Genomic DNA, 57671 nt, shown 5'->3' on the forward strand with positions numbered 1-57671 from the left:
CCTCTCGTTTCCCGATTGCTTCAACTCCATTCTAACCTTTCCTCCTGATTGGAGGCTTAACATTATTTATACCCTTACGCATACTCCCCTTTTCCATTGACAATGCCATTCTCCAAACGGTATAGTCACGAACACAGACCTTTTCGGAGGCGCCTGATGCAAAAAACCTGTCAAACCCTAATATTTTTCTGTCTCTGCTTTCACTGTTTCTCCAGCCCTGTCTCTGCCAACACCCTCGGCGGAAAATTTATTCTTTCCTTAAACCCCGGCCTGGCTTTTTTTGCCATGCAGGACATGAACACCAAGATCAATGATGAACAATCCGGGTTTATGGGCATCACCCCCTCGGAAAATCTCAGCACACTCTCGCTGGGGTTGGATTTGGGCAATGCTCTCCAGTACGGACTCAACGACAATCTTGTCCTGGGGATTGGATTTTCCTACCTATCGACCAATACCTCGGCGAAAGTAGGCGCAGGTCCTTTGTATCCTCCACAAGATGAGTATTATGAGATTAATGTCCCGGCTGTAGAATTAGGTCTTCTGGCAAAAGCCGCCTTTGCATTGACACCCACGCTGCTGCTAACAATCGGGGGCGAAGTCACCACCTTGGGACTGGCCGGTGCCGGCGAGACACTCGAGTCGCGCGGCACTGTAACCGGGCGGGTGTATTCTTCCACTGACCTGCATTACCAAGGCGCAACCTTCGGTTTCAAACTGATGACCGGAATTGATTTTTTTATCTGGGAATGGCTTTCGCTGGGCGTAGAAGGCGGCTACCGCCATGCCCGTTTTGAGGAAGTCCGTGCTGAAATTTCAGGCCGGGACGCAGCCTTGACCAATCAAGACGGTTCTCATTTTACGTTGGATTACAGCGGTGCCTTCATCCACTATACATTTAGATTTTATTTTTAAAAACCATCCACCAATCAGCACAAACAGAAAAAGCACTGATAAATTATAAAAGGTTTTTATGCGTTGGCGTGATTTTTCGACTGACAGGCTCGGAGGGGAAAATTTCATTTTGCTGATGTAAAAAATGTAGGTAGTCATTGAACGAACCTTGCGGGACAGCATTTATGCAGCGAACCGCCCTAAACGCGTTGCGCCTCTGAATATTTCGGGCATCTTCCAGCATTTCTTTTTTCATTGTTTTATCAAGCATGATGAATGCGCTCCAGTATCTCATTCAATTCCCCGGTTCGGCCAAACAGTTCGAAATATTCCTTGACCAAATCCATATCCATCTTTGACCGGTGTTTCTCCAGGATCATTTGCACATCCGCCATATCCTGAAACCATCGCCCCGGATCATTCGAACTGGCCTGAACCTTCAGCCCAATAAGATCCTCCGGCCGGAGTGCTTTGATCGTAAATTCACCGTCAAACACCGGATATTTTATTGCCCTTTTAAGCATCGCCAATGTATACCGGCGATGTGCCAACAAAAAATCAACACGCCCCGATTGCGAATGAGCTCCGACGAAATTAAGTACATCTTCACTCTCGTGAAGCAGCGAATAGCCTTTTTGATGCATGGTTGTTTTTATCATCAGGACTTTTTCTGCTAAAATCAACAAATCCACATCCTGGGTGCTCCGAACAATACCAACGGTTTCCATGGCGAGTCCGCCGATCAGTGCAAAATCCACATTTTCTTTTTCAAAAGCCACAATCAAATCACCCAGAATATTTTTAAAATCCATTGGTATCCTCACATCATTGATGTATAAAAGTATCATATTCTCCAGCGGTTCGCAATTCTGAAAAAACGGTTTGAAAAAGGGTAACTATGATGAAAGACAACCTTCTGTCAAAACGACTGATTTTTGCCGATTACTTCACATCACTGCATACGCGGGAAATTTCCGGTCATACCTGGAACTGGCGATATTACAACGGTGACAACGTACAATGGAGCGGCGACCTTTACGAATCCGTTGGTTCAGATCGTAAAGAAACTGCTGCGCCCTTTTATCCCCTCATCGGTCCTTATGACACACTGGACCCGATCGTTATGGAATACCACATCTTGCTTGCCAAAGCCGCCGGCATTGACGGTTTTCTATGTGAATACGACACACATCACAGCTTGGACCACGAAGTTGTCGTCCGCATGGCACAAATCGCCCGGAAACATGATTTCAAAATTGGCATTCATTGGATCCCGATTAATTTCACCAACCGGACACCCGGCCTTCGCGACCGCGTGAGTATGCTGGAAGCTGCCAAGACGTGTCTCGCCGCTATTTTCGATCAAGTCTATGCTGTCTCCGGCGCATGCATCAATGACCGGCCGCTCATTTTAATCTTTGGCATTCGCGCCTCTGATTACCTTCCGACGATTGTCAAAGATACTTTCTTTTCCGCCTCGGAAATCAATGCTCTGCGCGAAGCCTTCAAGGACAAACACCCTCTGTTTTTGGCACCGCATTTCCAGCCGGAACTGATTGAGTCTGTCGATGGATTCTATCCCTGGATTTTACCCTTGGGTTCCGAAATCCCTCCCAACAGCCCCTATGATAAGATCGGCGATCAAGCAGCGCAGCGGAAGCATTTGCATCATTTTTATTCTCATGTACAAAAAACAGTTGCTGAAAATCACCAAAAGCTATTTATGGCCGGGGTTTGGCCGGGGTTTGACGATCACAAGGGCAGGGCTTGGGGTGAAGACCTGGCGCGATATGTCCCGCGCGACAATGGCCGCATGCTTGCATTCACCTGGGAAATGGCTGAAGCGGCAAACGCTGAAACCATTCTACATGTCACCTGGAACGACTGGATTGAATCCACCATCATTGAACCCAGCCGCGAAATGGGTTATTCGGAATTGGAATCCACCCAGGAAAAAATCAATCAATGGAAAAACAGCCGCTTAGATCCCAACCGGCTAAAAAAAACGCAATCCCTTTACACTTGCCGCAAGCAACTAAACTATCTGCTGGCATCGGGCGCGCCCCCAAAAACCATTACGGACTTACATGCCCGCCTGGACAAAGCGGCTCAGGACTTCAGCCGCTTTGTCGACTCGCCCTTCAACGCGAAGCTGGAGAAAGTCACACAACAGCTGAGATCTCTGAACAAACACGTTACAGTACACAACACCGTTTGGCAATGGTCACCGGAAAATTCCCAACCGGACTTCACGCTGCATGCCTGTAATCACGGCATCGCCTTACAGCTAAAAAACCAGCACCTGCAAACAATGCCCCCTGGATTTTGGCAAGGACGAATAGCGGTCTCATTTCTTGACCAAGGAGACCACTTCCTGGCCGTCCGTCAGGGTACGCGTGATCACTGGGACAGCGCCCATGAAATTGCAAATTTCAAATTAAACGACACCTGCATAAACAGAGCCGTCGAAATGGATCTGATCCACTCCCGGTTGGCATCTGATCCCGGAAAAACTTTTTTCTTACTCAATGCCGGCCAACCTGTCCGTTGCAATGCGTTCACCCTTTCACTCTCCATTCACACCTTCCGTCCTTGAGATGATTGCTGTTTTTATTCTCCTGCCGCCTACGCGATAATAGTATAATAGCCGCCAGTGATATTGAATCAGGAGATCGACCCACGATGAAACGCATGCTTGCATTCCATTGTTACCTCTTCATTCTGGCCGCAGGCTGGCTGCCGCCGAATGCAGTCCACGCCGTAAAGATCCAGGATTTCACCTATCTTTATCAATGTGAAAACATCCGAAAAAATATCACCATGCACATTGAGTATGATGGAAACCGGGTCGAAATCACCTATTTCAATGAATTTGGTGATAAAGATATCACCGTTTTCAAAGACCGTATCCACCCGGTCAGTGCCGTCTATTTCAACCCCGACCGGGAACGCATCGGGCAAACAATTTATGATTATAAAAAAAAGAAAATTTTCATCCAGGGAGAAATGGATGCGGTCTATGATTTAATCGAACCGGTTTTTGACAACAACGGCGCAACTTTCTACCTGTTTAGCGTGTTCCATCCGGAACCGGAAAAAACCCTCACCTTCAGACTGGTCCAATCCAATTTAAGCCGGATCACGGACGGCTTCCAGAGGCTTTTAATCCGAAAACTGGTCGGACCTGTAACAATGCAATTAAAGCATCTCGGTCAGGAAACCATCACACTCCAAAACGAAGAGCACCTGACGGTAAAATACGAATTCTCTATCCGTGATAGCGGCACTTCGATATTTTGGTCTCACAAATATTTATTTTGGTACAGTCTGGAAAAAAACATCCTTCTCAAGCACCAAGGGATGAGCCAGGAAAAAAAATTAATTATTTATACACTGATTGAGTTCACAGAATGGGAACGGCCTAATCCACAACTACCGAGCTTATAACACCTATCGAAAAACCGCTTTTATTATTTCCGGATGATACACACCATTGCGTTCTGCATCTTTTTTCATCCATCCAATTTCCATCTTCGCAGGAATGGTATAACCGGAAAATTCTTTCTCAGCCGTCACGCCCAGGATGCCGTACGGATGTTCTGCCGGCGGCAGTTTACTGCTCAGGCTACCCCAACGTTGTAACTGCGCAGACAAGACCGCACCGGTTTCGGATATTTTTATTTCAAGTTCAAATAAATAATCATCAATCCGAAAAACCGCCAAGAGTAAATCCGCTTGAATCACAGACCATTTTACACCATACATCGGGAGCAAGGTCGAGGGCAGCCAAAGTCTCCCCAAAGCCGCACGGGCAACCGCAAAACGAGCATGGTCTGCTCCGTGTTTCACCCCGGCGGGCATGGCAAACAAACGCCACCAAAGCTTCCGGCTTGTTCCGGCAATATACAATTCATTACCCTGCCTGTGCCACAGTCCCTGCCCGGCATGCCCCTGCCAGACAAACGCCCTCCCGGTCAAAATTTCTTCCGCATTCATCGGCATCGTTTTTTTTCCGGCTGCCATTGCCAGACGGCCTTCCACTTGCAGTTCAGCAGATGCCGCCAACCGCGTTCCGGGCGCGATGGCATGTAAAAAATATTTTCGAACCGCTTCCGGGAGTTCCTGAATCAACTGTTCGGAAAAACACCCCTCCCCTTCAACCTTTTGAATGACCGTCCATATTTGTTCCACTTTTCGATTATCGAATATCCGCATCCCCCCCAGCACCACCAAAAGGGTTACTGCCAAAAGCATCAGTGAAAAAACAACCAAAAACATACCGAACTCCTTCCCTGCACCGCAAGCAGGTACCTGCCGTAACATCCCTGCTTCGCGAAGTAAAACCATTTACGGTTTGACCGGTTTGTCCCGCTCATGATCAACAATACAGAAAAAACCAAAAGCACTCTTGCTCTCATTACGCAATTGATGAACTGCAAAAGGCGGAACATAGGCCACATCAAACGGGCCGAGCACAAGAGTCTGTCCAGGCAGCTGGAGTACGCCCTCGCCTTGCACAGCGACAATGACATGTTCGTGCATATGTTTTTCCAGACTGGAATATCCGCCCGGTTCAATTTGAAAATAACGGAGATCAAATTTTGTCTGTTCCCCATTTTTGCCAATCAATTCCTGCCGGACAATGTTTGCAAAAGATGTTGTCGAATCGGTTTTGTAGTCTTCTGTTTCCCGTCCCTGCCAGGTAAAACCGCTCTGCCATTTCAGATATTCTAAAACCTTAGACTGGGTATCTGCTTTAGACCGTTCACCGGCCGAGGCCACCCCAGCGTCCGGTCCGGTTTCGTGTGCATCAAATTCACGATGAATCGTCTCCAAAAAATACCGGGTCGAAGATTCCAGATCATCGGAATGTTTAAGTAAAGCGCCGCCGATCAAGTAAACCGCATCCTGACCATATTGCGCCTTCATGGTATTAATGGATGCCAATGTCATCCCGCCGGCCGGTGCCGGCAATGCTGCCGGCATCGCACCCAGCGGACGCTTTAGCGCACCGCTGATTGCCTGACATTCTTGGGAGGTAAATCCAAAGCGGCCTCCGCTATTTGGAAAAACCGAGATGTCCGCCCCAAAAAGCCTAAACAACGTCCCCAATAAAACAGCCGGTGTCATGCCATGATGAGGGTCGTGAAAATGTGTGCCCGTGAAAGCCGGATGCGCCATCATTATTAGAGGATATTTTTTCGCCAAGTACCTGAAATTATCCGGACCAATCAAAAATGGGGAGAGCAACAAACCACGAACACCCTGACGAATCGCAAACGCAACCTGCTGCTCCATGTGTTCCAAATCACCTGACACATTGGGAAAATACAATGTCATTTTACCTGTCCGGACATTGGCCTCGGCAATTGCTGTCTGGCATCGTTCCACCCGCTCCTCAAACGGACAAAAATCATGGTCCGCCAATCCATGATCATCCTTAACTATATCACCGCCGCCCAAGGCAAATGCCCCGGCCATCGCTGCCAATTGTTTCGGTGTGCTCCCCAAAGGCTTCAACGCCGTCGCTGCCAGAGGTCGTCCCTGTACGCCTAAAAGTTTCCGAATGCCTTTTATGCCGAAATTGGGCCCATGAAATTTGGCAAGAAACGTTTCCGGAAAACGAACATCAATAATTTTAATGTAATTTTTCAAAGAAATATTCCCGAACAAAACATTGAGCAGTTGCGGTATCTGATACGCTGTGATTTCCTGAGCATAACCGATCACCGCGGTATAGCTCCCATTTTTTTGTGTCAACGGTGTTATTTCCAATAGTTTACCGACAATGTTTTCCTCAATGAACGGATCTAAGTCAACTTCTTTGGGAACTTCAACCGTTTGTTCCCGCGCAATGGCCCGGCAAATCGTCCTGATATCTTCTTGCGCCGGACATTTAATTGCATAAACAACCTGTATCATTTCAGACATTTGATCCATTCCAAATTAACGGTAAATTATTTGCCCGGGCAACAAACCGGACAGGGTCTATACTTTCCCTTTTTTGCATCTTTTAACTGCACCGGATAGCGGGTCTCATCTAATTTTTGACAATGCTCTAAATGATAACGTCGATCCTGATTGGAAATATAAACAATATAATCCTCAGACAATATACTTGGAGATGCCGCTTTGACGACTATCTTTTCATCTTCCGGCAGCGGTGCGCCCCACAATCCCAATTTCTCGCTTTGGGCCGCCTGTTCTGCGGTTTGAAATGAAGCCAAATGCTCAAACTGCGGGGTTTCAGTGACAAGTCCATAACCCATCCGTATAATCGCATAATTCACAAACAATTGATCGGACTCCCGATAAACCAAAGCCAACAAATTCTTCTCTGCATCCCGGGTGGGCTCCAGCGAATAAACAAGTACACGTTCATTGCGGACCATCTGTTCGGTAAACTGTTTGGCTTTTTCCCCGCGATAGACTTGCACTTCTCGGGTAAAGTGTTTCAAGTCTTTTCCCGGCCCTCGAATGGAATCCGTCGCACAAAAAGTATTGTTTGTCCCATCAACATTTAACTGCGCGCATTGCTTTTTATAGAGATCGCGTTTTTCGCTCGGCAGCTCATATCCGGTTTTTTTAATCCCCGCCAGGCGAACCGTCTCATCCATGCCGTTGGCTGAAACCACAATCGTATTCACATCAATCACACGATCAACCCGGGCACGAAAAGTATTTTCCATCCCTGCCATTTTAGGTTCCGGCGCTTTTTTTTCCGACGTCGCACACCCAAACATCATCAACAAAACCGCCCCGACAACAATATGCTGTATTCTCAATGAAACCATTTCATTCCCTCCAAGTTTAAAAAAAATTCCCCGATTGCTTTCCATGATAGCCTTTTTGGGGCACGAAACGCAAAACTTTTTTCCCTGGAGTAACTTCCACGGGAACCCTTCACCGGCATGCCGGTGTCTAATGAACACATGAATTTCGATAACCCCGGGAGGAAAACCATGGTCATCACGGAAGAAAAGAAAATATCAAATCCGACCAAACCACGGATTTATATCGACCTTGATTACACCGAGCCAAAAAAAACTACGATTGAATTTTCCGAATCTACAATTTTTTTAATACTTTTAATTGCCGGCCTGGCAGGATTGATTTATCTTTTTGTTTCCGGGTGACTTTGTTCCGATTCCGGCATACACAATGTACAAGGGGTATACCCTGCTTGACGTGCGCGATAAAACCGGACCGGAAAACGTCCCTGACGTAATTGCGTACAATAGTCACGGTGGTATTTCTTATCCAGCAAGGTCAAATAAACCGTGTCATCATCGTGCAAACCTGCTTGTAAATCCCCCGACCTCCCCTTCAGCTCACGCTTCTTCGGCGGCTTCATGCCCCAGAGCCCGACACCTTCCAGGCGCGCTTCACGTTCTCCATTCCGGAAAAGACGCTGATAGCGATAAGGCCGGCTTAGCTCCGCATGACCAAATCCCAAACGGATGATGGTATAATTCACAAAAAGACGGTCTGTTTCGCGGTAAAGATATCCCTCCCGAACAGCATCCCCCTCAGCTTTCCCGACAAATGCCACACGCACATCTTGGGCCATAATAAATTTTTCTAAAAAAGTTACCGCAGATTGGTGAAAAATCCCTTCCCGCAACGGATTGACATCCGCCGGAGACGCAACACCATGCAATTGAACAAGCTGTGAAGTATTCTCCATTTCAATTTCAATCTGATTGCCGGATACAATGCCCGTTACGCTGGCCAAGGGCAATTTCTTCTGTTCATCCTCTACGAATGACATTTCCTGAGCTGCGCCGGCCATCGACAGCAACAACAAAAAAACCACACCTACGATGATTGCAACCGCCTGTGGATATGCCTGTTTATATCCAACCATCTTCCACCGCCTCCAGCATGTACACAAATTCAGATAGGGGTAATTGCCGCAATCGTCTCACTTGTATCTTTTGTGACGCTGAATCATATCATAGGCGCGATTGAGTCTTTGGGTAAGCTCCTGCGCCCGTTGTTGCAATTCCTCACTGAGATGACTCACTTTGTCCGGATGGTTGGATGCAACACGCCCATGGTATGCACGGCGCAGTTCATCCCGTGAAGCGGAAGGCGCGACCCGCAAAAGTTTATACGCCCCTTGCAGGGTCAATGATTTTTTTAAGTCGCCTTCTCCGGGAAAGTCTGCTCGTTCCTGCCGCCGGGAACCGCCTTGCTCTGTGGTATGGCGGGCATTCAAAATTTTTCGCCACTGCCGCAAAACAATTGAGAGGTAAATCCCAAAGACAACCATGTCATCCAGCAATGTGGGATGCAGGTCCCAGGGCCAAATCAAATAGAGGACCACCAAAATAAACCAAAAGTACTTTTTAAAAAACACCATGACTACTCAACAACCGGTGTTGTAATTTCCAGCGTTTCCTGAAAGAGATAATATTTTTCAACCATATCCACGCCAGGCTCCAGGGGTTGAAGATAGATCATCTGTTTTTCTTTTTTGTCCAGCATCTCGATAACCGGATGGTTGGCATATCCTTTGTCTGCGCGGTAAGCATCCAGTGCCGGATAAACTTTGGCCAAACCAAAAACCGGCGTCAGTTTGGAACGATATGGAAAAATCGCCACCAAACACCGCTGCCTGGGAAAGGTCCTGACCAAGTACTGTTCCTGAATAGCTTGACGTGTTTCCTCGTCAGGTTCATCAATCACCCACCCTATGATATAGCGCAATAATTTCTCATCGGTCTGACGCGGATCATCAAAAAACATGGCCATCTCCAATTTACCTTTGATCCCATTTTCGGAAAGCCACAAGCGCACCGCACTGCCATAAAGCGATGCCTGCTGATATTCACCTTCCACTTTTTTAAAAACCAACGAATACGGTCCGATATCCCGCTCCTGAATTTCAGGTTTATCAAACATCCCGGCAATGCTGAGCGCAAAAAACAGGGCAATGCCGCCTAAGACAACCGTCGTGACTACGACCTTCCACATACTGACCTCCTCGTTAACGCATTCATCGACTGCTTATCCCTATCGGTATCGCCAGCTTGCCAAAAGGAGTCTCGCTCTCCAGTTCACCTGAAAAAGACACCTGCGGATTACGATTAAGCAGCATTTGAGTGAACAAACTTAGCGTCTTTCCTACAGAATCCCCAATTTTCAACCAAATCTCCCCTTCGGCATTGGCCGCAATCACTGGCTTATCTTTTAATGCCGCCAACGTATAGGACTGACCGGCAATCGTAGCTTGCACACCAATCTTGCTCATGGCCAGCGGAAAGGTGTTGGGATTTTTCACCCTGATTTTCAAGCCAACATTTTTTTCCTGATGCATTAATTTAAACCCGCCAAAAGTCACACTCGGCAGCCGGGGTATTGGCAGGACCACCTTAAAAGAAAACGGCACCGCCGGAAAAGAAAACTGACCTCCCAAATGAAGCCGGCCGTTAAACTCCAAATGCATTTTTTCCGCTTTTTGCACCTGCACAACCAATGCGGTTAAATCAGAAAAATTAATTTGAAAAGGAACCTCAACCACCTGCGCAGCACTTCCCCCGACCGCTTCGATTGTTTCCACGGCACCCGAAGTAAAGTGCCTGCCATTCACCCCCACTGTAAATTCAAGTTTTTTCAAAGGAATACGAATCGGGACACGGTTGGTCACACTGATTTTTGCACGAAACCCAATATTTTGTGGTGTTATAAAAACCGGTTTTACAGACAGCACACGCACCTGAGGTGGTTCAATCAAGGATTGCAAATGTGCACACCCCGAAACAACCATCACCAGCGCCAATCCCATCCACATCATCTTTTTCATCAAAGTCTCCTTTTACCCGGCAATAATCTTTTATATCAAATATCATGTCCGCACGCAAGCCGGGATCATGGCGCACCCAAAATTATTTTTGTCTTCCCGGATGATGCGTATCTTTGTATACTAGGTCAATCTCATTCAACCAAGGAGTTTTCCATGCGTGGTGTTCCTGCAATGCCGGGTATTCTTTTCGTCAGCCTATCCCTCGCTTTTCTTTTCATCACCCCTGCCCAGGCAGAACGGGTTACCAGCGGACTGGTCGTGCTATACACATTTGAAGAAAATAGCGGTGATATTATCCATGATACCTCCGGGGTCATGCCTGCGCTTGATCTGATCGACAATACTCCAACAGCCACCAGCTGGATCGTAGGCGGGCTTTCGGTGAATACATGTACCGTGATCGCTTCGACCCAGGCGGCTACAAAATTATATACCGCCTGTACCGCTTCCAATGAGATCTCGCTGGAAGCCTGGGTCAATCCGCAAAATATTACCCAGGAAGGTCCTGCCCGGATCATGACTTTTTCCCTGGATGGCGGCGCGCGCAATTTCACGCTGGGACAAAACGAATCCCAAGTGGCATTCAGGCTCCGCACAACCGACACAAACAATAATGGAGTACCCACTTTTTATTCCAACCTTGGAGCCCTTTCAGCCAATCTGACCCATATCGTTTGCACCCGCGATAACACAGGTGCGGTGACAATTTATGTCGACAGTGTATCTGTCAGCACCACCTCCATCAGCGGTAATTTTTCCAATTGGAATAATAGTTATCAGTTTGCATCTGCCAACGAGCTTTCCCTGGATGACCGGCGCTGGTTCGGCGATTTGCACCTGGTCGCGGTTTATTCCCGTGCACTATCGGCACCTGAAGTCCTGCAAAATTTCACGCACAGTGCCGATGCCACCCCAACAGTGACACAGACAGCCACCCAAACCGCCACACCACTCGGCACACATACCGACACACCCACGCAGACTGTCTCTCCCACACGTACAATTTCCCCGACCGCAACACCCAGCGGCACGTGTACACCGACTGCAACCATCACACCCTCACCTACCATCTCAGCCACAATTACCGTGACTGCCACACATTCACCCACCCGCACACACACACCGGACGTGACCGCCACACATACGAGCACCCGAACAATTCATGCCATCAAATCCATCTTCCCTTATCCGCAACCCGCCACAGACGATACGCTCTATTTCTATTTTCAAATTGATGAACCGGCCAACATCACCATCGAGATCATGAATTTGGTGGGAGAAAAAATAAAAACCATCACCCTGGCACGTAACACTGCGGGCGAATTCAGGCACACCTGGGATATTGCCGCAGTCGCTCCCGGTATCTATTTTTACCGTGTCACCCTCAATTACCCTACCGGCAAAATCGAAAAACGGGATTTCGAAAAAATCGTTATTGTAAAGCGGTAATCACATACTGCGCCTGCATTGGTTCAGATCAAACACACCTGTCTTCTCCGCACAAGAGAAAGCCGCAATTTTAATTTTATAAATTAGACAACAGATAGCCCCCGGCCAGACCGGTCTTAATCATATACAGGAGATAGGTAGGTTCATACGGCGGATGAATCATGTCGCAATTGGGAATCATTTTTATTTCATGTATAAGTTCACCTTCCTGAGCGCCGACAATAAACAACATGGGTATATTAGGAAATTTTTCCCGCAAGGGCGTGACCAGCACATGATGAATTTCAGCCGGCGCAACATTGCCCGGAAGCGGTCCGGCTTTCAAGTCCACGACAGCCAATGCCATCTTCTCCTCATTGCGAATCACCTCCGCAACATTGATAAGCGTCTGTGCCGCCACAACATGATACTTGGCGCTTTTGAGAAGGTAAATTTGATCCTTCAGCGTCGAAAGATTTGGATCCATATAAAAAATGTGACCGTCTTTTCGAATCATTTTTTCCACATCCGTCTTATTTTTTTATATTATAACGATTACAACAGCATCTGTAATGTAAAAAAAGTTTTTCGCATGATTTTTGGTAAAAAAAATAATTTTTCGAAACCTTACCTAATTTCTCCAATCTTAAAATAACGCCGCTCATAAATCCAGCACTAAAATTTCAGGCCCCCTCCCTGTTATTCCGGACTCGTGTTTTCATAAAAATTGCCGTTACTTACTAAAGTCATTTTACGAGGGACAACATGGACGAAGGATATCTAAGACTCTCACACGCAGACAGCCAGGACGAGGAAGTCCTCATCCGACTGGCGCGTCAAAACACCCAATGCTTTATGTCCGCGCGTATTTTAAAGCATCACTATCGGTTAACCCCTGATCATCTGAAAGAAATTTTATTATCAAAAAAAATTGTTTATGGAATTGACGAAGACAGCTTAAAAACAATTTGCGAGCACGCGAATAGCGGCAAACCCGTCCAGAACAGCTTGGTTGCCAGCGGAAAACAATCGATTGGCGGTCAGGACGGATGTTTCGATTATGCCATCAAACCTTTTTCCATTGTGCCGGAATATGATGAAAGCCGCAATGGACGGATTGACTTTCATGAAACCAATCTTTTTGAAAATGTTATCACCGGGCAAACCATCGGCAAACTAATTCCCCCCCAACCCGGCGAGGAAGGCATCACCGTGCTCGGGGATAAAATCCAGATTTCGAAAGTTAAAAAATGCAGTATCCATGCAGGACAAGGAATTGATTGTGATGATACCCACAGTCTTTTCACTGCCAACAAAAACGGACGCGTCATGCTTAAATTCAACACACTCCAAGTCACCGAAGAACTCGTTGTTGAAAAAGACGTGGATTTCAAGATCGGCCATATTGATTTTGTAGGTTTTGTACAAATTCGCTGTGACGTACTGGAAGGATTTCATGTCAGGGCAAAAAAAGGTCTGCAAATTGCCGGCAACGTCTCTAATTCCCGTATCGATTCAGACGGCGACATCACCTTGGGCGGCATGTCTTCCCGTGAGGGCGAGGGCGTTATTCACTGCGGCGGAAATCTAAAAGCCGCTTACTTATGCAATGTGCAGGTTGAATGCGAAGGGGATGTCCAGATTACCAAAGAAGCGGTCAATTGTGTTCTGGCTTGCAATGGAACCCTCACCGTTGGCGGACGCATTGTCGGCGGCAGTTATACCGCACTCGGCGGATTGGAAGCGGCACAAATCGGTACTGAGCTCGGGGTCAAAACCTTCATTACCTGCGGTGATAATTTTCATTTCCTCAACGATATCGTCTCCCTTAAAAACCAGATCCGAGAAGTCAAAAACAAACACCAACACGCAGAAAAAAAATTCGAACACGAATTTGGAGATATCGATATTGCGACACTTCCCGAAGATCTTCAAACCCGGCACGAAACCGCACTCCAATTCCTGAAAAAACTGGATCAAAAAAAACGCACAACGCAGGAATCCTTACAGCACATCCGAAAAACTTCACAGAAAAAAGCCAACCCAAAAATAAACATTACAGAAAAAATACACGCCGGGACCCACTTCACATTGGACTGTACCCAGGAAGATATCAAAGAAGAAAAAACAGGTCCCTTTTCAGTGATTGCCGCCCAGGATCAATCCATGGCCTACCTGTCACTGTCTCCGCTTGCCATCAACGCGCGTACTCTGAAACCCGATGTCAATCCGGCGGATATCAGTACCCCGGCGGATGATGAATCCAGCGCAGCGTAAAAATACTCTGCAAACCGTTCCAACGAAATATATGCATTTATCATCCAATCAACCGGGCACATACCTCTTCAACCAACCCATCCCGGTTGTGGACATTCACCGGCACCAAAATCACGTCCTCACGTTCCTTGATTTCCTCCATAAACAGCGACCCGTGCCGGGCAATGGTCGCCAAAACTTTGTGTGGAAGATCCAACGTATGTAACAGGGCTTGACAAAATTTATCCGAATGGCATTCCATCTTCCCAATTTCATCAATCACAATGACCTGTTCGGCATGTTCCTTTTCAATCGCCTGAAGTGCCACAGCTTCAAACCGGCTGATATCGACCGCATATTTACCGACATGACAGTCGCTTTGAAATCCCACATGCGCAAACATTTCCTTAAGACCGTGCAGGGTATGAATTTCGAATCCAATACGATGCCCTTTTTCCCGGACTTCCTCGGTCCAAAATCCCTTCAATGGTTTTTCCGAGGCATGAATTATTTTTTTAATGAGCGTTGTTTTTCCCGACTGTGGCGGACCGATGAGAATGATATTGGTTGGTTCCATACGTATCCTCGGATTTAATGACCCATGACGCAGGGATTAATTTTATCGCAGCCCTGCAATTTCATTTTTTCGTTTTAAGTTTTTTTACCGGTTTACGCAGCTTCGACAAGTAAGCATCCACACCGGCCGCAGCCAAACGCCCCCGGTTAATTGCGCGCACGACCAACGAAGCGCCGGTTTCAGCATCCCCGGCTGCAAAGACACCCTTTTGTGATGTCATCAATATGTCGTCTACCGCAATATTTCCGCGCCCGTCCAGCTTCACCTTTAAATCTTTGACCAGCGCACCGTGTTCAGGATGGATAAATCCCATCGCCAGGAACACCAAATCCGCTTTTAAATCAAATCCAGACCCGGATATTTCTTCGCAAGCCGGTCGGTTGTTTTCGGGAAAAGTCCATTTTAATTTTGCCGCTTTCAACACTTTCAGTTGTCCCTTGTCACCCTCCAGCGACTTTGTCTGAATATCCCACATCCGGTCGCAGCCTTCTTCGTGTGAAGTTGCGATACGATGAATCACCGGCCAGGCGGGCCAGGGTGTCGCAGGATTACTGTTTTTAGGTGGTTGCGAGAGTAGCTCTAGCTGAATAACCTTTTTCGCACCTTGACGAATACTTGTGCCAATGCAATCCGCACCGGTATCCCCGCCGCCAACCACTACAACATGTTTCCCCTTGGCGTGAATCATCTGTTTAACGGAAATTTTATCCCCGGCAGTGCGCTTGTTTTGCTGAGTTAAAAATTCCAATGCAAAATGGACCCCTTTCAAGTTACGGCCCGAAACAGGAAGATCGCGTGGTTCCCCGGCACCGATGGTAATTAAAATTGCATCAAAGTTTTTTTTCAGCGTATCCGCCTTAATTGTTTTACCTGCATTCGTTCCGGCTTTAAAAACCACACCTTCATCCCTCATCTGCGCCATCCGCCGGTCAATCACAGATTTCTCCAACTTGTAATCCGGGATTCCATAGCGCAGATACCCGCCAATTCGGTCGGCTTTTTCAAACAATGTCACCGCATGACCCGCCCGGGCCAACTGCTGCGCCGCTGCCATGCCGGCCGGCCCGGAACCAACAATCGCCACTTTCTTGCCGGTTTTCTTTTCCGGCTTTTGCGGTTGAATCCAGCCCTGCTCCCATCCGCGTTCAACAATCTGGAGTTCAATTTGACGGATTGTTACAGGGTCTTGATTGATGGCCAGCGTACAGGCCGGTTCACACGGAGCCGGACAAACGCGTCCGGTAAACTCGGGAAAATTATTGGTTGCATGCAAAAGGTCCAATGCCTTGCGCCATTGTTTTTTATAAATCATGTCATTCCAATCAGGAATCAAATTACTCAACGGACAGCCATAGGCATGACAGGAAGGAACTCCGCAGTCCATGCAGCGCGCCGCCTGGATCTCCAGCTCAGCTTGACCCAGCCTCTGCTCAATTTCCCTGAAATCCTTCACCCGGTCTTTCACCTTGCGTTTGGGCGGATTCTTCCGTGCATAATCTAAAAACCCGGTTGGTTTTGCCATTATAAAAAACCCTCCACTAAAAAACAAATTCATTCACCGCTGAGACACGGAGCACGCAGAGAAAAATAAAAAATCAGGGATTTAAAACAAAAAAATTATAATCCATACGTTCTTTATAATGCTTTTATTTTTATCCGTTTTCCCCTCTGTGTCCTCTGCGTCTCTGCGGTGAAATATTTATTTAATCAATTCTTCCAGCACCTTGCCCGCAGCATAGACTTCTTCTGTTGCCGAAACCGAATCGGTATCCATCGCTTCTTCCTGCGCCATACGCTCCAGCACCCGCTTATAATCAATCGGCATAACCTTCACAAACATCGGCAGCTGGGTCTGCCAGTTATCCAGAATAAATTTGGCGCGTGTACTCCGGGTATAGTCATAATGCTTTTCAATCAACATCTTCAACGCAAGAATGTCCGCTGCATGAACAACACTTTCCAGATCCACCATATCCAAATTACACTTAGTATCAAACAATTCATTTTCATCATAAACATAAGCCACGCCGCCGCTCATCCCGGCGGCAAAATTAACCCCGGTCGAACCCAGGACAACCACCACACCACCGGTCATGTATTCGCACCCATGGTCACCCACACCTTCCACCACCGCCCGGGCACCGCTATTGCGGACACAAAAACGCTCGGCTGCAATCCCATTGATATAGACCTCACCTGCCGTCGCGCCGTAAAGCACAACATTGCCGACGCTCATGTTTTCATGCGGTACAATTGTCGAACCTGCATCCGGCGCAACAATAATTTTCCCGCCGGAAAGCCCTTTGCCCAGATAATCATTGGCATCTCCGGAAACTTTAAGCGTTATTCCCGGCGCTAAAAAAGCACCCAAACTTTGGCCGGCCGAACCTTTAAAGCGAACCTCGATCCGGTCTTCCGGCAGCCCTGCTTCTCCATATCGCTTCGTAAGTTCATGACTGAGGGTCGTCCCAACGGTACGATTTATATTTTTAATCGGCAGGGAAATAATCACTTTTTCTCCGCGCTCCAATGCAGGTTTTGCCCGGGCAATCAGCACATTGTCCAAACATTTTTCCAACTGATGGTCCTGGCTCCCGGTGCAATGCAGGGTATCGCTCTGGACATACTTAAGCATATCTGAAAAATCAAGCCCGGCTGCTTTCCAGTGTTTTTTATCCGGAACAAACCTGAGCATATCGCTGCGCCCGATCATTTCATCCACAGTCCTAAATCCCATGGCTGCCATAATCTCGCGCAACTCCTGGGCCATAAATTTAAAAAAACGTTCCGGATATTCCGGTTTTCCGGTATACCGTGCCCGCAGTTCTTCCCGCTGGGTCGCCACACCGACCGGACAGTTGTTCAGATGACATTTCCGCATCATGATACAACCCAGCGTTACCAGTACAGTGGTACCGAATCCATATTCATCCGCACCCAGCAAAACAGCAATCGCCAAATCACGTCCGGTTTTTATCTGCCCGTCGGTCTGGACCCGGATACGGTCACGCAAACGATTGGCAATTAATGATTGTTGTGTTTCCGCCAAACCTAATTCCCAGGGCAAACCCGCATGTTTGATTGATGTCATGGGTGATGCGCCGGTTCCGCCGTCAAATCCTGAAATCAACACCGTGTCCGCCTTGGCTTTGGCAACACCGGATGCAATGGTGCCCACACCCACTTCGGAAACCAGCTTGACCGAAACTTTGGCTGCGGGATTTGAATTTTTAAGATCAAAGATCAATTGTGCCAAATCCTCAATGGAGTAAATATCATGGTGCGGCGGCGGTGAGATCAAGGTCACACCCGGCGTGGTATGCCGAACACGGGCAATCTCTTTGCTCACCTTGTGTCCGGGCAATTGCCCCCCCTCACCCGGTTTGGCGCCTTGCGCCATCTTAATCTGAATTTCATCGGCATTCGAAAGATAATGGGCGGTGACCCCAAAACGCCCGGAGGCAACCTGTTTGATGCGCGAACACTTGCTGTCACCGTTGGGCAATGGAATAAAACGCACCGGGTCCTCGCCGCCTTCACCGGAATTGCTCCGCCCTCCGATACGGTTGAGCGCTATCGCGATGTCTTCATGCGCTTCCTTGCTAATCGAGCCGTAGGACATGGCCGCAGTCACGAAACGCGGTGTGATCGAGGCAATTGATTCGACCTCGTCAATCGGTATCGCATTTTTTTTGTTGAATTCAAAAAAACTGCGTAAGGTTACATGCCCGGCCGCCTGATCATTAATCATGGCAGTATATTTTTTGAATCCAGCATAATCATTTTCGTGTGTCGCTCGCTGCAGTGTGCTGACAGATTCCGGTGTCCAAAGATGCCGCTCACCATTGACCCGCAAATGATACTCCCCGCCGGAATGCAACACCGGTGTGACCGCACCCTTTTCCGGATAGCCGCGACGAAAACGACGCACTGTCTCCTCCGCCAATTCCTTGATCCCCATACCGGAGACGCGCGACGCTGTATAGGCAAAATATTTATCGATTACTTTGCGGTTCAACCCGACTGCCTCAAAAATTTGAGAACCGAAAAAACTCCGGATGGTGGAGATCCCCATGCGGCTAAATGTCTTCAGCAGCCCTTTTTTCACTGCTGTGATATAAGCATCCATGGCCTCATCCGGCGTCTTGGCTTTATCCAGATACTGGGTCTCAGCCAATTCACGCACTGAAGCAAATGCCACGTACGGACAAATCGCGTTGGTCCCAAACCCGATCAATTGCGCAAAGTGTATAACCTCCCGGGCTTCACCGGTCTCAACCACAATACCTGCCTGGGTCCGCAATCCCTTACGAATAAGATGATGATGCAACCCCGATGCGGCCAACAATGCCGGAATCGGTGCGAAATCCTTATTCATATTAATATCCGTGAGAATTAAAATAGTGGCCCCGGTTTTGATTGCTTTTTCCGCCTGTTTGAATATCTCCTGCAAGGCTTTTTCCAAACCCAAACCGCCTGCACTCACCGGAAAGAGCATCTCAATATCCACGGTCTTAATATCCGAATGCTGGGCGCCGCGAATACGTGACATATCCGCAGTGGTTAAAATCGGATGCTGCAATTTAAGCATCCGGCAATTTTCCGGGCCTTCGGCGAGCACATTGCGCTCCCTGCCGAGCATGCTCATCAACGACATGACCAATTCTTCCCGCAAAGGATCAATCGGAGGATTGGTCACCTGTGCGAACAACTGATGAAAATAATTATAAAGAAGTTGCGGTTGATTGGAAAGCACTGCCAAGGGCGCGTCCGTCCCCATGGAACCGGTGGGTTCCTGACCATTGGATGCCATGGGCGTGAGGATCATTTTCAAATCTTCTTCTGTATATCCAAACGCATGCTGTTGAACACGTAATTTTCCCACATCCGGCTTGGGCGCTTTGGCCGGGGCAAACAAACCCCGCAATTCAATCTGATTTTCTTTAACCCATTTGCGATAAGGTTTCTGCCGGGCAATTTTGGCTTTAATTTCCTTATCCGGAATAATCCGGTGTTCCTGCAAATCAACCAAAAATATTTTCCCCGGTTGCAGCCGGCCATTAAACTGTATGCGCTCCGGCGGAAAATCCAGCACACCGGTCTCAGAGCCGGCCACAATCAAACCATCCTTTGTCACGGTATAGCGGTTGGGACGAAGCCCGTTACGATCCAGCGTCCCTCCGATATACCGGCCGTCCGAAAATACCAGACCGGCCGGACCGTCCCAAGGCTCCATCACAGCGGCATGATACTGATAGAAAGCGCGTTTATCCTGACTCATGTGATACTTCACACCAAACGCTTCGGGAACCATCATCATAATGGCATGAGGCAGTGATCGACCACCGGCGACCAAAATTTCCAATGCATTATCCAGTGCTGCTGAATCGCTGCCGTGCTCACTGATAAAAGGCTTTAGCTTTTCCAGTTCTTCCCCAAGCAACTCGGATTCCATAATGGCTTCCCGGGCACGCATCCGGTTAATATTTCCCCGCAATGTATTGATCTCGCCGTTGTGGGCAAGATAGCGAAAGGGCTGCGCCAGACTCCACATCGGCAGCGTGTTGGTGGAAAAACGCTGATGCACCAAAGCAAAAGCACTTGCGAACTCCGAATCATTGATATCCGGGTAAAAAGTTGCCAGCTGATTCCCGGTCAACATCCCCTTGTAATTTACCGTGGTGCTCGAAAAACTACAGACATAGAACTGACTGTAATCTCCATCCACAAAAGCACCCACCGCTTTTTCAATCAAGCGGCGCAGCACAAAAAGTTTAATTCCCAGCTTGTCCGCAGGATTTTCACCGGCAGTCACAAAACATTGCCGCACGACCGGAAGGGTCGAAAGGCTGAATTCACCTAATCCCGCAGTCATGACCGGCACATCACGCCATCCCAGAAGCTGACAGCCCTCGGCGACAACAATTTTCTCAAACGTACCAGTACATTTTTCCCGCAGTTTATTGTCCTGGGGTAAAAAGAACATCCCCACACCGTACGCACCTTTTTGCGGTAAGCTGATTTTTTTCTCTTTGCAAGCCTTCTGCAAAAACGCATCCGGCATATCCAGTAATAAGCCGGCACCATCTCCGGTCGCATCATCACCACCCAGTGCGCCGCGATGTTCCAAATTAATCAGAATCTTCACAGCATCCTGAACAATACTGTGGCGCGGCTTGCCGTCCAAATGAGCAATAAACCCGATCCCGCAACTGTCATGTTCATTTTGCGGATCATAAAGACCGCTTGCCTGAGGAACCCCGGCCGCATTGAGGCCGGTAAAATTCGTGAACCTGGAGAAATCTTTTTTCGACATCTGCCTAACCTTTCGAAATGTTATATATTGGTGTCTTTTGTAGGGGCGTGATTTATCACGCCCAAATTCAATTCGTGATTCACCACAAATTCCTGGGCGTGATAAATCGCGCCCCTACGCCTTTGGTTCTTTCCCGATCAGCAGATCAGTAGATCAGCAGACCACAGCAGTTTTTGCTGTTCCGCTGTTCTGCTCACTGCTGTTCCGGCAAGGCGCTCTGCGCCTTGCCATACCATTCTTGCAATGGCGAAACTGTCAAGGGCACATCCCGATGAACGCGCAAACCGTTCACCGCCGCCTGCGCACCCTGCAAGGTGGTGATGCAGGGAATGCCATGCCCCACCGCCAGGGTCCCGATCGGCCTGACATGCTCACGTCCGACCGGCCCGAAGGGAGTATTAATAATCAACTGAATTTTCCCGTCTTTGATCAAATCCAGGATGCTGTGCGAACCGTGTCCGATTTTTTCCACGGTCGAAACAGGAATATTATTGGATTTCAAAACTTTGGTCGTACCGGGTGTGGATACAATTTCAAAACCCAGTTCCTGCAACTGACGCGCTAAAAAAACAATATCGCGTTTATCATCATCCTTCACACTGATAAAAACCGTTCCGCCTGACGGCAGCTTTTGCCCTGCTCCCATCTGCGATTTGATAAATGCCATGCCGAAGGATGCGTCCACACCCATCACTTCACCGGTTGATTTCATTTCCGGTCCCAAATAAATGTCTACACCCGCAAAACGGGAGAAAGGCAGCACAGATTCTTTGATACAAAAATTAGGCCGCTGGATCGGACCTGCAATCCCCTGTTCCTGCAAGGATTTTCCTGCCATGACTTTGGAAGCGATCTTGGCCCAAGGTTGTCCCGTGGCCTTGCTCACAAACGGCACAGTACGGGATGCGCGCGGATTGACCTCCAAAACATAAATATTGCCGCGGCGTATCGCAAACTGAATATTCAACAACCCGCGAACACCCAGCGCCATCGCAATCCGGTCCGTATAGATTTTGATACGCTCAATCACTTCTTCCGACAGTGTATGCGGGGGCAAAACGCAGGCCGAATCGCCCGAATGAATACCCGCCTCCTCAATATGTTCCATAATGCCTGCCACCACGGTAGTCTCGCCGTCGCACACACCGTCGACATCCACTTCAATGGCATCTTCTAAAAATTTATCAATCAGCACCGGTTGACCCTCGGCCACATCAAACGCTTCCTGAACAAAATCCATGAGTGATTTAGGATCATAGACAATGCGCATGGCACGACCGCCGAGAACAAAAGAAGGCCGCACCAACACCGGGAACCCGATGGTATTGGCATGTTCCAACACCTCATCCACTGACCGGGCAATGCCGTTTTCCGGCTGCGCCATATCCAGTTCTACCATCAATTTAGCAAATTGGTCGCGGTCCTCCGCTCTTTCAATCGCTTCCACCGGCGTTCCCATAATGGGAGCCCCTGCATCTTCCAACCGCCGTGCCAAATTCAAAGGTGTCTGCCCGCCAAATTGAACAATAACGCCTGCGGGTTTTTCCTGGTCAATAATGTTCATAATGTCTTCAAAAGTCAATGGCTCAAAATAAAGTTTGTCGGAAGTATCATAATCCGTGGAAACCGTTTCCGGATTGGAGTTCACCATAATGGTTTCATACCCCAATTCCTCCATGGCAAACGAAGCATGACAGCAGCAATAATCAAATTCAATGCCCTGACCAATCCGGTTGGGACCACTGCCTAAAATCATAATTTTCTTTTTATCCGAGGGAACCGCCATTTCATTTTCAGTTTCATAGGTCGAATAACAATAGGGTGTATAGGACTCAAATTCAGCACCGCAGGTATCCACCAATTTATAGGTAGGCAATACACCCAGTGCCTTCCGTTTCGCCCGCGCCTCCAGTTCCGTACAATTGAGCCAGCCGGAAATCTGCTGATCGCTGAAACCTTCCTGTTTGATTTCCCGCATCCATTCGGCACTGATGGATTCAAGTGTATGACCGGCTTTGGCTTCTTTTAGATCACGTTCCACCAGCATGGCCAGTTGGTGTAGAAACCAGGGATCAATTCCGGTAACGGCATAAATTTCTTCAATCGCCATCCCCTGCCGCAGGGCTTCCCGCAGGGTAAACATGCGTTCTGCATGAGGTTTGGCCAGACGTTCTTTCAAAATATCTTTTGTCAAATCCGTCCCGATTTTAGGATAATGCTCATACCCGGACCGATGAATTTCAAGCCCGCGCAGTCCTTTTTGAAACGCCTCGCGAAATGTCCGGCCAATGGCCATGGTCTCGCCCACTGATTTCATGGAAACACCCAGTTTGGGATCAGCTCCCGGAAATTTCTCAAACGCAAAACGAGGAATTTTGACAACACAATAATCAATGGTCGGCTCAAAACATGCCATGGTTTTTTGAGTAATATCATTCGGGATTTCATCCAACGTGTATCCCACCGCCAAAAGTGCCGCGATCTTGGCAATCGGAAAACCGGTCGCCTTACTGGCCAGTGCCGAAGAACGGGAGACGCGCGGATTCATCTCAATCACGACCAAACGGCCGTCTTCGGGATTTACTGCAAACTGGATATTTGATCCCCCGGTCTCAACACCGATGGCACGGATGATGGCAATCCCGGCATCACGCATTTTCTGATATTCTTTGTCTGAGAGTGTCTGGGCCGGCGCCACCGTAATACTGTCACCCGTATGCACACCCATGGGATCAAGATTTTCGATCGAACAAATAATTACCACATTGTCGGCCTTGTCACGCATGACCTCAAGCTCGTATTCCTTCCAACCGGTGACCGACTCCTCAACAAGAATTTCATGGATCAAACTATTCTCAAGTCCAAGTGCGGCAATTTTTCTAAACTCCGTTTCATTATCAGCCACACCGCCGCCTGTGCCGCCCAAGGTAAAGGCCGGACGGATAATGACCGGATAGCCAATCTCTTCCGCCGCTTTGACCGACTCTTCCATCGAACGTCCCAAGCCGCTTTTCGGCAGGTCCAACCCCAGCCCTAAAATCACCTGCTTAAATTTTTCCCGGTCCTCGCCGCGATGAATGGCCTCAATATTCAGTCCAATCATTTCGACATTGTATTTATCAAAAACGCCGAGTTTATGCGTCTCCACGGCGGTATTCAATCCCGTCTGGCCGCCCAGGGTCGGCAGAACTGCATCCGGTCTTTCTTTCTCAATTATTTTTTCCATGATTTCAGGTGTGATTGGTTCGATATAAGTTCGATCAGCCATTTCAGGATCAGTCATAATGGTTGCCGGATTGGAATTCACCAAAACAATTTCATAGCCTTCGGCTTTCAATGCTTTGCAGGCCTGCGTCCCGGAGTAGTCAAACTCACACGCTTGACCGATGACGATGGGACCTGATCCTATGATGAGTATTTTTTTTATATCCGTACGTTTGGACATGTTGCATTCCTTTACCGTATTGTAGGGAATGGTCGCGACCATTCCCTACGCAATTCATTTTTTATGCTTCTCAATCATTTCCATAAACGTATCAAATAAATATTTTGCATCATGCGGACCGGGCGAGCATTCCGGGTGGTACTGGACGGAAAATACCGGAAATTTTTTATGCCGGATCCCTTCCACGCTTTTATCATTCATATTAATATGTGTAATCTCAATCTCATCCGACAATGAATTGGCATCGACACAGAAACCATGATTTTGTGAAGTAATACTGACCTTGCGGGTCTGCATATCCATAACCGGATGGTTAACGCCGCGGTGCCCGAATTTCATCTTCTCAGTCTTGCCGCCCAATGCGAGTGATAGAATCTGATGTCCCAGGCAAATCCCAAAAATCGGCACCTTACCTAACAGATTTTTAATGGTCTCGATAAGATAAGGAACTGCCGCCGGATCACCGGGACCGTTGGAAACCATAATCCCGTCAGGCTTTTGTTCCCGGACATCCTCCACCGACGCTTGTGCCGGCACCACGGTAACATTGCATCCGCGCAGCGCGAGTTCCCGGCAGATATTGCTTTTGGCACCGCAGTCAACAACAGTTACGTTGTACTTGCCCGCCGGTGGTGAAATTGTTTTGTCCTGAAATGGGTAGGCTTTTTCACAGGTAACTTTCCGGACCAAATCCTGACCTGTCATATGCGGTGCCTGACGGGCTTTCTCCGCCAAAGCATTGCTATCCGTACTTTGTGTTGTCAAAATACCGTTCATACTGCCGGTCTGCCGGATATGACGGGTTAACGCACGAGTATCAATACCTTCCAGCCCCATGATCCCTTGCTGCTTCATCCAGTCTTCCAATGACTTGGTCGCACGAAAATTTGAATGCCAGCGGCATAGTTCACGGACAATAAAACCGGCCACTTGAATTTGAGACGATTCCATATCATCTTCATTAACACCGTAGTTGCCAATGAGTGGATAGGTCATCGCGATCATCTGACCGCAATAAGACGGGTCGGTCAGTACTTCCTGGTACCCAGCCATACCGGTATTAAATACCACCTCGGCAATCATTTCTCCTTGTGTGCCGAATGATTTCCCCTTAAATACCTTGCCGTCCTCTAAAACCAGAATCGCGTCCAATAAAGCCACCTTCTCACTATATTATATATGTAGAGGTCTGTTTCCAACCTGACCGACACCTGCAAATTTTCCACAAAATTCTTGATAATATAACACAAACTTTTTTGATTTCAAGTTTTTTTTTGGAACGTGATTATATGATTTAAAAATAAGGGCAAATCCCAAAACCCTATCCACAGATTCCACAGATTAACGCAGATTAAAAACTTATTTTTTTGAGTTAAAAACTTTTAATGCACTTACCCTTTTACGCTCTGGGCTGCACTTAATCTGTGTAAATCTGTGGACCATATTTTTAAATTTTTGCCTTTACGCAGCAGATTGAGTGGCACGTCGCGGACGCTGCCATTTGCGGTCCAGCTCCCGCCTGTCAATTCCGAGTCCAAGATAATTCAAAATATCCATATAGAGTCCAAACTGCCTTCTGCTCATCCTATTTGGAATCCAAAGAGTCCTTCCGGCGTTATCCAAAACACCTTTCTCTACAGAGACAGCATGACGCATTGATGCGGGTAACTGCCGAATAATTTCATTAAACGTAACCAGCATCGTTTCCAACTCTTGCTGCGCAGCTTGTTTCCCCGGACCTGCGGACATGGCGTTTATCCCGGAAAACTTACCTGCCAGCATGAACAACATTGTATCCGCCAGCTGCCCGGCATGTCTGCGATTTGCATTACGCGCAAACTGAATCGCATCTTTTTTAACCGATGTCAACGCATTGGGATCAAGGATGGCATGGGACAGCGTTGATTGCGCCAGTTCCCGGCCGATACGCGTATTCACGGCATCCATGGCAGCATGATAGCGCATGGTTTGTGTCCAGAGCATCATCCGGGCCATCTGGGCGGCAATGGGATTTCCAGACTGATGATACACCGCATCAGGCAGAAAAATATGCAACGTCCCCTGATCGCTTATCTCAAAATCACCCAACAAACTGCCTTTAACAACATGCTGCATAAAAGACCGCTTGGTTTCCGACAAAGGACGCACCCGAATACGTCCGGCATCAAACGACCGGGCGTTTAAAGCGTCCCCGAGTACAGCTTGTTTTTCCGCCAGACTCAATTTTCTTGTGCGCCGGGTGTCCGCATCTGTGGTGCCGCCGCGTATCGCAATTGCCAGCACACCAACACCTTGCAAAATAAACGCCAGTCCGTTTATGAAAAATGTCATCGGTGAACGCATACGGAAACCGGGACGCATCAACAATTGATAAAACCGGAGCCAACCGGGCCGGGTGCCGGTTAAAGAACGGTTGCTCATCGCATCCGGTGGAAGCATTTCCCGCGTAATCGGTCCGGTCAAAGGCTCACCCTTTTGTGCGGGCTCCCAAGCAATCTCCGCTTTGGCCAGCTCGCCGGGGGCCAGTCGGTTGAATTCAACGACACCATTGTAAATCAGCAGACTCCGTAAATAAGACCCCAATAATACTTGCGGTGACTCCGGTTGAAACTCGGGCGATGCATCATTGGCTGTGGTTGGTTCGATCTTCACCGGTTGGGGCAGATCAGCTGAAATATTCCCCATGGCATTAAAATGCTTCCAGGCCGTCTCCGGACTCATGCCGAAAACTTCTTCCAGGATATGCAGTTTGACATCCGGATAATCACTGATCAATATGTTCCGATAGGCAAAAACAGGCTGGGTATTGTAAAATTCGTTTTTATATTGATCTCCCACCCAACTGTCACCCACAAAAATAGTCACCTTGGACTCAGGTTGATATTTTTCCACAATATATTTAAACAGCAATTGATAGGTTCCGATATCCACCTCATCAATCACCAAAAATTCCTGCGTATCGTTCAAAATACCGGATGCTTTAATCTGCTTCCTGAGAATCTCCGTCATCTTACGAAATGATGGATTGCTCTGATGTTCCTGTTCAAAAAAAGCCAGAAGTTTTTCTTCATACTCGGCGTAGGTCCGGCTCTGTTCGGCATGGGTGGACGTCACATGCTGCAGCCATCCGAACCACTCCACACCCAGCGCATCCCGGGAAATAGTGAAAATCCGGGCATCCATCTGATCCGCCTGATCACCGGAAAGCTGCTGCTGATAATGGGCCGCTTCATAATGACTCCCGGCCGCCCGTGCCAAATAGATACGGCGTGCACCGGGCGCACGCAAGCGTCCGGTCAAATGATGTTTGCCGTCCGCATCTTTTTCCCAGGCAACATCCGCCTCAGCAAAAAAATTAAAATACGGGAGCGCTCGCCCGACCTTTTCAAGATCTCCAACCGAGCGATGTATTTCATTGGATTTCGATTCAATCGGCAGCAGCTGCCACTCACTTGTGATTGAAGCCAGAATGTCATCTCCCGGCCATAGTGCCTGCATAATTTTTTCCGTAAACTCCCCAAAATCCCTCTGTGGCCAACCTGTCAAGTTATTCAATAACGCCTCGGCTCTGATCTGTATTTTCCCGGCCAGTTCCGCCCGCGTAAATGCCCGGTAGACCCCCTGATCATCCCGCGGAAAATCTTCCTTTGCCAGCACCTGCCACTGTGTTTCCAGATTGCGGGAAGTTATTTTAGTTTCCACCCCAGCGACTACAACATCCGGCTTTTTTTCACCTACCGTCGGTAACTTTGCATCCTGCCGGTCTGAATTTTCCACCGTTTCAGTTACATCAAGTTCCACAAACTGCGCAATGGCCGCCTCATTGGCCTGGGGGTCAAAACTCCCCCGTGCCAGCCACATCTCGTATTTTGCAATGATACGCAGAATCAATTTCGCCAGAACACGCTGATCCTGCTTCTTTGTTTTCAACAACCGTCCAAACAGATCAATCGCCCGCAACTCCTGCTTGGCTGCATGCGCACGACGCAATTCAAATTTCATCTGTTGCAGAATTTCCTGCCGTGACCGGGTTAATTGATACGTATGCTCCGCTTTCAACTGCTGAACACGCTCAGCCATACCCGAATGCCGGAATGCTTCGGCAACCTGCTTACGAAAAACATCCCCGGCGCCGGTCTCACTTGTCATATAGAAAGCACCCATCACAGTCGTGGCTTGCAAATTAAGAAAGGCATTTTTCCTCGCCCCGCTCAGCATGGGCATATATTTATCAATCAAACTTCCCACCCGCGGGCGCAGTTGCTTATGCCGGGCCCGGCTGGATTTACCCACACTGCCGCGCATATGAATGCGCCGATAATCCAAAATCGGCTGATAAAAAAGCTGTATTAGCTTTCTTTCTTCCGGAGTCAGCTTCTTATCCAACAGGCTGTTGTAAATAAAATCAGCCAGATCATCTCTTTGCGCATAACGTTCGGCTTCTTCCCTGGGGAAACCGAGCAGCACCCCGAGCTGGGCAGGATGACGCCAGTCTGACTGACGGTTATTCAATCGCAGCATTCTCGGAATCATCGCGGGAATCACTGACCGGATGGCATCTCCTGTCATTCCGGTTTCCGGGAGCCAGTTCTGATAAAGATCGCTATTTTGTTCAATACGACGAACAACCGCAGACGCAGTATACAGAAATATGCCAAATCCGGAATGCTCCACACTTTGGACCCCCGGCCCGAAAAGACCGTGCTTTTGCATGGCACTTAAAATAGAAGTATCTACCGAGACTAAAAGCGCGGGTTTCAAACCAATCAAAAAAGCCTGTAAATTTCCGGCTTCCGCTCCCCATAACAAGTAATTTCTAATAGTATCTGTCGGCGCCGTCTCTATCAACCGGGCATAATACGCCACCGGATCGGATGCCAATACTTCCGTGTCAACCTCCCAGGTCTTGATGGCCGCCGCGTCGGCATCTCCGGAACGTGACGACAGACCGGGACGAAGGACATTACCGATCGCCTGGAAAAATCCGCCTACCGATCGTCCGGCAAATAACAATCCACTAATTATCACCGCCGTTATCTTGCCGACCTGTTGCCATCGAGCTTTTTTAAGTATGAAATCAACCACAAAGTGCGTCACCAGCCCAAACGCAATCATTCCCAGCAGAGGTATCCCAGTCAAGCTAAACGCGACATTGCCCGCAGCCAACAGCAATGAAATACGCGCATTGATTTTTTCCGTCCGGGTCAATCCTTGCCATGCAAAGCGGCCGTCTTTGAACAAATGCATAATCGGGAATAATCCCCATGCAAACCAAACAGCAATCATCGTGGGATCCAAAAATCCGGTCCACATGGCAATCGACGCTGCTGCCAGACCGGCAACACTCATGGGCACCGCTTCAACGAACCAAGCCCGGCGTTGATACTGTTCGCCCGTCCAATGCCACCGCTTCATCATATAATCCCGCAGCCAGGGCATCTGACCGCCGAAGTCATCAAAACGTTTTGCATCATCCTGACGAACCTGTTTCTCTTCTGATAGAAGCCCGGCAGCTACAGCCAATCGGGTGACCATCTCTGAAATTTCATCCTTATTGCTGACAATACCTGCATCAATTTTTACTGTTTCCATGCGTACCTGGCGAAACACCGTTACTATATCCGCCACAGTAATACGATTCGACAATTTCCAAACATCAATTTCATCAAACACTTTGTACTGCTGTTTCAACATATCCAACAGAACATAGACAACTTCCGCCCGCTCCAACTGCGGGATTTTTCTTATCCCTTTTTCTGCTGCACGCGGATCCAAAATACCAACCGCTTCAAATACATTAAGCAATTGACCAATATCTCGTTCCGCTTCGCGTATCACCGCAGTACTTTTCTTTTCTTCAAGCGCCGTCAATACTTCACTCGGTTTTTCAACATTACGATTTTGACGTCCCATGACCCGACGAACGGTATCCGAATCAAATCCCTGACCATAAAGTTTATTAAAAACAACACTATCCGCAATGGTCTGTCCTGATTGTTCAGCTTCACGCCGCAGTACAAAATACGCTTTTAGGCAAGCTGGTGCATTTCCGCGACTTCGAACATCCTGAAGAATCCTATCTTCAATATCAATAATTTTTCCGATTGATAGAGCATCTCGTAAAAACAAATCAACCAAAACCATTTGAATTCGGGAATCAATGTGCCTCATTTTATTATGAAACGTTTGAATTTCATGACGATTTGACAATTCCCTTCCTTGCTCATCAAAAGGTGTAAAGGAAGGATGTAGCGTCCCAAGCATTTCCTGTATGATTTTCTTTTCTTCCTTGGGCATAGCCCGATTGATTAAAACCAGGGCAAACCCCATATTATTTTCATCCAAAAGATGATCGGCTAAAAATACCGCATCCTCAAAGTTCATGCGGTGCGCAAGGACCCGGATATATCCGCCATATCGGTTATCACGCAGTCGTTTCAAAATTCGATTCACTGCCAAAGCCGCTTTAGAAAGCGGCGCAACTTTCACACGTTTACCCTGTGAGAGTTCAATGGGTTGTGCCCACTCAGAAAGACGATTCAAATCATTTTCAGGAAATGGATCTCCGTCCCAAGCTTGTACAATTTCACCTTTTTTATACTCAAGTGTAATCTCGTCAATCAAGGCTCGATATTGGGTAGCAGACCAAACTGGTCCAAAATGATCCAGGCTGCCTCCTTCCCCGGTCATTACCGACTTGACAATACAATCTGGATATTTATCAATAGTTTTTTCTGTATAATCACGCCCAATAATTTCCTGCGGCAACAGTTGCTTGCCGGCTTTTAAATAAACAATATTTCGCCCTTCCAAACGCCAGCCGTGTGCCAACCCGGGTCGCGCAAAATAAATCAGACGTGCATTGGGATCAGGACGGTTGATTTCATCATGAATGAACGGCTGGTCCGCCCAGACACGAAGAATAGTATCACCATCATATTCCACCACCAAATTATCCCGATTTTTAAATTTTCCGGGAATCTTTCTGACCGATTTCGAACCAATTTCAATCCCGTCTTTGGTAGATCGTACATTTTTCAAAAACCCGCAGTTATATTTGTTTTTCGTATGCTGCGCAAAATATTTACCAACAATTTTTCTAGGAAGATATTTCCCCTTTTCCAGAGTATATAAAACATTCCTGCCCAGCAACGTCCAGCCTGCTGCATGATGGGTCTCCTTAAACCAAACAAGCGGTATCGCGCGATCAACCGTCAAGTCAGTAGCTGTAAACGGATCTCCATTCCAGACACAAACAATTTCACCATTTTGATATTCCGCAACCAAATCAGCAGCACCCTTTAATTCCGGCAGATAGATATTCTGTTTTTTTGTGTCCCCAAGCAACAATTGACCATCAAATTCTGAAACTCGCACCTCTTTCACAATAGCGTCCGGATAATCCACCGCAGCTTCCTTAGAAAATTTCCCCGCAATCGCGACAGACTCTAATTTGCCGTTTTTTTCAACATAAAACGAATTGCGTCCTTTGATCCGCCAACCCTCGGCATAAACCGGTTCTGCAAACCAAATCAAAGGAACACTTTTATCAGGATTATCTATATCGTGTTTTGCGTAAGGATCCCCATCCCAAACACGAACCAGACGCCCCTTTTCATATTCAACACACAGATCATCCCGTCCGTTATACGCCAACCCAATATACCGTGGTTCTTTAGCCAGATCCAATTCTTTACCCGCATGAACATTTTTTAAAATAATACGTTCATGCGCATTTTTCATATCTTTTGTGAATTTTTTTCCAACAATCTTAAGAAAATTCATTTTGCCGTCCTTAACCGCAAACATAATTTTCTCACCTTCCAGTTTCCAATCTCCGATGTACTCTGTGGCAGTTACATAAATCATGGGGACATCAACATCCGGATGGCTTTTAAAATCGGTGGAATAAGGATCCCCGGCCCATGCGCGAATCACCTTGCCGTCACGATACTCTACAGTAATATCTTTTCGATTTTTGTATCGAGCATTGCGCTGCCAGAGTATTTTTTTTCCATGTGTCAATCCACCCAGACTATTCAAATAAACATTTTTAACAATACAATCAGGATACTGCACAACTGTGTCCTCCGAATAATCCTTACCGGTTTCTTTTACTGCGAAATAAGTGTTGCTTGACTCATCCAAAAGATAAATCCGGTTACGGCGAATGAGACTTCCAACCAAAGAAGCGGCTTTAGACACCAACGTGTCTTGTCCATCATTTTTTTGCATCATCAATACCGGCGATTGCCATAGTGGCACCGGTATGCCGAAATAGCCTTGAGGAGTAACGATTCTCATCATTTTCAATGGATTTTGAAATTCTATTTCCCACGGAAAACTTTTCATTAAAAAATTAGCAATAAAGTGCGACAGCAAACCAAAGGCAATCAAACCCCAGAATGGTACTGCTGTGAAGCTAACTGCCATATTGACCACGGCCAATGCAATCGAAAAACCCACATTTTTTTTCTCTGCTTGGTTCAATCCTTGCCAAGTGAAAGACCCGTCTTTGGCCAAATGCATAACCGGGAAGAGTCCCCAGGAAAAACGCACAGCAGCTGTCGCAAGTGCGGATAATCCGATTGCCGGATCTAAAAATCCGGTCCACAGAGCAATCGATACGGCTGCCAGACCGGCAACACCCATGGGCACAGCTTCAATCGCCCATGCCCATTTCCGATAGCGCTCGCCCGTCCAATGCCACCGCTTCATCATATAATCCCGCAGCCAGGGCATCAATCCGCCCATCTCCGATGGCTGAGTATCCGATTGCTTACGCAAATCATTGTAGCGCAATGCCGCCCGGGCAAACCGCTGCTTTGCATTGAATTCAATCGAAACCGGGGCAATGGACACGATTCTATCCAGTTCCATTTGCCGGATTACTTTTTCGAGATTTGCGGAAAATACTTCTTCAATCCCCGCGCCTTCCCAATCCAGATAATTTTCAGAATCCAATTTCAATTCAGAAAAAACCGATCGCGTGATATTAAAAGCCTTCGGAACGATGCTCCCCCAATATCGCTGGAAAACCATGCGCTCGTCTTCCAGTCCTTTGATGGCACCTTGTGCATTTTTTTGATCAAGCAACGCGGCGAATCGCGTTTGAACAATCCCGGAAAGAATCATCAATAAATCTTCACGATTAATAGTATTAAACATATCATCCGAAAGCGGCACAAATGTTTTCGTAATATATTGCAGCCAGGGGACCAGTGTTTTTTGGAACAAGCCGGTATACCGCTTTCCATACAATTTTTCCAACCCCCCGATTATATCTTCCCTTATAAAATGACTTCCACTCCCCTTAATGCCAAAAAACTTATAGCTAATTGTACGGTAATCAATCACTTGCAAGGGAAACAACCCCTGTTTTTCCCGTATCCTGTTTACCAACTCAAAATCCACATCTCCCAAAATTTTGTTGATTTGTCGTCTGTGCTGGCCGCTATAGTCTACAATTTCCTGCTGGGTGGCAATACCACCCAACATCTCCATCGCGGCAATTATTTCATCCTGTAATCGTTTGGTTTGGGTATCCAAAACCGGATAGAGGGGCAAACGGTTTTGCTGCATTCTTTGCTTATTCACCGATACAAAATCCAATTGGTTCATCACTGAAACAACAACATAATTCGCTTGCCGGATCGTCGCCGCAATTTCTTCTATTGTTGCACGCCCCCCCAGAGCCTCGATGGCATCCAGAACACGATTTTGCTGAATGGTAAAACCCAAACGACGGGTACGTTCCGCCCTTCCAACACGTTTATGATCAGGCCTTTTTTTCCAAACTTTTTTCTGTCCCTTCACTGTTTCCAGTTTATAGATAAGTGACGCTGTATCCGGTAGTTGAATAACTTCCCTATCCTGGTCACGATTCTCTGCCCAAACCTTCACAATCGTTGTTTTTCCATCCACCATTGCGTATTCCACAATAAAGTCATCCCGATTTCCATACGCTTCCCCAAGCTGAATATTCCCGCCATAATGGTTGATAAAACCGTTTTTGTCGGTATAAACTGATGCAACAAAGCATTGCGGATATTTTTCAATTGACTTCCGGGTATAGTTCGTCCCAACAATCTCCATTGGTTTCAATCGACCCTGGTCTTCCTGACAAACAATATTCCGCCCCTTAATTTTCCACCCCTGGGTATGCCTGCTTTCCTTAAACCAAATCAACGGGACATCGCGATCCGGATTATCCGGATCGCGATCTAAATACGGATCACCCAACCAAACCCGCACCAAGTCGCCATTTTCATATTCCAAAGTGAGTTCATCTTCTTGGGTAAGCCCCATGTGCGTATACCAATAGGTTATTCCACCATGCGTAAGACCACCCTCATGGGTCGGATTGACTTTTTTAACCAGGGCGTTTTTATAGTCTTGTATTTTGGATTTCAAATAATCAGGACCTACAATTTCCTGCACAATGTATTCGCCATGTTCCTCAACATAGACAACGTTTTCGCCGTCAATTCCCCAATCTTCCGCATCTCCCGGAGACCGGAACCACAACAACTTCGCTGAAGGATTTTTCTCATCTTTATCATAATCATTGGGGTAAGGATCACCCAACCATATCCGGACAATTTCTTTTCCAGCAAATTCAATACATACCGGATGATGACCGTATTTTTTCCTTGAAAAGACCGGCTTTTTATTATGGGTAAATATTCCGGCACCGTTTGTCCTCCCGTGTTTAACAAGGATGCCCGGATGATAGCTCAATCCTAATTCTTTTAGTAATGCTGGTAATTTTGCAAGGGGTTTTTCCAAAAACTGCCCGGCAATCTTCACGGGTAATCTTTCATTATTATGTACCACGTACATGACATTACGGCCGGCAATCGCCCAACCTTGCCCATCGAAAGGAGATGCAAAATATACCAACGGCACATTCCGGTCGGGTGCGTTTAGATCATCTCCGGGATAGGGGTCACCGGCCCAGGCACGAATAATTTTTCCCTGATGATATTCCACGGTTACTTCTGTAAACTTTTTCAATGTCGGGAACCGGCCCGCCAGATGTTTCAGTTCCGTCAATTTATCCCAAACCGGAATCCCGCCGTGAGTCAATCCTTGGCGCTTATTCAAAACGACTTTTTTAACAATCGCGTCCGGATAATCCACCACCGCCGTTTTTCCGTAGCGTCCGCTCAGGATGGCTTCCAGATAAAGCCGCCCGGCCGCATCCCGCTGATAAACAAGATCCTCAAATTCCGCCCGCTTGCCGCTGGGTATCTGTTGACATAAAAACGCTTCTGTTTTTTCCTGAATCGTCTTGGCATGGTTACGCAGTTTGGCGACTAATTTTTCCGAGTGCTTGATAATATGATGTTCAAGCTCCGGCGCTAAAATATGTTTGGCTTCCTCCAGCAATACCTGCGCTATTTCTTTTTCCGTTGCAATTTCAAAAATCCGCTCTCCCAGCCAAATTCCCGGTTCCGGTTCCGCTTGACCTCTACGGGTGTGTGCAAACGGACCTTTTTCATATAATGTGAATCGACCTTGTACAAGTAAAATATCCACTGTCCGTGCAATTTCCATCAATCTTTTTTTGGTTTCAGTAACAGACAAACCCAGCACCGGGGCAATATCCCGGACCGCAAATTTTCTGATAACCTTATCCAGGGCACCTCCTGGATGACGAATCGCGTCAATTTTCACCGGCACCGTTTGTGCTATGCGCAATTGGACTGTTTTTATTTCCGCATCGGATAATTTCCCCAAAACCGGTCTGACATTTTTCCTTTTCCCGCGATCCTCATAGGACACTGGATGAATCAAATTCTCCTGATCAACTGTAAAAACATTCCCCTTCATTATTTCGCGCGACAACTTCGCATTCGCGATGGTATGACCCGCCTGCGTCACGCTTATATCAGGCGAGTCCTCCGCCGACCGGGTGGAAAGCTTTTCACCGGATTCCGGGACACGGTTAAATGCATCTTCCGCATCATTGGCACCGGTGATTTTCAAAAAAATTTGTCCGGCCGAGGCCCGCAAATCAATCAACAATTCGTCCGTATCAAAGGTCATATGTCTGTCTGAGTAATCATAAAACTTTTCCAGCATACGCGCGCTCTGTTGCAAGGAAAACGCATCCATGGAAAAATGATGCCAATTTTTTCCCGTGAATAGAGCACCCAGCACAGGCACCAGCATACCTGTTTTTTTTCGGTACACCTGGATATAGGTTGCCTGCCCGGCCCGGCTGACACTATGCCCGGCCAAAAGATAGCCGCCTTCCTCCAGATCATCACCCATGCGGTGCAGCACCTCAGCGGTCCGGCCTTTATACATATAGAGCGTATTAAAACAGGTTTTTATATCTGCCTTGATACCGTGACCAAGATCAGCTTCCTGTAGATCAAAACCCGCTTTTTCAAGTTCCGCTTCCAGCGGTACTTTCTCCAATCCATAACCAAAATAATTTTTTCCTTGTTTATGAATGCCATTGAAAATACGGTTTACATTCCAGCGGGTGACAAGACTTTTCCTCACCACGGCACCACCATCTCCAAACACATCCAGCAGTTTCCCATCCCGGGTAAACAGCGAAAACCGCCCCCGGGTTTTTTCACGCAGCACATACGCCGGAACCCGTCCGGGTTTTTCCGCTACAATAATCCGATTGGCAGGATTTAGTGTTTTCGCAAAAGCAGTCAATTCGCCGGTGGTGACCATAGGCCAACCCGGTCCGATATCATTAATCATTACTCCCTTTTCCAGCAAAGAGCGAATCCCCGGCAGGGAGCCCATCAGGTCGTAGACCGCTTGCAAACGGTTTGCATAAGTCTTGACATATATCTTATCCCCACCGCGCAGAACAAAGAAAACCAAAGAGAGTGTTACCATACCGGGATAGGTGACAAATAAATCCCGGGGTGTGAGCCCCAACGGCGCCCAATAAAACAACAACGTCAGCAGGGCTGCATTACGCAAATTTTCAGAAAGCCTTAGTCTTCTCCCGAGCTTTCTCAAATCGCCGGTGGAAAATTGTAATCCAACTAGTTTTCTTAAAACGCGTCCGGCCCGCTCCTGAAAACGTGCCTCGCCTAAATACCGGAAAAGTTTATACACATACGTTCCCACGCTGCCAAACCCGCGTTGACCCAGATATAGCGGCACTAACTCGCGCAGCTTCAAATCCGCCAAAGCGCGCGACGGCATCGCATCCAGTTTAGCTTGCATTTCTCCTCTATTTTCCGACCGGATCATTGCAATATGCTCTTCTGAAAAAGCGGCGTTTTCCAGAATGGCCCGTTCATCGATCCCCAGACGTTGCTTGCCCGGCCAGACCACAGCCAGCATGTCTCTCTGACCGGATGCCGTCACCGGAAAACTAAGCGCCTGGTTGGGATGACTCCGGACAGCCAGAGCATCCACCTTGACAAGCCCTTCCCAGGCTTGATAATCGCCAAGTGTTTTTTCAACCCGCTGTTCGATTTCCTGCACAACCTTGGTCTGCATAAAATTATGCGCCACTGTTTTGGTGACAAAAAACAGCTCCAACAATTTCGAAAAAAGCCGTTCCCGTTCCGGGAGTTCTCCCGAATTAACCATCCGATGGGGATCGGCGACCTTGGGTAAAAAAGGTTCCAACGTAAAGATACGCTGCTCCTGGGAGAGGAGCTTTTCCAAGGGTGTCTTCCGATTGCGCAAGAGTGTAAAATAAGGATTCACCAGATCCTGGTGAGTCAGGCCGGGTTTGAGCGACAGCACCGACATCCCCTGCGCCTTCAAACCGGCCAGCACGTGTTCGGTATGAAATCCGCCGGTCACCAAAACCACCAGCTTTTCATTATGTTTTTGCATACGCTGCAAGGTATTTTGCACAAAAGCGGTGCTGCGTTCATCCGCCACCTGATAAAAATCCACTACCGCATTAAGAAACCCGTCGAGCATAAAAATTTCCGGCTCCATCTCCAGCTCGCCGGTCTTGTCATGGGCACGAATGAAATCAGCAAAACGCTGTACCTGAAAATCAGCGCGGTTTTGTCGGAAAACACCTAAGTCCTCCGGACTGCCGGAGATACTCATCAACTTCTCGATAATCACCAAGTGACGCAGATGCCGGTCCAAGGCACGCTGACCTGTGCCGGTATAAAAATAGTCGCGTAAATTATATTCCAGAATTTCCAATTCCTTAAAAAGTGCATCCGCATCTATTTGCGGTGTGAAAAATTCCCGGCGGTGTTTGGCATACATCACGGCATTGGGATAAATTCCAGGATCATGCCCCAGTTGACGCGCAATTTTCAGTAAAAAAAGCGTTTGTGTCAAAACATTGGTTTTTCCGTCCCGGTAAAGCATGCACTGATTATCAAATTTCAACAAACGGCGATTATACAGCACTGATTTAAGCGCATCCAGGCGGTCCCGCAGATCATAGCAGTAACCCTGCCCCTCGTCTTTGAGAATAAATTCAACCGAGCGTTTATTGCGTGCATAAAGATCTGCACTTTCAATACCTTCGAGCAATACCGGATGTTCACCGACCGCTGCGTAATACTCTGCACCGGAAAGCTTGCCTTTGCGAACAAAGTAATCGCTCACCTCGGTCCGAATTTTCTTGATGGGAAATGTCCTGATCTTGGTGGTATTGATGGGCAGTGCGGTTCCTTCAACCGAAACCAAATGGAGACCGTGTTTCTCAGCCAACAAATGAATAATCCTGGCAATATTCATCTGCACTTCATAGTTGCAATGCAAATCCTGAATATGCACGACCAAGCGGTTATCACCTTGGTAAAGGTGGTTCACAGTCCCTAATTTCTCGGGAATAAGCACTTTCTGATGATTAAAAAGCACAGAGGGCAGACTGCTTGGGAACGTCGCAGAGTCAAATGCCCAGGTAAGGTAGGGTAAAACAAAGGTCAACATCACAAAAATAGCAATCACCCTTACCCACTGACGGTATTGGGGATTATGCCAGACCATAATCGATGTCATTCCCGGTTTTGTTGTCAGCCTTTCGGGACCCTTACTTTCAAGCATCCATCACTCCCACATCACTCCATTTATTCGTCTATATAGTATAGAAAGATAATTCAAATATAGCATAGATATGATGCATCTACAAGCTGTCCACGTATTTTTTAATGCTTATTTTAAAAGGGTTTTCGTTGGCGTGATTCATTTCGGAACAATTATTTGTTTTAGCGTAAAAAACATCCCCAATTAGGAATATTTTCGATGATTACGTCCCCTGCTTTTCCAGCAGTAATACTTCATACATTTTTCTGACACGCTTAAGCATTTTATGAATTGATTCAAGAAAATGGTCCGCATCCGACTCAATCCCCTGCATCCGCTTGGCCAATGCGGTTAATTCCGATTTTCCCTGTGGCAGTGCATGGATCTGCCGGTCTTCCATGATTTGAAGATAATGTTCAACCCGACGCAAAAAAACATAATCATCAGCCAACTGCACTGCCACGGATTGTGTCATCAAGCCTGCCGCAGCCAGCAAGGATATCGCCTTGAGGGTATTGCCTTCCAATAACGAGTCATTGGCCGGACTATGAATCATCTGTAAACCCTGGACCAAAAATTCAATGTCCCGGATACCACCCTTGCCGCTCTTGATATCCAGGACACCCTCACGACCGTGGCTTTTTGCAATAGCATGGTTACGCATCATTTCAATGGATGTCACAATCGCTTCCCGGGCATGTTGGTTACGCAGCTGTGAACGGATCGACTCCAAAAGATCGCGGCCAAATTGCATGTTGCCGGCAATCGGACGCATTTTCAAAAGCGATTGAATCTCACCCAGAGAAGCTTCGGTTTGATAGTATTTCAACAAACTCTGTGCAGAAGGGATCAAGCGCCCCTGGATGCCATAAGGACGCAGCCGCAAATCGACACGGTAAACCGTACCCTCCTCAGTATACTGACTTAGATAGGCATGGACCATCTCCATAACCAACGCATAGGGGTCCTTGCCCAACAATTGCGCAAGCTCATCACGCCGGGCATTCCCGGCATCGTCACAAATACCTACCAGATCAATATCCGAACTGTAATTAAGCTCATGGCTGCCGAGTTTCCCAAACGCCAGAATACAAAAATGGTGTTGGGGTTCATCCCAATGGGCAGGCGGGACTTTACCGCTTTCACGCAATATCTCCCAAACCCGGTTTAGCACCGCCTGAACCAGCGCATCTGCAAGATTGGACAACTCCAGGGTTACATCCTGTAGCGACGCGCGCAACGCAATATCACGCGTCCCGATACGAAGCATTTCACGACGCCGATATTTCCGTAATTGGTTCATCCAGTCCTTCTCATCTTTCGCCTGGCGCCCCATCGCTTCCAATTCACCGCCATGAATTTCAGCAGTACGAATACGGTATAAATTGTCCGGATCCGTCACATACTCATAAAATCCAGGATTTTTCGCGAGTGTGTCCGAAAGAAACTGGCTGGATGAAAAAATCCCCAATAAAATTTCGAGCCGCATGGGTTGCGAATAAAGCCGTTCAAAATGATACTGCCGGTCGGAAATGTGATTGATAAAATGTTCCCAGTTATTCAATGCCATATCCGGATCCGGCTCATTTTTCAAAACATCGACTGCCAAAACAGCCAGCCGGGCAAACTGTTCCCGGGTCCCGGATTCTCCGGCTAATTTTCTTAAATTACGGTTTGCCCGCTCAGGATTACCAAACCCGGCAGCCTGCAAAATTTTATTGCGGACTTCCTCAGCGAGTTCTTCCGACAAAACAACATCAGCCGCATTGCCCATGGCGGGCCCGGGCAAAGAATCCCTCCCAAAATGACGTTCTACAAAAGCGCGCACCTCTGCTGTCCGCGTTTCAAACTCAAGATGCAATTGCTTTTCAGGTGCCAAACCTTCTTTGAGAACATACCCCAGCCGTTTGGCCAAATGGGTATATTCCATCGCCTGCAAAGGCGGCAAAAAGAGATCTTTGGCGGAACCGCGCAACATACGCAGCCCATTGATAAGATTGCGTAAAAATGCATTGGCCGAAATCAGGGATTGCATCTCCTGTTCACTTAGCACACCGGCTGCTTTGAGTCCTTTGAGCGCACGATGAGTGCGCGGAGTTCGCAGCAGCGGGTTGGCTTGTCCGTAAATGATCTGAAGTAATTGAACATCATATTCCAGATCAACCAGAGCACCCGGACTGAATTTCGCATTAAGGACATCCGGACGGGTCTTTTCCTTAAACTGAATCTTACGTAAATCCCGCAAATCAGAGATATTAATATTCTTGGTGGCATAAATAAATTCATCCCGCAGCCGTTCAATCCGCGAACCCAGTGCATGATCACCGGCAACCGCCCGCAACCGGACCAGCGCCAGCCGCTCGGCTGCGTGGGCAGGACCGTTCTTGTCATAATACCGGCATAAGCTCTCCAAAGAGCAGGCCAACGGCCCATCATTGCCAAAGGGACGCAACCTAAGATCAATATTGAAAATCCCTTCCCGTTTGGCCCGAATAAACTTCGTAAGTGTCTTGACCAGTAAATCAAAAAACTCCATATTCGATAGCTGCTTTTCCCCATCTGTGCTGCCGCTATCGCTATACACAAACATCAATTCGATGTCTGAAGCATACCCCAAAGCCGCACCGCCGAATTTCCCCAACCCTAAAACCGCGTACTTCGTTTCCAAACCGGCCACTGTGCGCGGCCGCCCATACTTCCCGGCCATATCCGCATAAATAATGGTGACGGCCTTGCGAATAATAACCTCTGCCAGAAAGGTCAAATTCTCACTCAAATTTCTAAAATCCGAATCCCGGGTCAAAATGTGATCTAAATCAAATAAAAATATTTCTTTATCCTTAAACACATTGAGACATTGCTGCTGTTGCGCAAATGTATGCGCATCCGCCAGCGCGCTTTCCAGCCGGTCCGGCAGCGTGACCGGCGATTCGGCAAAACGCCGCCCTTCCTCCACCTGCGGGCTCAGCATGGGCAACAAGGTCTCATATTGTTGCCGGATCATATCCTCCCAAAGAAAATCACTGGCCCCAAGCAACTGTGCCAATTCCTTGAGTATCTTCGGTTCCGTGAGCAATTCCATCCACTGTCCCATACCGGGCAGTTGCAGCACATCTTCAACCAATTTTTCAAAACGCATCAGGGCGGCATAAGGGTCAGGGGCATTGCCTATAAAATGTGTGAACTGCTTGGTAATTAAAACAGAAAATTTTACCTGATCAAGTTGCCCCTGGTCCGCAAGACGCTCTCCTTGTTCATTCACAATATCGATCAGGTCTTCGATACGTTTGTCTTGGGTCTGGATACGAACATGTTCAATCGATATTTTTTTAATCGAAAGCGCATTGCTCATGGCATAAAGAAAAATCGGGGTGTCCTGCGAAACCACTTTGAGGCGGGTAAATGCACCGGCCTGGTTGTCAATTTCAATTTCAAGCGGATAAAGCACCGGGGGATTCCCGATATGGAGTTCTTCCAAACGCCGGGCCACACATGCATTGACAAGATGACGCGCCTGCAAAACGGAGCGGTCGCTGTTTTTTTCCAGCAACAAAACAACTTCCCGTATTTTTTCTTTAAACAATGCAAACCATTCCGCCAACGGGAGTACCGACTCCACTGTTCCGACAAAATGATCGACGATCCGCCGCCTGTGCAGCGGATCAATACGCACCCGCTTCATCCGGCCGGGCCGAAGATGCACCGCACCCGCCTGCGGCAATGTGCTGACCCGAGCATACGTATGAATCCCGCCGGAGTGAATATTGAACCCCAGTCCGGATAAAAGTCCGGTAATCAAAGAAAATTCCGCGCTGTAATCAAACGCCAGTGTAGTACAGACAACCCGGCCATCCGGAAGCTGTTCTGTAAGTATTTCCACCGGATTGCTCGCGGACAATTTTGCCAGCCCTGTCACATGCCGGACAATCGCAGGCAGATCGAAACGCATGAAATAGCGTTCATCAAGACGATTGAGGTGGTTCTCAATCAGCTTGACATCAATATCCGGACAATCATGCAGCAGTTCATCAACGTGTGGTTTCAAGGAGCTTCCCTACCTCTTGGTGAATACGGACAAATCTCTAGGACTGACCGTTAAATTTATCCTCTTCATTGACAAACAATGTGTTGAACGTTGTCAGCGACCCGTAGCAGCGCGTGATATATTGCTGCAGATCGATTTTCTCAGTGTCATCCAGTTTGGGATGATTGTTAATTTTCTGCTCTAAAACCCGGAGTTTTTCCCGAACGGAAATAACTTTTTTCAAAAAATTATCCAGCGAAATTTCATAGGATTTATGCTCCGGATTGCCGGGTTTGATAACAATTGACCCGCCCAGCCATTTGTTGCTGATTTCCACCATTTTATACCCCATCACTTCATGCTGGTCTTCCATAATTTGCCGGAGTAAGGCTTTGACTTCCTCCATGGTGCACCTCCTTCAAAAAATCAACCGCCGCCTATCCAAAAAATTCCGACAGGCTCGGAGCTTAAACACTTAGTCGGATTATTTGTATTTTGCCGTCATACCGGCGGAAGCCGGTATCCAGGAATCTGAATTTTAAAACTTTTTCCGGACCCCGGTTTTCACCGGGGTGACGAACAATACCTAAAACATACTAAATGCTCACACTCCTAGCGCTCCTTTTCCCGTTTCCGGCTGTTGCGCGCTTTATAATAGCGCAAGGCCGCCCGGGAAAGCAGCGTATCAAACGTTGCTGCGATATCCGGTCCCAATTGTGACCGGGCAGATTGGCCGGTTGCCTCAGCCTCAAAAACAATCATGCTGTACTGCCAGGGAAAATCCCTGAAATTATTCAGACGCATGCGACAAATCCAGGCAGTGAATTCCGGTTGGTTTATGATTCGGATATGAAACGTGATAAAACCGTATGCCAGAGGCGCCTGGGAAACCTGCGTTTTATAATCAACCGGACCGAATTGCTCCGGTTCAAAATGCTTTAAAAATGCGCTGCGCGCAAATTTTCGTAAAACATCCGGATTCATCCCGGCATCCAATCCTGCTTTATCCAGCATGACTTCGATATTCGTGAAATGAGCAATCTGCATCAACAGTATTTGCTCGGTTTTAAGATTAACCCTGGCAGCATAGCGGTGATAATCCTCACCTTTTTCCGGTTGGGCAAAAACGATTCCCGACCATAAAATAACCGTCAAACCGGATAACAAACATTTCTTTAACATCGTTCCTCCTTTCATACCGCGTTCATCATAGTAACAAAAAAGCCCTGCACCGTAAAGTGCAGGGCTTTTTTTATTGTAGGGAACGGTCGCGACCGTTCCCTACAAATAAACTAAATATCATAATAAAGTGCGAATTCCCACGGATGAGGACGCAAATCCAGGGCCTGGACTTCATTCTCAATTTTATAATCAATCCAAGTATCTATAACATCCTGGGTGAAAACATCTCCCTTGACCAGAAAGTCATGGTCCTCAGCCAAAGCACTAAGTGCTTCGCGCAGGGTCCCGGGTGTTTTAGGGACCTTGGCCGCTTCTTCAGCCGGCAAATCATAAATATTTTTATCCAAGGCATCGCCGGGATTAATTTTATTCTGAATACCGTCCACTGCCGCCATGGTGATGGCTGCAAAAGCCAAATAAGGATTACAACTTGGATCAGGACAGCGAAACTCAATCCGCTTGGCTTTCGGTGAATTACTGTACATCGGGATGCGAACCGCAGCACTGCGGTTACGACTCGAATAGGCCAAATTAACCGGCGCTTCAAACCCAGGTACCAGTCGTTTATAAGAGTTTGTGGTTGGATTGGTAAATCCAAGCACAGCAGGCGCATGTTTGAGAATACCGCCAATGGCATACAATGCAATCTCCGAAAGACCGGCATACCCTTCACCTGCAAACAAATTTTTTCCATCCTTCCACATTGAAAAATGACAATGCATACCGCTGCCGTTATCATTAAATAGAGGTTTGGGCATAAACGTTACGGTTTTATTGCTCTGCCGGGCAGTATTTTTTATAGTATATTTAAATTTCAAAAGATTGTCCGCCATCTCGACCAGCGGACTGAATTTAACGCCAATTTCACATTGACCGCCGCTGGCAACTTCATGATGGTGCAATTCAGTCTCAATCCCAACTTTTCCGAGATTAAGCGACATCTCATTACGCAGATCAGCCAACGTGTCCATCGGCGGTACCGGGAAGTACCCTTCTTTATGCCGGATTTTATACCCCAAGTTCGGCTTCTCATCCTTGCCGGTATTCCATTTACCTTCCACTGAATCAATATGGTAATAACCTTCATTTGCATTCTGGTCAAAGCGGATGTCATCAAAAACAAAAAATTCCGGCTCCGGCCCAAAAAAGACCGTATCTGCAAGACCCAACGACTTAACATAGTTCACCACTTTTTGCGCAACGTGGCGTGGATCGCGGGTATAGTCAGCTCCTGTAATCGGATCACAGATATTGCAGATCATCACCAGGGTTTTTTCAACCATAAAAGGATCAATAAAGGCGGATTCAGGAACCGGTTTAATAAGCATGTCCGATTCATTGATAGCCTGCCACCCGCGAATACTTGAACCGTCAAAGCCTTTGCCCTTTTCAAACGTCTCTTCCTCAATAGCGCCTACAGGATAGGTACAATGCTGCCAAAGACCGGGAAAATCCATGAAACGCAGATCAACAAATTTCACATCTTCTTTTTTAATTAAATCAAGTACATCTTTCGGTGTTTTAATCTCACCCATTTTTCTTCCTCCTCAATTCCGGTTAAACCGGTTCATTTTCAATTCCATCTTATTATTAAAAAGCAAAATATGTGCCAAACCTTAAAACCAATCTATTCCACAATACCCTTATTTTATAGTGCTGCTGCCAAACCGCCATTTCTTCTAAAATCAGGTAAATACATTTTCGTATAATTGAAGCCACTAATATTGCATTATTGTATTTTCAAGTCTTAAACGCTCGCGGATGAACTGAATACTTCTTAATCTTATAGTTAAAAATACGCTCTGATAACCCCAAATCATCCGCCGCCTTTTTCTGATGACCTCGGCTTTTTTTCAATGCATCAACCAGCAATTCCGTCTCCCTTTTCTCCATAATCTCCGTAAAAGCTCCTTTTGGCTCGGCTTGGTCCGAATCCGCCATCTGGAGCGACGGCGGTAATTGTTCCGACCGGATAACCCCGTCATTACAGAGAAGCACTGCGCGTTCCAGACAGTTTTCAAGTTCCCGCACATTCCCCGGCCAGTGGTAGCTGGTCAACATCTCAATCGCCGGCGTAGAAATTCGGTTAATCATTTTATTATTTTCACGACTCAAGCTCTCCAAAAAATGATTTGCCAGCAGCATGATATCATCTTTTCGCTCCCGCAGCAGCGGAAGAAATATGGGAAATACATTAATCCGGTAATAAAAATCTTCCCGGAATGTCCGGCGCTTTATTTCCTCTTCCAGGTTTTTATTAGTCGCGACAATGAGACGCACATTGGCTTTAATCGTCTCCCGGCCGCCCAAGCGTTCAATTTCCCTGGTCTGCAGCACCCGGAGCAGTTTTATCTGCAGACTAATGGGAAATTCGCCGATCTCATCCAGAAACAGCGTCCCGCCCTGCGCCCATTCAAAGCGTCCGATTTTCTTCTCCAAAGCACCGGTAAAGGCGCCTTTTTCATGTCCAAACAACTCGCTTTCCAGCAATGTTTCCGGAAAGGCATTACAGTTAACTTTAATAAAAGGTTTTTGCGCCCGGGGACTGTTGTAATGAATTGCATGAGCAACCAACTCTTTCCCCGTACCGCTCTCACCCCGGATAAGAACCGTGGCCTGACTTTCCGCCACCTGTTCCACCATACTATAAACCTGTTGCATCGCATTGGATTTACCGATTATGTTTGTGATTTCAAACTTCGATTTTAAGTCCTGCTTAAGCCGAAAGTTTTCATCCTGCAAACTCTGACGATCCTTGGCCACCCGGCGGTTGAGCTTGATGGCTTGAGCAATCATCGGTGATATGATCTTCAAAAAATCCAAATCTTCTTTTAAATCATGCCGAACCTCCGCTTCTTTGTCCACACTCAATGCACCAATATTATCCCCTTCCACTTTAATCGGTACACATAAAAAAGCAATTCGGCGGTCTTTCAATAAAGACCGCGCCCCGGTTTTATGTAAAAAACGCGCATCCTCACGAATATCAGAAATAACCACGGAGCGTCCGGTCTCAACAACCTTGCCGGTGATACCTTCACCCACCCGGTATTGACCCAATTCCTGCGCCCTTTTGCTGAGCCCATGCGCAACCGAAATGGTAATCATACCGGTTTTAGCATCTAATAAGGTAATGGTTCCGCGATGCAGTTTCAATTTTTCAGAAAGCATCTTTAAAATCGAGCGCAGCATCTCATTAAGATCAGCTTTTTCCGCAATAATCTTTGTGCCGGCCTGCAGGACTTCAATTTGAATTTCATGAATATTTTTAACCATGGTTCCTTCTTTCATACTAGCTCTAATCCGCCCCTATGGTCAAGACGGGCCTAACATACTACAGTTTTGTATTATAGTAAAGGTTAATTACGATTTTGTTCGTTTAATAATTCATTTTTTTATCCCCCCTGACGTAAAGTTCAATTTTATACGGAAAAAACCAGCATTTATTTGTTTCAATGCCAACTCCTACAAATTGGCATTGTCCTTGCATTGTTATAGTGCTGACAACACCCATGCGTCGTGTTGACATGATAAAAATTCATAGGCTTATCCGGCATCCGCATACGCGGGGCAAACTGGGCAAGCTGCCCATTGTGTTCACGCCGACAGGATAAAAAAAATTTTAAAAGGAGTTATTCAATGTTTCATAAGAAAAAATTATCCAACTGGTTTCGTAGATGGGGACTCAAAATGATTACCCTTGGCCTTTTGGCAATCCCATCCATAAGCTGGGCAACCGAAGGCAACGCGTTAAGCGCCGGCGATACGACATTTATCATGATATCGTCCGCACTGGTCATGCTCATGACACCTGGATTGGGTTTGTTCTATGGCGGGATGGTGCGTACAAAAAATGTACTTAGCACATTGATGCAGTGTTTTGCCGTCCTCGGGGTTATTAGCATTCAATGGGCCCTGTTCGGCTATTCGATCGCATTTGGCAGCGATGTGGCCAATCTCTTCGGCAGTATGAATTTCGCCCTTTTAAACAATGTCGGACAAACCGCCAATCCTAATTTTTCAGAAACAATCCCGCATATGGCCTTTATGATTTTCCAGGCAATGTTCGCCATTCTCACGCCCGCACTCATCGCAGGTGCTTTGGCAGAGCGGGTAAAATTTTCCAGCTTCATCGTCTTTATCTTTTTCTGGTCAACCTTTGTATACGATCCCATTGCCCACTGGGTTTGGGGCGGCGGCTGGCTCGGTGATTTAGGTGCGCTTGATTTCGCCGGAGGAACGGTTGTCCATATCGCATCCGGCACCTCTGCGCTGGTCGTCGCATTAATGCTGGGAAAACGCCGCGGTTACGGAACTTCCAGCATTCTCCCGCATAACATGACCATGGTGCTTATCGGCACCGCTCTGCTCTGGTTCGGCTGGTTCGGGTTCAATGCCGGTTCCGCCCTGGCTGCCGATGGTTTGGCTGTCTCAGCGTTTGTCGTGACCAACCTCTCCGCTGCCGCAGGCATGATTTCCTGGATGCTGCTGGAATGGAAATTCCGCGGAAAACCCACTGCCTTGGGCGCCGCCTCCGGTGCCGTGGCAGGATTGGTGGCGATCACACCGGCCGCCGGTTTTGTCGGTCCGATGGCTGCGATCGTTATCGGTGTTTTGGTCTCCCCCATCTGTTTTGCAGCCATACAGCTAAAAAACAAACTGGGCTATGATGATTCTTTGGATGCCTTTGGCGTCCATGGCGTAGGCGGCGCCTGGGGCGCTTTGGCAACCGGTTTGTTCGCGTCCATTGCGGTCAATCCGGGCGGTGCCAATGGTCTTTTTTACGGCAATCCCCGGCTGCTCTGGATTCAGACCATTGCGGTCGCGGCCACCATGGCCTATGCAGCCGTGATGACTTTTATCATTGCCAAGATCATCGACAAGACCATGGGGTTGCGTATTGAAGAACACGAAGAAGCCATCGGTCTTGACCTGACACAGCATGGCGAAGCAGGTTATCATAATATGTGATTTTTATTCGGACGGGTTTTGAACCCGCCCCTACATTTTATTCAAGGAGATTTTTAATCATGAAAAAAATCGAGGCCTTTATACAGCCGGAACAATTTGAGAATGTTAAAAAAGAGCTCTTCGCGGCCAATGTCAGCAAGATGAGTGTTTCCCAAGTCAAGGGATGCGGCCGGCAATCAGGTTATACCGAGAGCTTCCGCGGTCAAGTCGTGGAGATCAACCTGCTGCAAAAAACCAAAATTGAAATCGCGGTCAATGATGCTTTTGTCAAACCAACCATCGATGCAATCATCCGCGGGGCCCGGACCGGATCCATTGGCGACGGTAAAATTTTTGTATTGGATCTTCCCCAATGCTACCGTGTCCGCACCGGCGAAGAGGGTGAAGATGCTGTTGGTTAAACCATTGCCGGATCTGGTCGCTTTCATGAAGGTACCGCGCATCACCGCCCGAGTGCAAGCGACCGGCATTTTCTTGAATATCACCATCCTTTTTTAAAAAAAACCACCGGCAATTCAGTGCCACTATCAAAATTACCGGAAAATCATGTGCAACCAAACTCCGGAAATTTACCCGGTCGATTATTTGACCTCAGTGGAAAATTTATAAGAATAAAAAATGCCTGACCGGCGGTCATCATTGTACCGGGCGCAAGGGCGAAATCCGTTTCGTTCGTATAAACCAATGGCATTTTTTTGTTCCGGCTTCACAGAAAGTAAAATTTCAAAGTAATCCATTTGACGTGCAAAGCTCACTGCCTGGTTCAACAAAAATTGGCCGTACCCTTTTTTCCGTTCCTCAGGCATGACATACAGACGTTTCAACTCACAGGTCCGGTTGGCGAGCGGGCGTACACCGGCCAGTCCGACTGCCGCTGCATCTTCCTTGGGACGCGCAAACCACAAACCGGCTCTCGGGGGCGCATAGGCAACCAAGGGCGCGGCAACGTCCTGATCAAAACGATGAAATTCAGGCTCAATATTCATTTCTTCAAAAAAACATTTTAATATCCCGGTAAATTCAGCAAGTGTTTTCACCCGCAGCGGCTCCAGAATAATATCGGTCTGGTTCGTCACGTGCACACATCTCCCTTAGGGATTCCCGGGCACTCCGGGCAGTGATCCCGATTGGAAATCAAAGTAAAATTTCCTGGGCTTTCCCGGCCGTAAACATATAAACCTGGTTATTGATGACAACCGGAACAACCGAAGGCGGTTTAATTGTCTTGGTTTTGCGTTTTTCAACCAAAATTTTTATGAATGTCTTTGAAATCTCAATATGCAGCCATCTAAAATTATACATAATCTGAAATTTAATTTTTTCAATCTGCGAAGGTAATCTCGGCGCAAAACTAATCCGGTCATCCATAATCTGCATGCCGGCGAACATCCGGTAGAACAATTCAATCGAACCGCCCATGGCGCCGACATGAATCCCTTCCGACGTTGTCCCGCCCTGAATATCATAAAAATCCGAACGCAACGCATGCATAAAATATTCCATGGCTTCTTCGTCATGACCGATCAAGTGCGCGACATGGCCGTGCACAACATAACTCAAGGTTGAGCCGTGCGAGGTTCTTTGCAGGTAATAGTCATAATTCAGCTTGATCATCTCATGCCGGAAATCATAGCCGAGATTTTTTAAAATCATCGTGATTTCCTTTTCATTGAGCATAAAAAACGTCATGAGCACATCCGGCTGTTTGGACAGCTTATAATCATCCGGCGAAAGACCTTCGGCTTTTAAAATCCGGTCCAGACGGTGAATGTCATCATACTTATGCCGGTATTCATCCCAATCCAGTTCCTTGAGGTCCATATACCCTTCAAACTGGTGAATCAAACCATTGGCATCCATCGGGACAAACATTTTTTTTGTCATGGACTCCCACCGACTCAATTCTTCGCTGGAAAGGTTAAGCTTGGTCCGCATGGCAATGCTTTCCTCGTCCTCCATATTTTTTAAAATTTCCAAGCCCTGATAGAGTACCCAGGTGGCCATGATATTGGTATAAGCATTGTTGGGCAATCCGCCCTTCTCGCTTCCGGGAATTTTTTCATGAAATTCATCCGGTCCCATCACACCATGAATTTCAAAACGGTCGCGCGCCGGATTAAAATGGGCAATACTTGACCAAAAATGAGCAATCTCAAGCACAATCTCCGCTCCATAGCGGGCCATGAAATCATCATCCAGTGTGGCTTTATAATAATTAATGACATTGCAGGCAATGGCGATCGAGACATGCCGCTGCAAACAAGAGTAATCATCACCCCATTCTTTCGACAAAGGATTAAGATGCAGCGTCTGAGTTTCCTCGTAACCGCTGCTCCCGCTCTGCCAGGGATACATGGCGCCTTCATACCCGTGTTCGCGCGCATACTCCCGTGCCGGATTAAGCCGGCGGTAGCGGTACATCAGCAAAGCCCGGCTTATTTCATTGGCGTGCAGCGAATAAAACGGCAATGCAAAAATCTCATCCCAAAAAACATGACCGCGGTATGCCTCCCCATGCAATCCGCGTGCCGGGAGTCCGGCATCAACATCCTCATTGTATGAAGATGCGGTCTGCAATAGATGAAAAATATGAAATCGCAGCAACCGTTGCATGAGCACATCGCCCACCAACTCAATATCAAACCGTTTCCAGAGCGCACGCCATTTGGCGGCATGCGGAATGTACAGATCATGAAAACTCTCAATTTTTTGCACAGCTTCCTGGGATGCCACAATACCGTCGGATACACCCTGGTCGCGCGAGGTGTAAATGCTGACGATTTTTTCAATGATATATTCTTCGCCCTGGTCCGCTTTAAAGGAAAATTCCTGAAAGACCCTTTCCTTACCCTGGATAATTGTCCGGCGATCAGGGGTTAGTTCCAGTTCGCCCTGAAACAGACGGGTGCGCATGGCCTCGGTTATCTGGATTTTAGATTGGTTGGTCTGCATCTGCAGATAAATACCGTCTTCCGCAAAACTGCCGTGTACGAGTGGTTCGAGGTGTTTGGAATTGAGTTGACGGTAGCGTTCTACGCCGGCATTGATCAAAGAACCGTCGATTCCGCTGCGAATTGTAATTTGAGCACTATAATTTTTGGGACGAATAACATATTTTTGTGCACCATAGTGCGGTTCCGCCATACTGATGATACGCTGACTGGCCATCTCTGTGATACGGCCTTGATCATCCTGCCAGCGCACCAGTGTACTCATCACACCCTTACGCATATTCAATTCCCGCTTGGAAGCAAGGATTTTCACTTTCTTCAAATCAAGCCATTTACCCCCGTCAAGACGGTAATTGAGAAACAGCCAGTTAGGACAATTAACAAAATCTTCATTCATTACCTTCCGGCCGGCAACCGGTGTTTCCAGTTTATTAAAAACGCCGGCAATATACATCCCGGGATAATAGGCCCGGGAACCAATATACTCAGGCATTGAGCCGCGCAAACCGATATAGCCATTGCCCAGAGTAAAAAGCGCCTCATATAGACTTTCGCGCTCAAGATCAAGTTTTTCAAAGGTAATTCGCCAAGGATTCAAAAATGCCCCCTCCATATCGAAAAAGTATCATGTCAATATTTCCCATAAAAATCCTCAGGATTACGCCTGTGGTATTTTTGTCCTGAGATGTTCGCCTTCGGCGGTATTGACTCGCTTCATCAATGGGCTTACCCGGCATTCGCCGGGCAGGCTGCCCATTGTGTTCGCGCCGACACGATAAACTGAGCTACACCTATTAACGGCTATTGTAACGTTTTTTTGTAACTATTTCAATAACCGAAAGGCCCCTTTAAAATTTAAATATTTCTCTAAACAGTCAAAGACTGCCCTCATTTTCATGCAGGCGATAAACTCCGGCCAGTTTCGTGCGTCCAACACTTCTTTACATCTGATTGTCATTGCAAGGAGCGTTTTGGGAGACAAAGCAATCTGTTTTAAACGCGCCGTGCTTGAAAAACCGGGATTGCGACCAACGGAAGTCCCATACGATCCCCCATCCGGTCGGGGCTTCGCTTCGCTCGTAATGACTGTAAAATTATTTATGACGCACAACACTAGGAACCTGAGCATTTAGTCTGTTTTTGGTATCGTTCGTCACCCCGATGAAAACCGGGGTCCAGAAAAAGCTTTAAAATTCAGATTCCTGGATACCGGCTTCCGCCGGTATGACGGCAAAATACAAATAATCCGACTAAATGCTCAAACTCCTAGGTTCAAGTTGTTTTAATCCCGCGCAGATCTCGAATTCTCTCAACCACCGGCGGATGTGAGTAATAAAAACCCGCATAGAGCGGATGCGGATGAAGATTGGATAAGTTGTCTTTGGATAATTTAATCAATGAATTCACCAGCGGTTCCGCACTGCCGGTCAACCCAACAGCAAATCGGTCCGCCTCCCTTTCCTGGTTTCGCGAAAGTGCGTTAAAGATCGGGCCGAACGGAAAAGCTATAATAGAAAAAAGAAACTGAAAAAGAACCAGTTTGGAAAAAAGCGTATCATCCTGGATTAAAAAAATTTGTAAAAAGCCGTCCGATTGCATCACCAGATAAAATAGATAAATAATAATCAATCCGGCGATCTCGGTCAGCAGCAAGCGCTTAAGCACATGCTTTTTTTTCCAATGCCCCACTTCATGTGCCAACACACTGACAATTTCCGGTTCCGCCATTTTTTCAATCAGCGTATCATAAAGTACAATCCGCTTCACCCTGCCAATACCGGTAAAATACGCATTGGTATGACGGCTGCGTTTGGAGGCGTCCATCTTGAAAACCCGGCCGACTTCAAGTCCGGCTTTTTGCATCATGGCCTTAATTTTATCCGCCAGACCGGCTTGGTCAATCAGTGTAAACTTATTAAACAGTGGTTCCAGTACATAAGGCGAAAGGTACATCACAAACAGAGTAACCACCACAAAAAACACCCATACCAAAAGCCACCAGGTATGGGGAAAAGTCCGCACCAGCCAAAGACCCCCTGTGATGAGCACGCTTAACAGCGCCAAAGAAATCAATTGGGTTTTAATGAAATCCCGAGCCCACAATTTCACGGTCATGGTGTTGAAGCCATATTTGGCCTCAATTTTGAATGTCTGGTACCAGGCAAATGGAAGATGAAGCAAACTCTTTACAAAGACAAGTATCAGAAAAAAACACAATCCCGAAACCACAAACGGCAACCCAGATCCGGCAATCCAATGATTGTACGCATTTAAAACACCTGCAAAGATGAATACCAGGACCAAACCATGACTCACGACAGACGAATAATTTTCCAACCGGTTTTTATCCGACACATAATCCCGTGTCCGCGTTAGCAACAACTGATCGATCACACCCTCAAATTCAGGCGGAATGGTTGCGCCGTACTTTTTCAGATGACTCAAATTGAGTGCCGCCAGTATATACTCCACTGCCGCAACGAAACTATATGCAAAAAAAATAAGCACAAGATAGTGAATCACTGCATGACCCTTTCGGTTGATATGCTTTCCATCAAAACATGTTCCCATTGCGATGCACACGCAGCTCATTACCCACCCGGTCAAACAAGGCAATCCATTTCAGGGCGGCGGCATCTTTTGCCTCTGCTTTTTGAAGCATCACAGAATAATATTCCCGGTCAATCCCATGATAGAGATTTTGCGCCTGCCAAACATCCATACTCAATTTAAGCGGACGCAAAATTACCAAGGTGGTCTCCAATGTCCCAAGCCCAACAAGATTATTGGCATCTTCTGAAAACCGCCTCATCAGACGGGTTATTGTCTGTGACACTACAAATTCCAGGGTTTCTTTGTCCCGTTTAAAATTCCAGCGTTCGATCTCATCCACCAGTTTGTAAAGCTGATCAATATCAACCGGATCGCATTCCAACAGTTTAATCAGGTCTGTATTTAAAATAAACTCTACCGTCGTGGAGAGAATTTTCGGCAAAGCGATTTGTTTTTTGTTCATCAGCTGGATCACCGGATAATGATGTTCATAAATGTGCCTGAAATAGGTCTCGGTCTCATCAATAACACTTTGCATAATCATATTAAGAATCCTGCGCTGTTCATCCTTGAACAAATCCCAGAGCGTATAGGTATAAGGTGCGAACCGTTCATCCATCAGCCGGACCATTTTGGTCAGTTCTCCCTTTTGAAAAGACGTCATAAGTTCATTGCGCATGTCGGAAAACTTTTCATCAGAAATTTCATCTTGTATCCCGGCCAGCAGTGTATGCTCCCCCAGATGCAAAATGGCAAAAACCACATTATTCATTTCCATGGTCACATCTGATTGAACACGCATGCGGCCGGTAATCAACTGTTGACCGCCTTGTTCTTCATGATCATAAATCTCCCACCCGCCGGTATAACTGTAAATGGTGTTTTTGGCCTGAAAATCATCCATCAAGGTGCTGACTGCAAAATGCGCGCTCGCTTTATGCAGATCGGCAATCGCGGGTTGAATGAATTCCTCCCAGATAACCTTCCCATTTTTATAGGCCGCATTGTTGCTAAGCGCTTTTTCAAGCGTATCACTAAAATATTTTTGCAGATCAACCCCGGCCACCTCCTGGGCCAGTTGCATGGCCCGCGCCGCATACTGCATGACCTGAATGGTCTCAATACCTGAAATGTCATCAAAAAACCAGCCACAACTGGTAAACATCAATAAGGCGTTCCGCTGCATCTCAAGCAAGCGTAAAATCGTTACTTTATCTGAATGAGACAGTTGCCGGCGGCAATGTTTTTCTAAAAATGATTCAATTTTAATTTCAGAACGGTTTAAAATGACATCAATATAATCATTGCGTGCCTGCCATGGCTGGTTGATATACGGTTGCAGGTTTTTCTCGAAAACCAGAATCAAATCATTGCGCAGCCCATCCAGTGCTTTGCGCAGCGGTTCCCGCCAGGCTTGTGATGAGCCGGGTGCCAAGCCTGAATTGCACCCGCAATTGCTGCGCCATCTTTCAATACCGTGAAAACAGCTCCAGGACGTATTTTCAAATATCTCCGCCTCATGGGTCACGGCATACTTATCAAGATATTCCCCGTAAATTGTGATCTTCGCCTGGTGACGTGACTCAATATAATCAAGACAGTACGCCAACGCCATATCACCATAGCGATGGTGGTGGCCGTACGTCTCGCCGTCTGTGGCAATATTCACCAGCTGAGCAGGCTGGTCCGAATGCTCCGAAAACAAGCCGGTCAACCGTTTTGAAAAATCTTCCCCATTTTTCAGGAGCGGCCCGAAAGCCACATCATGTGCCGCCGGATTGTCATAAAAGAAAAGGATTATTTTTTTCCCGGACGGCAGATGACACATATACGGCCTGCGCGGATCAACCCGGCTGCCTGCCACATCTTCCCAATTGGTTTCGCCGGTTTTCCGTACCTGCTTGGCTTGATGGGCCGCCAAAATAGTGAACGCAATATCATTTTCCGCCAGCACTTCCAACGTCTCGAGATCCACCGCCGTCTCGGAAAGCCACATGCCTTCCGGTTTTCTCCCGAACCGGTATTCAAAATCACGAATCCCCCAGACAACCTGGGTCTCTTTGTCCCGGCGGTTGGCTAGCGGCATAATCATGTGATTGTATACCTGCGCCAAAGCCGACCCATGTCCGGAAAAATTGGCCTGACTTAATTTATCCGCTGCTAAGATTGACTGGTAGACTTCCGGTGCTTTTTTCTCCATCCAGGAAAGCAAGGTTGGCCCAAAATTAAAACTAATCCGGGAATAACTATTGACGATATCAAGAATTTTTTCCTT

32 protein-coding genes (1 of these 32 running past the window's edge) are annotated in these 57671 nt (G+C 47.2%); 8 read left to right on the top strand and 24 right to left on the bottom strand.

What is annotated here, in order from left to right:
* The first annotated feature begins 156 nt into the window (after positions 1–156).
* Complete coding sequence (locus tag K8S19_01065) at positions 157–915, top strand: hypothetical protein (protein MCD4812275.1); 759 nt, start codon at positions 157–159, stop codon at positions 913–915.
* Between the two features lie 242 nt (positions 916–1157).
* On the opposite strand, the gene K8S19_01070 is transcribed toward K8S19_01065, so the two are convergent.
* Complete coding sequence (locus K8S19_01070) at positions 1158–1706, bottom strand: nucleotidyltransferase (protein MCD4812276.1); 549 nt, start codon at positions 1704–1706, stop codon at positions 1158–1160.
* An 86-nt stretch (positions 1707–1792) separates the two neighbouring features.
* On the opposite strand from K8S19_01070, the gene K8S19_01075 reads away from it, so the two are divergent.
* Both K8S19_01075 and K8S19_01080 read left to right on the top strand, forming a co-directional pair.
* Positions 1793–3490, top strand: coding sequence for a glycoside hydrolase family 99-like domain-containing protein (locus K8S19_01075; GenBank protein ID MCD4812277.1), 1698 nt, complete (start codon positions 1793–1795; stop codon positions 3488–3490).
* A gap of 86 nt (positions 3491–3576) precedes the next feature.
* Positions 3577–4341, top strand: a complete 765-nt coding sequence (locus K8S19_01080; GenBank protein MCD4812278.1) for a hypothetical protein — start codon at positions 3577–3579, stop codon at positions 4339–4341.
* A gap of 3 nt (positions 4342–4344) precedes the next feature.
* Here K8S19_01080 and K8S19_01085 read toward each other — a convergent pair whose 3' ends face one another.
* The 3 genes from K8S19_01085 to K8S19_01095 form a co-directional block, all read right to left on the bottom strand.
* Positions 4345–5172 carry a hypothetical protein gene (locus K8S19_01085; protein ID MCD4812279.1) on the bottom strand — a complete coding sequence of 276 codons (828 nt, stop codon included), beginning with the start codon at positions 5170–5172 and terminating at the stop codon, positions 4345–4347.
* 69 nt (positions 5173–5241) lie between these two features.
* Positions 5242–6825, bottom strand: coding sequence for a cupin domain-containing protein (locus K8S19_01090; protein ID MCD4812280.1), 1584 nt, complete (start codon positions 6823–6825; stop codon positions 5242–5244).
* Between the two features lie 26 nt (positions 6826–6851).
* The gene (locus K8S19_01095; protein ID MCD4812281.1) at positions 6852–7688 is read right to left on the bottom strand and encodes a thermonuclease family protein; all 837 of its coding nucleotides are present in this window, start codon (positions 7686–7688) and stop codon (positions 6852–6854) included.
* A 168-nt stretch (positions 7689–7856) separates the two neighbouring features.
* Between K8S19_01095 and K8S19_01100 the strand changes: the two genes are divergently transcribed.
* Positions 7857–8030 carry a hypothetical protein gene (locus K8S19_01100; GenBank protein ID MCD4812282.1) on the top strand — a complete coding sequence of 58 codons (174 nt, stop codon included), beginning with the start codon at positions 7857–7859 and terminating at the stop codon, positions 8028–8030.
* Here K8S19_01100 and K8S19_01105 read toward each other — a convergent pair.
* The 4 genes from K8S19_01105 to K8S19_01120 are packed head-to-tail and all read right to left on the bottom strand — an operon-like array spanning position 8009 to position 10702.
* The gene (locus tag K8S19_01105; protein MCD4812283.1) at positions 8009–8761 is read right to left on the bottom strand and encodes a hypothetical protein; all 753 of its coding nucleotides are present in this window, start codon (positions 8759–8761) and stop codon (positions 8009–8011) included. The genes K8S19_01100 and K8S19_01105 overlap by 22 nt on opposite strands.
* Before the next feature lie 57 nt (positions 8762–8818).
* A complete protein-coding gene (locus K8S19_01110; protein ID MCD4812284.1) occupies positions 8819–9259 on the bottom strand; it encodes a DnaJ domain-containing protein in 441 nt (146 codons plus the stop codon).
* A 2-nt stretch (positions 9260–9261) separates the two neighbouring features.
* Positions 9262–9873 carry a hypothetical protein gene (locus tag K8S19_01115; protein MCD4812285.1) on the bottom strand — a complete coding sequence of 204 codons (612 nt, stop codon included), beginning with the start codon at positions 9871–9873 and terminating at the stop codon, positions 9262–9264.
* Between the two features lie 22 nt (positions 9874–9895).
* Positions 9896–10702 (bottom strand): LEA type 2 family protein, encoded by an 807-nt coding sequence (locus K8S19_01120; protein ID MCD4812286.1) that lies wholly within the window; start codon positions 10700–10702, stop codon positions 9896–9898.
* A gap of 153 nt (positions 10703–10855) precedes the next feature.
* Here K8S19_01120 and K8S19_01125 point away from each other — a divergent pair, with 153 nt between their 5' ends.
* Positions 10856–12151, top strand: coding sequence for a T9SS type A sorting domain-containing protein (locus tag K8S19_01125; protein MCD4812287.1), 1296 nt, complete (start codon positions 10856–10858; stop codon positions 12149–12151).
* A 76-nt stretch (positions 12152–12227) separates the two neighbouring features.
* Here K8S19_01125 and K8S19_01130 read toward each other — a convergent pair whose 3' ends face one another.
* Positions 12228–12647: a hypothetical protein gene (locus tag K8S19_01130; protein ID MCD4812288.1), complete on the bottom strand. Its 420-nt coding sequence runs from the start codon at positions 12645–12647 to the stop codon at positions 12228–12230.
* 248 nt (positions 12648–12895) lie between these two features.
* On the opposite strand from K8S19_01130, the gene K8S19_01135 reads away from it, so the two are divergent.
* Positions 12896–14407 (top strand): FapA family protein, encoded by a 1512-nt coding sequence (locus K8S19_01135; protein MCD4812289.1) that lies wholly within the window; start codon positions 12896–12898, stop codon positions 14405–14407.
* A 40-nt stretch (positions 14408–14447) separates the two neighbouring features.
* On the opposite strand, the gene K8S19_01140 is transcribed toward K8S19_01135, so the two are convergent.
* The 11 genes from K8S19_01140 to K8S19_01190 all read right to left on the bottom strand — a co-directional run bounded on the left by K8S19_01140 (position 14448) and on the right by K8S19_01190 (position 48212).
* Positions 14448–14963, bottom strand: coding sequence for an NTPase (locus tag K8S19_01140; protein MCD4812290.1), 516 nt, complete (start codon positions 14961–14963; stop codon positions 14448–14450).
* 61 nt (positions 14964–15024) lie between these two features.
* The gene (locus K8S19_01145; GenBank protein MCD4812291.1) at positions 15025–16485 is read right to left on the bottom strand and encodes a glutamate synthase subunit beta; all 1461 of its coding nucleotides are present in this window, start codon (positions 16483–16485) and stop codon (positions 15025–15027) included.
* A gap of 177 nt (positions 16486–16662) precedes the next feature.
* Positions 16663–21279: a glutamate synthase large subunit gene (gene gltB, locus K8S19_01150; protein MCD4812292.1), complete on the bottom strand. Its 4617-nt coding sequence runs from the start codon at positions 21277–21279 to the stop codon at positions 16663–16665.
* A 193-nt stretch (positions 21280–21472) separates the two neighbouring features.
* A complete protein-coding gene (carB, locus tag K8S19_01155; protein ID MCD4812293.1) occupies positions 21473–24724 on the bottom strand; it encodes a carbamoyl-phosphate synthase large subunit in 3252 nt (1083 codons plus the stop codon).
* A 54-nt stretch (positions 24725–24778) separates the two neighbouring features.
* Complete coding sequence (gene carA / locus K8S19_01160; protein ID MCD4812294.1) at positions 24779–25876, bottom strand: glutamine-hydrolyzing carbamoyl-phosphate synthase small subunit; 1098 nt, start codon at positions 25874–25876, stop codon at positions 24779–24781.
* 309 nt (positions 25877–26185) lie between these two features.
* Positions 26186–39736: a hypothetical protein gene (locus K8S19_01165; protein MCD4812295.1), complete on the bottom strand. Its 13551-nt coding sequence runs from the start codon at positions 39734–39736 to the stop codon at positions 26186–26188.
* 202 nt (positions 39737–39938) lie between these two features.
* A complete protein-coding gene (locus tag K8S19_01170; protein MCD4812296.1) occupies positions 39939–43760 on the bottom strand; it encodes a glutamate-ammonia-ligase adenylyltransferase in 3822 nt (1273 codons plus the stop codon).
* A 37-nt stretch (positions 43761–43797) separates the two neighbouring features.
* On the bottom strand, positions 43798–44145 hold the full coding sequence (locus K8S19_01175; protein ID MCD4812297.1) for a hypothetical protein: 348 nt from the start codon (positions 44143–44145) through the stop codon (positions 43798–43800).
* Positions 44146–44351: 206 nt separating this feature from the next.
* Entirely contained in the window at positions 44352–44921 is a 570-nt protein-coding gene (locus K8S19_01180; GenBank protein ID MCD4812298.1) for a hypothetical protein, read from the bottom strand.
* 110 nt (positions 44922–45031) lie between these two features.
* Positions 45032–46456, bottom strand: coding sequence for a type I glutamate--ammonia ligase (gene glnA / locus K8S19_01185; protein MCD4812299.1), 1425 nt, complete (start codon positions 46454–46456; stop codon positions 45032–45034).
* Positions 46457–46661: 205 nt separating this feature from the next.
* On the bottom strand, positions 46662–48212 hold the full coding sequence (locus tag K8S19_01190; GenBank protein MCD4812300.1) for a sigma 54-interacting transcriptional regulator: 1551 nt from the start codon (positions 48210–48212) through the stop codon (positions 46662–46664).
* A gap of 399 nt (positions 48213–48611) precedes the next feature.
* Between K8S19_01190 and K8S19_01195 the strand changes: the two genes are divergently transcribed.
* Both K8S19_01195 and K8S19_01200 read left to right on the top strand, forming a co-directional pair.
* Complete coding sequence (locus K8S19_01195; GenBank protein ID MCD4812301.1) at positions 48612–49892, top strand: ammonium transporter; 1281 nt, start codon at positions 48612–48614, stop codon at positions 49890–49892.
* Positions 49893–49951: 59 nt separating this feature from the next.
* Positions 49952–50293: a P-II family nitrogen regulator gene (locus K8S19_01200; protein ID MCD4812302.1), complete on the top strand. Its 342-nt coding sequence runs from the start codon at positions 49952–49954 to the stop codon at positions 50291–50293.
* Positions 50294–50473: 180 nt separating this feature from the next.
* Here the strand turns inward: K8S19_01200 and K8S19_01205 are convergent, their stop codons facing one another.
* The 4 genes from K8S19_01205 to K8S19_01220 all read right to left on the bottom strand — a co-directional run.
* Positions 50474–50968, bottom strand: a complete 495-nt coding sequence (locus K8S19_01205) for a GNAT family N-acetyltransferase (GenBank protein ID MCD4812303.1) — start codon at positions 50966–50968, stop codon at positions 50474–50476.
* A gap of 58 nt (positions 50969–51026) precedes the next feature.
* Complete coding sequence (locus K8S19_01210) at positions 51027–53441, bottom strand: glycoside hydrolase family 65 protein (GenBank protein ID MCD4812304.1); 2415 nt, start codon at positions 53439–53441, stop codon at positions 51027–51029.
* A 674-nt stretch (positions 53442–54115) separates the two neighbouring features.
* Entirely contained in the window at positions 54116–55414 is a 1299-nt protein-coding gene (locus K8S19_01215) for a M48 family metallopeptidase (protein ID MCD4812305.1), read from the bottom strand.
* On the bottom strand, positions 55398–57671 hold the 3' portion of the coding sequence (locus K8S19_01220; GenBank protein MCD4812306.1) for a DUF3536 domain-containing protein. It continues 168 nt past the right edge of the window; the window shows 2274 of its 2442 coding nt (coding positions 169–2442); its start codon lies off the right edge, out of view; the stop codon is at positions 55398–55400. The genes K8S19_01215 and K8S19_01220 overlap by 17 nt, the downstream gene beginning before the upstream one ends.

It is taken from the genome of bacterium (assembly GCA_021108215.1).
GTDB lineage: Bacteria > Oederibacteriota > JAAXVQ01 > JAAXVQ01 > JAUVAV01 > JAIORK01.

Excerpts from the sequence above, each read along its gene's own strand:
- K8S19_01080 (MCD4812278.1), top strand. The coding sequence starts at position 3,577 with ATGAAACGCATGCTTGCATTCCATTGTTACCTCTTCATTCTGGCCGCA.
- K8S19_01085 (MCD4812279.1), bottom strand. The coding sequence starts at position 5,172 with ATGTTTTTGGTTGTTTTTTCACTGATGCTTTTGGCAGTAACCCTTTTG.
- K8S19_01065 (MCD4812275.1), top strand. The coding sequence starts at position 157 with ATGCAAAAAACCTGTCAAACCCTAATATTTTTCTGTCTCTGCTTTCAC.
- K8S19_01175 (MCD4812297.1), bottom strand. The coding sequence starts at position 44,145 with ATGGAGGAAGTCAAAGCCTTACTCCGGCAAATTATGGAAGACCAGCAT.
- K8S19_01180 (MCD4812298.1), bottom strand. The coding sequence starts at position 44,921 with ATGTTAAAGAAATGTTTGTTATCCGGTTTGACGGTTATTTTATGGTCG.
- K8S19_01135 (MCD4812289.1), top strand. The coding sequence starts at position 12,896 with ATGGACGAAGGATATCTAAGACTCTCACACGCAGACAGCCAGGACGAG.
- K8S19_01190 (MCD4812300.1), bottom strand. The coding sequence starts at position 48,212 with ATGAAAGAAGGAACCATGGTTAAAAATATTCATGAAATTCAAATTGAA.
- K8S19_01200 (MCD4812302.1), top strand. The coding sequence starts at position 49,952 with ATGAAAAAAATCGAGGCCTTTATACAGCCGGAACAATTTGAGAATGTT.
- K8S19_01105 (MCD4812283.1), bottom strand. The coding sequence starts at position 8,761 with ATGGTTGGATATAAACAGGCATATCCACAGGCGGTTGCAATCATCGTA.
- K8S19_01145 (MCD4812291.1), bottom strand. The coding sequence starts at position 16,485 with ATGGCAAAACCAACCGGGTTTTTAGATTATGCACGGAAGAATCCGCCC.
- K8S19_01165 (MCD4812295.1), bottom strand. The coding sequence starts at position 39,736 with ATGCTTGAAAGTAAGGGTCCCGAAAGGCTGACAACAAAACCGGGAATG.
- K8S19_01100 (MCD4812282.1), top strand. The coding sequence starts at position 7,857 with ATGGTCATCACGGAAGAAAAGAAAATATCAAATCCGACCAAACCACGG.
- glnA (MCD4812299.1), bottom strand. The coding sequence starts at position 46,456 with ATGGGTGAGATTAAAACACCGAAAGATGTACTTGATTTAATTAAAAAA.
- K8S19_01140 (MCD4812290.1), bottom strand. The coding sequence starts at position 14,963 with ATGGAACCAACCAATATCATTCTCATCGGTCCGCCACAGTCGGGAAAA.
- K8S19_01215 (MCD4812305.1), bottom strand. The coding sequence starts at position 55,414 with ATGGGAACATGTTTTGATGGAAAGCATATCAACCGAAAGGGTCATGCA.
- K8S19_01110 (MCD4812284.1), bottom strand. The coding sequence starts at position 9,259 with ATGGTGTTTTTTAAAAAGTACTTTTGGTTTATTTTGGTGGTCCTCTAT.
- carB (MCD4812293.1), bottom strand. The coding sequence starts at position 24,724 with ATGTCCAAACGTACGGATATAAAAAAAATACTCATCATAGGATCAGGT.
- K8S19_01125 (MCD4812287.1), top strand. The coding sequence starts at position 10,856 with ATGCGTGGTGTTCCTGCAATGCCGGGTATTCTTTTCGTCAGCCTATCC.
- K8S19_01075 (MCD4812277.1), top strand. The coding sequence starts at position 1,793 with ATGATGAAAGACAACCTTCTGTCAAAACGACTGATTTTTGCCGATTAC.
- K8S19_01120 (MCD4812286.1), bottom strand. The coding sequence starts at position 10,702 with ATGAAAAAGATGATGTGGATGGGATTGGCGCTGGTGATGGTTGTTTCG.
- gltB (MCD4812292.1), bottom strand. The coding sequence starts at position 21,279 with ATGTCGAAAAAAGATTTCTCCAGGTTCACGAATTTTACCGGCCTCAAT.
- K8S19_01090 (MCD4812280.1), bottom strand. The coding sequence starts at position 6,825 with ATGTCTGAAATGATACAGGTTGTTTATGCAATTAAATGTCCGGCGCAA.
- K8S19_01195 (MCD4812301.1), top strand. The coding sequence starts at position 48,612 with ATGATTACCCTTGGCCTTTTGGCAATCCCATCCATAAGCTGGGCAACC.
- K8S19_01130 (MCD4812288.1), bottom strand. The coding sequence starts at position 12,647 with ATGATTCGAAAAGACGGTCACATTTTTTATATGGATCCAAATCTTTCG.
- K8S19_01070 (MCD4812276.1), bottom strand. The coding sequence starts at position 1,706 with ATGGATTTTAAAAATATTCTGGGTGATTTGATTGTGGCTTTTGAAAAA.
- K8S19_01095 (MCD4812281.1), bottom strand. The coding sequence starts at position 7,688 with ATGGTTTCATTGAGAATACAGCATATTGTTGTCGGGGCGGTTTTGTTG.
- K8S19_01115 (MCD4812285.1), bottom strand. The coding sequence starts at position 9,873 with ATGTGGAAGGTCGTAGTCACGACGGTTGTCTTAGGCGGCATTGCCCTG.